The 57,671-nt window shown below is 73.6% G+C and carries 41 protein-coding genes and 1 tRNA gene (2 of these 42 running past the window's edge); 18 read left to right on the top strand and 24 right to left on the bottom strand.

Annotated elements, in window-relative coordinates; all coding sequences use genetic code 11:
• From NQZ70_RS45820 to grxC, 5 genes are all read right to left on the bottom strand, one after another.
• A protein-coding gene (locus NQZ70_RS45820; RefSeq protein ID WP_129579861.1) for a serine/threonine-protein kinase crosses the window boundary here: on the bottom strand, positions 1 to 914 show its 5' portion. Its footprint begins 628 nt before the window's first position; only the first 914 of its 1,542 coding nucleotides appear in the window; the start codon lies at positions 912 to 914; its stop codon lies off the left edge, out of view.
• A gap of 265 nt (positions 915 to 1,179) precedes the next feature.
• The gene (gene acs / locus NQZ70_RS45815; protein ID WP_129579860.1) at positions 1,180 to 3,147 is read right to left on the bottom strand and encodes an acetate--CoA ligase; all 1,968 of its coding nucleotides are present in this window, start codon (positions 3,145 to 3,147) and stop codon (positions 1,180 to 1,182) included.
• Between the two features lie 165 nt (positions 3,148 to 3,312).
• Positions 3,313 to 4,548, bottom strand: coding sequence for a tol-pal system YbgF family protein (locus NQZ70_RS45810; RefSeq protein ID WP_129579859.1), 1,236 nt, complete (start codon positions 4,546 to 4,548; stop codon positions 3,313 to 3,315).
• Between the two features lie 7 nt (positions 4,549 to 4,555).
• Positions 4,556 to 6,247 carry a serine/threonine-protein kinase gene (locus tag NQZ70_RS45805; protein WP_129579858.1) on the bottom strand — a complete coding sequence of 564 codons (1,692 nt, stop codon included), beginning with the start codon at positions 6,245 to 6,247 and terminating at the stop codon, positions 4,556 to 4,558.
• A 194-nt stretch (positions 6,248 to 6,441) separates the two neighbouring features.
• Positions 6,442 to 6,741, bottom strand: coding sequence for a glutaredoxin 3 (gene grxC / locus NQZ70_RS45800; RefSeq protein WP_129579857.1), 300 nt, complete (start codon positions 6,739 to 6,741; stop codon positions 6,442 to 6,444).
• 74 nt (positions 6,742 to 6,815) lie between these two features.
• On the opposite strand from grxC, the gene NQZ70_RS45795 reads away from it, so the two are divergent.
• The 4 genes from NQZ70_RS45795 to NQZ70_RS45780 all read left to right on the top strand — a co-directional run bounded on the left by NQZ70_RS45795 (position 6,816) and on the right by NQZ70_RS45780 (position 11,272).
• Complete coding sequence (locus NQZ70_RS45795; protein WP_129579856.1) at positions 6,816 to 9,428, top strand: ATP-dependent Clp protease ATP-binding subunit; 2,613 nt, start codon at positions 6,816 to 6,818, stop codon at positions 9,426 to 9,428.
• A 336-nt stretch (positions 9,429 to 9,764) separates the two neighbouring features.
• Positions 9,765 to 10,073, top strand: a complete 309-nt coding sequence (gene rplU / locus NQZ70_RS45790) for a 50S ribosomal protein L21 (protein ID WP_020740951.1) — start codon at positions 9,765 to 9,767, stop codon at positions 10,071 to 10,073.
• Positions 10,074 to 10,087: 14 nt separating this feature from the next.
• Positions 10,088 to 10,345 carry a 50S ribosomal protein L27 gene (gene rpmA / locus NQZ70_RS45785; RefSeq protein WP_129579855.1) on the top strand — a complete coding sequence of 86 codons (258 nt, stop codon included), beginning with the start codon at positions 10,088 to 10,090 and terminating at the stop codon, positions 10,343 to 10,345.
• Positions 10,346 to 10,429: 84 nt separating this feature from the next.
• Positions 10,430 to 11,272, top strand: a complete 843-nt coding sequence (locus NQZ70_RS45780) for an HAD family hydrolase (protein WP_129579854.1) — start codon at positions 10,430 to 10,432, stop codon at positions 11,270 to 11,272.
• A 72-nt stretch (positions 11,273 to 11,344) separates the two neighbouring features.
• Here NQZ70_RS45780 and NQZ70_RS45775 read toward each other — a convergent pair whose 3' ends face one another.
• Both NQZ70_RS45775 and NQZ70_RS45770 read right to left on the bottom strand, forming a co-directional pair.
• A complete protein-coding gene (locus NQZ70_RS45775; RefSeq protein ID WP_129579853.1) occupies positions 11,345 to 12,478 on the bottom strand; it encodes a lipopolysaccharide assembly protein LapB in 1,134 nt (377 codons plus the stop codon).
• A 456-nt stretch (positions 12,479 to 12,934) separates the two neighbouring features.
• A complete protein-coding gene (locus NQZ70_RS45770) occupies positions 12,935 to 15,358 on the bottom strand; it encodes an ATP-dependent RecD-like DNA helicase (protein WP_237244660.1) in 2,424 nt (807 codons plus the stop codon).
• A 73-nt stretch (positions 15,359 to 15,431) separates the two neighbouring features.
• On the opposite strand from NQZ70_RS45770, the gene mutM reads away from it, so the two are divergent.
• On the top strand, positions 15,432 to 16,298 hold the full coding sequence (gene mutM, locus NQZ70_RS45765) for a bifunctional DNA-formamidopyrimidine glycosylase/DNA-(apurinic or apyrimidinic site) lyase (RefSeq protein ID WP_129579851.1): 867 nt from the start codon (positions 15,432 to 15,434) through the stop codon (positions 16,296 to 16,298).
• A 78-nt stretch (positions 16,299 to 16,376) separates the two neighbouring features.
• Complete coding sequence (locus tag NQZ70_RS45760; protein WP_129579850.1) at positions 16,377 to 17,618, top strand: penicillin-insensitive murein endopeptidase; 1,242 nt, start codon at positions 16,377 to 16,379, stop codon at positions 17,616 to 17,618.
• A gap of 69 nt (positions 17,619 to 17,687) precedes the next feature.
• On the opposite strand, the gene NQZ70_RS45755 is transcribed toward NQZ70_RS45760, so the two are convergent.
• The 3 genes from NQZ70_RS45755 to NQZ70_RS45745 form a co-directional block, all read right to left on the bottom strand.
• The gene (locus NQZ70_RS45755) at positions 17,688 to 18,320 is read right to left on the bottom strand and encodes a hypothetical protein (protein ID WP_129579849.1); all 633 of its coding nucleotides are present in this window, start codon (positions 18,318 to 18,320) and stop codon (positions 17,688 to 17,690) included.
• Between the two features lie 107 nt (positions 18,321 to 18,427).
• Positions 18,428 to 18,958 carry a thioredoxin family protein gene (locus NQZ70_RS45750; RefSeq protein ID WP_237244659.1) on the bottom strand — a complete coding sequence of 177 codons (531 nt, stop codon included), beginning with the start codon at positions 18,956 to 18,958 and terminating at the stop codon, positions 18,428 to 18,430.
• A gap of 57 nt (positions 18,959 to 19,015) precedes the next feature.
• Positions 19,016 to 21,073, bottom strand: a complete 2,058-nt coding sequence (locus NQZ70_RS45745; protein WP_237244658.1) for a TonB family protein — start codon at positions 21,071 to 21,073, stop codon at positions 19,016 to 19,018.
• Positions 21,074 to 21,803: 730 nt separating this feature from the next.
• On the opposite strand from NQZ70_RS45745, the gene NQZ70_RS45740 reads away from it, so the two are divergent.
• The gene (locus NQZ70_RS45740) at positions 21,804 to 23,393 is read left to right on the top strand and encodes an AgmX/PglI C-terminal domain-containing protein (protein WP_129579847.1); all 1,590 of its coding nucleotides are present in this window, start codon (positions 21,804 to 21,806) and stop codon (positions 23,391 to 23,393) included.
• A 66-nt stretch (positions 23,394 to 23,459) separates the two neighbouring features.
• Positions 23,460 to 25,013: a carotenoid oxygenase family protein gene (locus NQZ70_RS45735; RefSeq protein WP_165374497.1), complete on the top strand. Its 1,554-nt coding sequence runs from the start codon at positions 23,460 to 23,462 to the stop codon at positions 25,011 to 25,013.
• Between the two features lie 33 nt (positions 25,014 to 25,046).
• Here NQZ70_RS45735 and NQZ70_RS45730 read toward each other — a convergent pair whose 3' ends face one another.
• Complete coding sequence (locus tag NQZ70_RS45730; protein WP_165374701.1) at positions 25,047 to 26,549, bottom strand: amino acid permease; 1,503 nt, start codon at positions 26,547 to 26,549, stop codon at positions 25,047 to 25,049.
• A gap of 558 nt (positions 26,550 to 27,107) precedes the next feature.
• On the opposite strand from NQZ70_RS45730, the gene NQZ70_RS45725 reads away from it, so the two are divergent.
• The 5 genes from NQZ70_RS45725 (at position 27,108) to NQZ70_RS45705 (ending at position 33,669) form a co-directional block, all read left to right on the top strand.
• The gene (locus NQZ70_RS45725) at positions 27,108 to 28,043 is read left to right on the top strand and encodes an esterase family protein (RefSeq protein WP_129579844.1); all 936 of its coding nucleotides are present in this window, start codon (positions 27,108 to 27,110) and stop codon (positions 28,041 to 28,043) included.
• Positions 28,040 to 31,075: a PEP/pyruvate-binding domain-containing protein gene (locus tag NQZ70_RS45720; protein ID WP_129579843.1), complete on the top strand. Its 3,036-nt coding sequence runs from the start codon at positions 28,040 to 28,042 to the stop codon at positions 31,073 to 31,075. Before NQZ70_RS45725 ends, NQZ70_RS45720 begins: the two co-directional genes overlap by 4 nt.
• Positions 31,072 to 32,049, top strand: a complete 978-nt coding sequence (locus NQZ70_RS45715; RefSeq protein ID WP_129579842.1) for an RluA family pseudouridine synthase — start codon at positions 31,072 to 31,074, stop codon at positions 32,047 to 32,049. The genes NQZ70_RS45720 and NQZ70_RS45715 overlap by 4 nt, the downstream gene beginning before the upstream one ends.
• Before the next feature lie 131 nt (positions 32,050 to 32,180).
• Positions 32,181 to 32,864, top strand: coding sequence for a hypothetical protein (locus NQZ70_RS45710; RefSeq protein WP_207217649.1), 684 nt, complete (start codon positions 32,181 to 32,183; stop codon positions 32,862 to 32,864).
• Between the two features lie 154 nt (positions 32,865 to 33,018).
• Positions 33,019 to 33,669, top strand: a complete 651-nt coding sequence (locus NQZ70_RS45705; RefSeq protein ID WP_165374495.1) for a tetratricopeptide repeat protein — start codon at positions 33,019 to 33,021, stop codon at positions 33,667 to 33,669.
• 429 nt (positions 33,670 to 34,098) lie between these two features.
• On the opposite strand, the gene NQZ70_RS45700 is transcribed toward NQZ70_RS45705, so the two are convergent.
• A complete protein-coding gene (locus NQZ70_RS45700; RefSeq protein ID WP_129579840.1) occupies positions 34,099 to 34,854 on the bottom strand; it encodes a hypothetical protein in 756 nt (251 codons plus the stop codon).
• A gap of 445 nt (positions 34,855 to 35,299) precedes the next feature.
• Between NQZ70_RS45700 and NQZ70_RS45695 the strand changes: the two genes are divergently transcribed.
• From NQZ70_RS45695 to NQZ70_RS45685, 3 genes are read left to right on the top strand one after another with little or no spacing between them, the layout of a single operon-like run.
• Entirely contained in the window at positions 35,300 to 36,721 is a 1,422-nt protein-coding gene (locus NQZ70_RS45695) for a hypothetical protein (RefSeq protein ID WP_237244657.1), read from the top strand.
• On the top strand, positions 36,718 to 38,925 hold the full coding sequence (locus NQZ70_RS45690; protein ID WP_129579839.1) for a hypothetical protein: 2,208 nt from the start codon (positions 36,718 to 36,720) through the stop codon (positions 38,923 to 38,925). Before NQZ70_RS45695 ends, NQZ70_RS45690 begins: the two co-directional genes overlap by 4 nt.
• A complete protein-coding gene (locus NQZ70_RS45685; protein ID WP_165374494.1) occupies positions 38,922 to 39,980 on the top strand; it encodes a hypothetical protein in 1,059 nt (352 codons plus the stop codon). The genes NQZ70_RS45690 and NQZ70_RS45685 overlap by 4 nt, the downstream gene beginning before the upstream one ends.
• A gap of 239 nt (positions 39,981 to 40,219) precedes the next feature.
• Here the strand turns inward: NQZ70_RS45685 and NQZ70_RS45680 are convergent, their stop codons facing one another.
• The 5 genes from NQZ70_RS45680 to NQZ70_RS45660 all read right to left on the bottom strand — a co-directional run bounded on the left by NQZ70_RS45680 (position 40,220) and on the right by NQZ70_RS45660 (position 49,676).
• Entirely contained in the window at positions 40,220 to 41,110 is an 891-nt protein-coding gene (locus NQZ70_RS45680; RefSeq protein ID WP_129581979.1) for a 3-hydroxyacyl-CoA dehydrogenase family protein, read from the bottom strand.
• A 32-nt stretch (positions 41,111 to 41,142) separates the two neighbouring features.
• Positions 41,143 to 41,658 carry a hypothetical protein gene (locus tag NQZ70_RS45675; RefSeq protein ID WP_129579838.1) on the bottom strand — a complete coding sequence of 172 codons (516 nt, stop codon included), beginning with the start codon at positions 41,656 to 41,658 and terminating at the stop codon, positions 41,143 to 41,145.
• A 76-nt stretch (positions 41,659 to 41,734) separates the two neighbouring features.
• Positions 41,735 to 44,212: an AAA family ATPase gene (locus tag NQZ70_RS45670; protein ID WP_129579837.1), complete on the bottom strand. Its 2,478-nt coding sequence runs from the start codon at positions 44,210 to 44,212 to the stop codon at positions 41,735 to 41,737.
• Between the two features lie 156 nt (positions 44,213 to 44,368).
• Positions 44,369 to 49,093 carry a VIT domain-containing protein gene (locus NQZ70_RS45665; RefSeq protein WP_129579836.1) on the bottom strand — a complete coding sequence of 1,575 codons (4,725 nt, stop codon included), beginning with the start codon at positions 49,091 to 49,093 and terminating at the stop codon, positions 44,369 to 44,371.
• Between the two features lie 4 nt (positions 49,094 to 49,097).
• Positions 49,098 to 49,676, bottom strand: a complete 579-nt coding sequence (locus NQZ70_RS45660) for an RNA polymerase sigma factor (RefSeq protein ID WP_044989539.1) — start codon at positions 49,674 to 49,676, stop codon at positions 49,098 to 49,100.
• A 261-nt stretch (positions 49,677 to 49,937) separates the two neighbouring features.
• On the opposite strand from NQZ70_RS45660, the gene NQZ70_RS45655 reads away from it, so the two are divergent.
• Together NQZ70_RS45655 and NQZ70_RS45650 are read left to right on the top strand one after the other, a co-directional pair.
• Positions 49,938 to 51,167 carry a S1C family serine protease gene (locus NQZ70_RS45655; RefSeq protein WP_129579835.1) on the top strand — a complete coding sequence of 410 codons (1,230 nt, stop codon included), beginning with the start codon at positions 49,938 to 49,940 and terminating at the stop codon, positions 51,165 to 51,167.
• Positions 51,168 to 51,339: 172 nt separating this feature from the next.
• Positions 51,340 to 52,113, top strand: coding sequence for a Stp1/IreP family PP2C-type Ser/Thr phosphatase (locus NQZ70_RS45650; RefSeq protein WP_020740919.1), 774 nt, complete (start codon positions 51,340 to 51,342; stop codon positions 52,111 to 52,113).
• A gap of 23 nt (positions 52,114 to 52,136) precedes the next feature.
• Here NQZ70_RS45650 and NQZ70_RS45645 read toward each other — a convergent pair whose 3' ends face one another.
• The 7 genes from NQZ70_RS45645 to NQZ70_RS45615 all read right to left on the bottom strand — a co-directional run.
• The gene (locus tag NQZ70_RS45645; RefSeq protein ID WP_129579834.1) at positions 52,137 to 52,598 is read right to left on the bottom strand and encodes a hypothetical protein; all 462 of its coding nucleotides are present in this window, start codon (positions 52,596 to 52,598) and stop codon (positions 52,137 to 52,139) included.
• Positions 52,595 to 53,218, bottom strand: a complete 624-nt coding sequence (locus tag NQZ70_RS45640) for a sigma-70 family RNA polymerase sigma factor (RefSeq protein WP_237244655.1) — start codon at positions 53,216 to 53,218, stop codon at positions 52,595 to 52,597. The genes NQZ70_RS45645 and NQZ70_RS45640 overlap by 4 nt, the downstream gene beginning before the upstream one ends.
• 421 nt (positions 53,219 to 53,639) lie before the next feature.
• Positions 53,640 to 53,713: transfer RNA gene (locus tag NQZ70_RS45635), tRNA-Gln, on the bottom strand.
• 40 nt (positions 53,714 to 53,753) lie between these two features.
• Positions 53,754 to 55,067: a DUF4339 domain-containing protein gene (locus NQZ70_RS45630; protein ID WP_129579833.1), complete on the bottom strand. Its 1,314-nt coding sequence runs from the start codon at positions 55,065 to 55,067 to the stop codon at positions 53,754 to 53,756.
• A gap of 203 nt (positions 55,068 to 55,270) precedes the next feature.
• Positions 55,271 to 56,545, bottom strand: coding sequence for a hypothetical protein (locus NQZ70_RS45625; RefSeq protein ID WP_165374493.1), 1,275 nt, complete (start codon positions 56,543 to 56,545; stop codon positions 55,271 to 55,273).
• Positions 56,542 to 56,847 carry a hypothetical protein gene (locus NQZ70_RS45620; RefSeq protein ID WP_129579831.1) on the bottom strand — a complete coding sequence of 102 codons (306 nt, stop codon included), beginning with the start codon at positions 56,845 to 56,847 and terminating at the stop codon, positions 56,542 to 56,544. Before NQZ70_RS45620 ends, NQZ70_RS45625 begins: the two co-directional genes overlap by 4 nt.
• Positions 56,848 to 57,483: 636 nt before the next feature.
• Positions 57,484 to 57,671 carry the 3' end of an RsmB/NOP family class I SAM-dependent RNA methyltransferase gene (locus NQZ70_RS45615; RefSeq protein WP_129579830.1) on the bottom strand. 1,312 nt of this gene lie beyond the right edge of the window, so the window shows 188 of its 1,500 coding nt (coding positions 1,313-1,500); its start codon lies beyond the right edge, outside the window; it ends in the stop codon at positions 57,484 to 57,486.

The raw sequence follows: 57,671 nt of genomic DNA, 5'->3' as shown, positions 1-57,671 counted from the left end.
GCGCCGCTGCCGGGCACCCTGGAGCTGCGCGGGCTGAGCGCCGGCTGGCTCGAGCTCTTCGCGGGCCGCAGCTCGCGCCACGCGGTGAGCCCCTCGAGCGCGCTCTGGAAGCGGTCTGCAGGCTCCCGCGCCAGCCCCTTCGCGAGGAACGCCTCGAGCCGCGGGTCGATCGGCCCGTCCATCGCGTCCGCGAGCTTCCGCGCGTCGGTCTTCTGCTTCATCTCGACCATGATGAGCAGGTTGCGCGCCTGGTAAGGCAGCTGACCGCTCATCGACTGGTAGATCATCGTGGCGCAGGCGTAGATGTCCGCGCGGTGGTCGACCGTCTTCGCCTTGCCGATCTGCTCGGGCGGCATGAACGAGAACGTGCCGAGGCTCTGCCCCATCTCGGTGAGGGTCTCTCCGCCCATCTCCTTCGGCAGCTTGGAGATGCCGAAGTCGAGGATCTTGACCCGCGTGGACCCGTCGGGGCGCGCCTCGAGGTACACGTTCGACGGCTTGAGATCGCGGTGGATGATCCCGGCGCGGTGCGCGTCGGCGAGGCCCATCCAGACCTGCTCGATGATCGGGTGCAGCTCGTCGAACGCGATCGGCCCCGTCCGCTTCAGCCGATCGATCAGCGACTCGCCTTCGAGCAGCTCGAAGACGAGCACGATGCCGAGCTCGGGGTCCTCCTCGACGTCGAGGATCTCGGTGACGTGATCGCTGTTGATGGAGCCCGCGGCGCGCGCCTCGCGCCGGAACCGCTCGACGGCGGACGACTTCGCCTTCGAGTCGGCGCGAAGGAGCTTGATCGCCACCTGGCGGCCGGTGCGGATGTTCTCCGCGGCGAACACCTCACCCATCCCGCCGCGGCCGAGCTGGCGGATGATGCGGTACCGGTTCGCAACGACGGTTCCAGGTTCGAGCTCCAAAAGCGCCTCGCCACAGATTATCCCCCGCGCCGATGCGGGCGATCAAATTCTCCGGCGCGAACGGGGTAAGTCGACCATGGGCGATGGGCCGCCGGCCGAGGGCCGTCGTCGCCTCGCCCCGGCCGAGGACGGCGAAAGAGCCGCAGAATCGAGCTCTTCCGTGGGGCCTCCGCCCCTCGGGTGATGCGCCGGCGCTTCCCCCCTCACGCGCGGCATCTCGCGCCGGTCGCGGGGGCACGGTCGCGCCCCCGCGCCGCCGCGGCGCTCACTCGTCTTCCTGCTTCCGGAGCTTCGCCACGACGCTCAGGTCCTCGAGCGTCGACGTGTCGCCGGTCATCTCGCGGCCGGCGGCGACGTCCTTCAGCAGCCGGCGCATGATCTTGCCGCTGCGGGTCTTCGGCAGCGCGTCCGCGAAGCGGATGGCGTCGGGGCGCGCGAACTTGCCGATCTCCTTGGCGACGTGCTCGGCGAGCTTCGCCTGGAGCTCCGGCCCGGCCGCGAACCCCGGCCGGAGCGAGACGAACACAACGAGCGCCTGCCCCTTGAGCTCGTCCGGTCGACCGACCGCGGCCGCCTCGGCGACGGCGGGGTGAGAGACGAGCGCGCTCTCGATCTCGGCCGTCCCGATGCGGTGGCCGGCCACGTTCAGCACGTCGTCGATGCGGCCGACCACCCAGTAATAGCCGTCCTCGTCGCGGCGAGCGCCGTCGCCGGTGAAGTAGCAGCCCTCGACGTCGCTGAAGTACTGCTTGCGGAAGCGCTCGTCGTCGCCCCACACGGTGCGCAGCATCGACGGCCACGGCTTCTTCAGGACGAGCAGCCCGCCCTCGCCCGCGGCGACCGGCTTGCCGTCCTTCGTGACGACCTCGGGCACGACGCCGAACATCGGCAGCCCGGTCGACCCCGGCTTCGAGGGCGACGCGCCGGGCAGCGTGGTCATCATGATCGCCCCCGTCTCGGTCTGCCACCAGGTGTCCACGATGGGGCAGCGGCCGCCGCCGATGGTCCGGTGGTACCAGATCCACGCCTCGGGGTTGATCGGCTCGCCGACCGAGCCGAGGAGCCGGAGGCTCGACAGGTCGCTCTTCGCGGGCCACTCGTCGCCCTGCCGCATGAAGGCGCGGATGGCCGTGGGGGCGGTGTAGAGGATGGTGACGCCGTGCTTCTCGATGAGCCGCCAGAAGCGGCCCCAGTCGGGGAAGTTCGGCGCGCCCTCGTACATGAGACACGTCGCGCCGTTCGAGAGCGGGCCGTACACGATGTAGCTGTGGCCCGTCACCCAGCCGACGTCGGCGGTGCACCAGTAGACGTCGTCGTCGCGCAGATCGAAGACGTACTTCGTCGTGACGTGCACGCCCACCAAGTACCCGGCGGTCGTGTGGAGCACCCCCTTGGGCTTGCCGGTCGAGCCGCTCGTGTAGAGGATGAACAGCGGGTGCTCGGCGTCGACGATGGTGGGCTCGCAGGAGGGCGCGGCCTGGGCGAGCAGGTCGTGCCAGAAGACGTCGCGGCCCTCGGTCATCTGCACCTCACAGCGCTCGCTGCCGAGGTGCTGGTACACGATGACGCGCGTCGCGCTCTTCGCCTCCGGCTGCGCGAGCGCCTTGTCGACGGTCGCCTTCAGCGGCACGACCTGCCCGCGCCGGTACGCGCCGTCCTGCGTGATGACGAGCTTGGCCTGGCTGTCATGGATGCGGTCGCGGAGCGCGTCCGCGGCGAAGCCGCCGAAGACCACCGTGTGCACCGCGCCGAGGCGCGCGCAGGCGAGCATCGCGACGGCGACCTCGGGGACCATGCCCATGTAGATCGCGACCCGATCCCCCTTCTCGATGCCCAGCTTCTTGAGCGCGTTCGCGAGCAGCAGCGTCTCGCGGTGGAGCTGGGCGTAGGTCAGCGTGCGCGTGGCGCCGTGCTCGCCCTCCCAGATGATCGCGGCCTTGTTCTTTGTGGCGGTCGTGAGGTGCCGGTCGAGGCAGCTCTCGGTCACGTTGAGGGTCGCGCCGACGAACCACTTGGCGTGCGGCAGGGACCAGTCGCTGGTCGTGGTCCACGGCGTGCGGAACACGAGATCGCCCGTCTCCCGGCGCCAGAACGCGTCCGGCTGCTCGATGCTCTCGCGGTAGAGCGCCTCGTAGGCCTCCTGCGCGCCGACGCGCGCACGACGCGAGAACTCGGCCGGCGGCTCGAACCGGCGCGTCTCCTTCAGCAACGACGTGATGGCATCCTGCGACATGGTCACCCCTGCGTTGGAGGGGACGGCGGGGGCCGGTCCCCGATCGCTGTTCCCCCGCTGGAGAGGACGGCGAACCATCTCCGACTCACCGCGAGGGCGTGCGAGGATACATCCGCCGAGCAGCAGAACAAGGACGGAACGGGCGGGCGCCCTGGCCCAGCCCGCTCACCAGAACGCGTAGCCGGCGTGCAGGCTGCCTCCCAGCTGCAGCAGCACGGATGAGTAGAGGGGAATGTCGTCGTCGCCGTCCTTGTAGCTGATGCCGCGCGACGACTGGAAATAGCTGTCCAGCGAGAACCCGAGGAGCACGCCGCTGAGGTCCAGCTCGACGCCGACCTCGGAGAACACGAACGCGTTCACCCCCCAGGCGTGCTTGCACCGGCCGTCGCACAGGTCCCCGCCGGGCGTCTTGATGCTGTCGAAGCTCACGTCGTCGTAGGTGAGGCCGCCGCCGATCGAGCCCACGAACCGCCAGGTCTGCCCTGGGGTCATCAGGCGGACGTTGAGCCCGACGCGCGTCGACCCGAGCGTGTAGCTGGCGTTCGGGTAACTGGGGTGGTCCGATCCGGTGGCGATGTTCGCGTACTGGAACATCACGTCGAACGCCGCGGGGGTGTTCACGCGATAACCCACCCGGATCGAGCCGGCGCCGCCGCTGTTCGCCTCCGGCTGCTGGAACGCGCGCGGGTGGCCGAGCGGCCAGAGCAGCGACGCCGCGCCGATGACGTAGTATCCCTGCGGCGCGAGCGAGAGGGGCACCGGCCGCGGGGGCGGCGGCGGCGGCGGGGGCGGCGTGTACGGCTGCGGCGCCGCGGCCACGGGGGGCTTCTCCGGGGCCAGCGTCAACTTCACCTTCTTGTCGCGCTCCCCGCTCACCACGGTGACGCTCTGCTCCGCGCTCACGTGGCCATCGGCCCGCGCACCGATGCGGTGCACCCCCGGCCCGAGCTCCATGACCCGCGCCCCCGACGACGCGGGCGGCTGCTCCTCCCCGTCGATGAGCAGCGTGGCGTCCGGCGGGCTGAGCTCGATCGTGAGGCGGGCGAGCAGCGCGCGCATCTCCTCGATGGCGCTGCGCGCCGTCCGCTCGTCGCCCTCATCCATCGTGTCGCGGTGCTGCGCGAGCGCGCGCTCGAGCGCCGCGATGGCCCGCGGGTAGTTGAAGAGGGCCTTCTCGGCGAGCGCGATGTTGAAGAGCGGGCTGGCCTTCGGCTTCTCCTTGTAGGCCGCCTCGAACTCGACGATCGCCGCCGGGTAGTTCCGGTCCTGGAACAGCTTGATGCCGTTCTCCATGTGCTGCCGGTACGGCTCGACCTGCGCGAGCGCCGGCGAGAGCTGCGCGGCCAGGCCGAGGAGCGCCGCGCAGAGCGCGACCTGGAGTCGTCCGTGCGATCTGCCCAAGCCCGCCTCAGTCGACCTTGAGCTGCAGGCCAGCCGCGACCCCCGCCGGCTTCGACGGCGCGACGTCCGGCGCCACCGGACCCGGCGCGGCGGCCTTTGCGCCGGCGCCCGTCGCCCTGGGGCGCGCCGCGAAGGGGAGCGTCGCCGCCTTCTTCCCGCTCGGCGCGGCCTTGGGCGCCGGGGGCAGCGCGGCCTTGGGCGCCGGGGGCGGCGCGGCGGGCGCCGGCTCCGCGGCGGGCGCCGGCTCCGCGGTCGCGGCGGGCGCCGGCTCGAATGCCGCCGGCAGCGGGTGGAGCAGGACCTCGATGGGGGCCCTGCCAGCCTGGAGCGTCACTTCCTTGTCCACGGTCGTGTATCCGGAGGCCTCGATCCGCACCCGCTTCGTCTCGCCCGTGCGGCCGCGCAACGTGCGGTCGGCCAGCGCCACGCCGTCGACCGTGAACCGCGCGCCTTCGGCGTTCGTCCGGAGCTCGACGGAGACCTGGACGGGCGGCGCAGGCGCGGCGGCCTCGGTGCTCTCCGCCGGCGAGCGGCGCGCGTGGAAGGCCGCGCCGGCGAGCCCGCCGGCCAGCGCGACGAGCGCCGCCCCGGCCAGCGCGAGCCGCCGCGGCCCGCGCGCGCCCGCGCGCCCGTTGCTCGACCAGCCCACCTTCGAGCCGGTGCCGGGCACCTCGAGCGTCGGATCCATCGCGATGTTCGGGTCGCCCGGCGTGTGCTTCACCGGCGTCTGCCCCGGCACCCCAGGCGCGCTCGTCGTGTGCGCCCCGAGCTCGTCGCTCGAGCTGCGCCGCGCGCCGAGGAGCCCGCCGGCCCCGGCGATCAGCGCGTCCAGGAAATCCCGCGCGGACGAGAACCTCGCGTCCCTGTCCCGCGTGAGCGCCTTGGCGATGACGCGCGCGATCGGCTCGGGGACGGCCGGGTTGCTCATCCGCACGTCCTGGGCGTCCTTCATGCAGATGTTGACGATCACCTGCTCGTACGAGCTGCCGCTGTGCGGCGGCTGCCCGGCGAGGCACTCGTAGAGGATGGCGCCGACCGCCCAGAGATCGGTCCTGCCGTCCACGTCGGGCATCGCCTGCGCCTGCTCGGGCGACATGTAGAACGGCGTGCCGAGCACCGTGCCCTGCCGGGTCAGCGTGTGCGCCGGGGCGCCGTCGGTGCGGCGCACCTTCGAGATGCCGAAGTCGAGGATCTTCGCGAAGTTCGGGTCGTCGTCGCGGTCGACCAGGAAGATGTTGTCCGGCTTTAGATCGCGGTGGACGATGCCCGCCTCGTGCGCGCGGTGGAGGCCGCGGAGGATCTGCGCGGTGACGTGGAGCGCCTCGCCGAGCTCCAGCCTGCCGCAGCGCCGGATGCGGTGGCCCAGGTCCTCGCCGCGGAGCAGCTCCATCACCAGGAACGGGACGTCGTCGGCGAAGCCGGCGTCGAAGATCTCGACGATGTGCGCGCTCTCGACGGCGCTCGCCGCCTGCGCCTCGCGGTGGAACCGGGCGACGGCGTCCTTGTTCCGCGCGAGCTCGGCGTCGACGAACTTCATCGCGACGCGCTTGCCGATGGCGGTGTTGACCGCCTCATAGACCACGCCCATCCCGCCACGCCCGATCGTCCGTACGATTTCGTACTTCTGGACCCGCTTTCCGACGAGCGCGCCCTCGACCGGCTGAGTCGCTGCGGCAGTTGTGTCGGTGCTGCTAGGCATGGCGGTTGCGACTCGGGAGGGGCGGAGCGGGCGAAGCGCTAGGAGGCCCGATGGACGAACCGTATCAAAGAAAGCTGCGCCCCTTCCCTGCGCGGCAGCTTATCACCTACCCCCGCCAGGGTGCACCTTCGCCGGCGGGGGCGGCCAGGGGTGCGCCGGGCGAGGGGCTCCGTCGCACATCGGCCGCCCCTCTCTCAGCGCGGCAGGGCGGCGGCGTCCGGGCTCGACGCCTCGGCGAGGCGCGGATCGAGCTGGCCCTGCTTCTCCAGGGCGGACAGCTCGCTGAACCCGCCGACGCTGACGCCATTGATGAAGATCTGGGGGACCGTGCGCTGCCCGGAGGCCTTGACCAGCCAGGCGCGGAGGTCGTCCCGGCCCTCCACGTTGATCTGTGTGAACTGCACCTGCTTCTGGCTCAGCAGGCGCTTCGCCATGGCGCAGTATCCGCAGTACTCGGTGACGTAGATGGTGACGTCGGCTGCTTGCATGGGCATCTCGTCCTCTTTCCTTTCCCGGGACGGCCAAAGATGCAAGCGCACAGGGCTCCACCTTGCGGTAGGCTGCGCGCATGGCCGAGAAAGAGGGGACGATTCACCTCGATCGCTACACCAGCGACGCGAAGCAGGTCGTCGCCGGCGCTCAGCAGATCGCGGACGAGCGCCAGCACGCCGAGGTCACACCGCTGCACCTGCTGATGAGGCTGCTGGAGCGTGACCGGGGGGTATCCGAGGTGTTTCGGCGGGCCGGGGCCGATCCGAACGAGGTGCTCCAGCTCGCCGAGAACGCGCTGAAGAAGCTGTCCAAGGCGGGCAGCGGGGTCGCGTACGTGAGCCCGCGCCTGCTCGACCTCCTCGGGCGCGCCGAGCGGGAGGCGACGCGGGACAAATCGGCGAGCGTGGGCATCGAGCACCTGCTCCACGCGCTCGCGCAGGAGATCCGCGGGCCTGCGGGGGAGATCCTGTCCTCGTTCGGCATCGGCCCCGGCGCGTTCCGGCCCCACCTCGGCGCGCTCGAGGCGGCCTCGCGCGAGCCCTCGCCCGCGGCGTCCAGCGCGTCGGAGCCCGGGCAGCCCGCGCCCTACACCCGGGACCTCGTCGCCGACGCCCGCGAAGGGCGGTTCGATCCGGTCATCGGGCGCGACGTCGAGGCGCGCCGCCTGCTGCAGATCCTCGAGCGGCGGTTCAAGAACCACCCGCTCATCGTCGGCGAGCCCGGCGTGGGCAAGACCGCGCTCATCCGGGGTCTGGCCGACCGGATCGCCCACGGCGACGTACCCACCAACCTCGCGGGCGCCCACCTCTACGAGCTCGACACCGGCGCGCTCGTCGCCGGGGCGAAGCTCCGCGGCGAGATCGAGCAGCGCCTCAAGGTCCTGGTCGACCGCCTGCGCGGCGCGCAGGACGCCGAGAGCATCCTCGTCGTCGAGGACCTCGACGCGCTCTTCGGGCAGGGGGTGCAGGGCGCCGGCGTCGGCGAGCTCCTGAAGCCGCTCCTGTCGCGCGGGGAGATCCGGATCATCGCCACCACGACGCCGGAGGGCGTGCGCAAGATCAACGAGCGCGACCCCGGGATCATCCGCCGGTTCTCGACGATCACGCTGGAGGCGCCGAGCATCGATCAGGCGACGGAGATCCTGCGCGGGATCGCGACGAAGTACGAGGCCCACCACCGCGTCCGCGTGGGGGAGAGCGCCATCGCCTCGGCGGTCGCGCTGGCCAAGCGGTACATCTCGGACCGCGCGCTCCCCGACACGGCCGTGGACCTGCTCGACGAGACGTCGGCCCGCAAGCGGGTGGAGGTCGACGGCGTGCCGGCCGAGCTCGACGCCTTGAGCCGGCGCGTCGACGCGCTCCGCGCCCAGATCGCCGCGCTCGCCGACGACGACGACAAGCTCAGCGTCCAGACCCGCGCGCGCCTGGAGGCGGAGCTCGCGGAGATCGAGCCGAAGGCGTCGGCGATGCGCAGCCGCAACGAGTCGCGCCGCGGCGTCATCGCCGCGTGCCAGGCCATCCGCCGGGAGCTCGTCGCCGCGACCGACGCGCTGAAGGTGGCCCAGCGCGACAAGGCGTTCGCCAAGATCGGCGAGCTCGAGCACGTGACCATCCCGGAGATCAAGCGGCGGCTCCAGGCCGCCGAGGAGGCCGCGCAGCGCGAGGGGGTCGCGCCGACCTCGAACGTCGTCAGCGAGTCGGACGTGGCGGCGACGCTCAACGACTGGACCGGCATCCCGGTGGCCAAGATGCTCGAGGGCGAGGCCGAGAAGCTCCTCAAGATGGAGGAGCGGCTCGCGCAGCGGGTGGTGGGCCAGGACGAGGCGGTGCGCGCGATCGCGAAGGCGGTGCGCCGCGGGCGCGTGGGCCTGCGCGATCCGGGCAAGCCGATCGGCTCGTTCCTGTTCCTCGGGCCGAGCGGCGTCGGCAAGACGGAGCTCGCGAAGGCGCTCGCCGAGTTCCTGTTCGACGACGAGCAGGCGCTGACGCGCATGGACATGAGCGAGTTCATGGAGCGCCACATGGCCCAGCGCCTGATCGGGGCGCCCCCGGGCTACGCGGACAGCGAGCAGGGCGGCTTCCTCACCGAGGCGGCCCGGCGCCGGCCGTACAGCGTGCTCCTGTTCGACGAGGTCGAGAAGGCGCACGCGGACGTGTTCAACCTGCTGCTCCAGATCCTCGACGACGGCCGGCTCACGGACGGCCGCGGGCGGCTCGCCGACTTCTCGAACACGGTCGTCATCATGACCTCGAACATCGGGTCGAAGCGCGTGCTCGAGACCGACGCCAAGCTGTGGACCACGGAGGACGGCCGCGAGGCGATCCGCGACGTCCTGCTCGAGGAGCTGCGCGGGTTCTTCCGCCCGGAGTTCCTGAACCGGATCGACGACATCGTCGTGTTCAAGGCGCTCAGCAAGGACGACCTCCGGGGCATCGTGGACATCCAGCTCCGCCGCCTCGAGCAGCTGCTCACCGACAAGGACATCCGCCTCTCGCTCACGGACGCCGCGAAGGCGCGGCTCGTCGAGCTCGGCTACGAGCCCAGCCTCGGCGCGCGCCCGCTGAAGCGGGCGATCCTGCGCGAGCTCCAGAACCCGCTCGCCGAGACCATCCTGGCCGGCGGATACCAGCCCGGCCAGACGATGCGGGTCGACGTGAGCGACGAGAAGTTCGTCTTCACCAAGGCGTGAGGGGAGCGCGCCAGGCCCGAGCGGGCCGCGCGACGAACGCGACCGCGGCCGGCGCCGCAGGGGCGGGGAGCTGCGCGCTCGCGGCCGGACGCGCGGCACGATCGCGGCCGGCGCTCGGGCTGAGCCGCGGAGGCGGGCGATTTTCCGGCTCTACAGCGCCGGTGCGCGCGGCCGGCTCTCCGGGCGAAGAACCTGGGCGGACGGCGCTGCGAACCTCTTGCCAAGCGAAGCAAGGTCCGTATACTGCCGCTCCCTCGCTCACCGGGCCCTCGGCTCGAGGGCCAATGCGTGGCGTAAGGTGAGGGATCGCGGTCCCAAGGTTGAGGAAGACGCACCATGTACGCGGTCATCAAGACGGGCGGCAAGCAGTATCGGGTCGCCGAAGGTCAGAAGCTCCGGGTCGAGAAGCTTGCCGGCAATGCCGGTGACAAGGTCACCTTCAGCGAGGTGCTCCTCGTCGGCGGCGACTCCCCCAAGATTGGCAAGCCCCTCGTGAGCGGCGCCTCCGTCGCGGCCGAGATCACCGGGCAGGACCGCGGCAAGAAGATCGTGGTCTTCAAGTTCAAGCGCCGGAAGAACTACCGCCGCAAGAACGGCCACCGTCAGCCGTACACCGAGCTCAAGATCACCGGCATCACCGCCTAGCAGGAGAAGTAGACATGGCTCACAAAAAAGGCGGCGGCTCCTCCAGGAACGGCCGCGACTCGAACGCGCAGCGCCGTGGGGTGAAGGTGTATGCCGGCTCGCCCGTGCGCGCTGGCAACATCCTGGTCCGGCAGGTCGGCTCCTCGATCCACGCCGGCCACAACGTCGGCACCGGCCGCGACTTCACGCTCTTCGCCCTCGTCGATGGCGTCGTGACGTACGAGTGGAAGTCCAACACCAAGAAGCAGGTGTCGGTCTACCCGGCGTCCTGAGCTCCCGGCTCCGGGCGGCCTCATGAGTCGCCCTCTCGCGTCCCGCCTGTTGCGCTCCGCGCGCTCACGCTTCACCCAAACGCGGTGACGACCTACAAGCTCCTCGCCCTCGACGTCGACGGGACCCTCGTCCGGCGCGATGGCTCCATCCACGACGAAGATCTCCTCGCCATCCAGCGGCTGCAGAGCGCCGGCATCCCGGTCTCGATCGCGACCGGGCGCCTGTACTCCGGGACGCGCGAGGTCGCGCGGCGGATCGGCGTGCTCGGTCCCATCGCGTGCGTCGACGGCAGCCACATCGTGCACACCGAAGGCGACGCGCACCTGTACTCGCGAACGATCTCCGGCGCCCACGCGGCCCTGCTGCGCTCGATCACCGAGCGGCACGCGACGGCGTCGTTCCTCTTCGCGCAGGACAGCATCGTCCACGACGCGACCGGCGCGCCGCACGTCCACTACGTCCGCGGCTGGTCGCACGCGATCGCCGAGGTCGAGCGCGTCTCGTCGCACCCGTACTGGGAGCACGAGCACGGGCTGCTCGCGCTGGTGGCGATCGGGACCGAGCTCCAGGTCACGGCCGCCGTCGAGGAGGTCCGGTCCGAGCTGGGTGAGTCGGCCTTCGTCGTCTCGTTCCCGTTCCTGCGCGACGGTCACACGAGCATCTGGGCCATGATGGTCCGCGCGTCCGGGTCGACGAAGGGGACGGCGATCGCGTGGCTCGCGGAGCACTACGGCTGCGCGACGTCGGACGTGGTCGTCGTCGGCGACTGGCTCAACGATCTGCCGATGTTCGAGGTCGCGGGGCGATCGTTCGCGATGGCGCAGGCGCCCGAGGACGTGAAGCAGGCGGCGACCGACCGCCTGGAGGCCGACGGCCTGCGCGGCGGCGGCATCGCCGAGGCGATCCGCCGCGCCTTCGGTCGCTGAGCCGAGGGCGGCGGCGAGCGCCGGCGGGCGGCGGGGGAGCGCTGCTCGGCGCTCCCCCCGCGCGGCTCTGTGTCAGGCCTTGCGCTGCGCCGGCTGGGCCGCGGCGGCGAGCTGCTGCTGCTGCTGCTGCAGGTACTGCGCGACGGCGCGCGAGCGCTCGATGGCGAACTGCTTGACCTCCTTGTTCGGAGAGCCCGCGAGCGCGTTCAGCAGCTTGGTCACCTTCTCGAGCTGGCGCGACTGGAACAGCGCCTCGAAGTAGTTGTTGGCCAGGCGCACGTCGCGGCTCATCTTCGCCTCGTGCGGCTGGAGCAGGCGGACCACCGCCTCGAGGTCGTTCTTCTGCCCGTACAGCGCCGAGAGACAGAGCAGCGCCAGCGGGTTGTCCGGGTTCAGCGCGACCGCCTTCTTGGCGTACTCGACCGCCTTGTCCCGCGTCTCCTCGTTGGCCGCGTAGAAGCCCTGGATCGCGATGTACGGCGCCGGCGTCTTCTTGTCGGCCGAGAACTTCTCGATCTCGGCGACCGCGCTCGCCTCGTCGCCGCGCTGCTTCAGGTACTGGAAGAGGTAGGCCCACGCGTCGATGCACTCCACGTCGATCGCGATCGCCTTCTCGATGAACTCGCGCTCCTTCTCGTCTTCCTTGCGCGCCTGGTAGAGCTTCGCGAGGTGCAGCGAGGGGTAGGGGTTGTCCTTGAGCAGGTTCTGCGCGCCCTTCAGCGTCCCCTCGGCCTTGTCGTGCTTGTCCTGCGAGAGCTGCGCGATGCCGAGCGCGAGCCAGTCGTCGCCCGTGCCGCCCTTCGCGACCACCTTCGAGAGCACCTGCTCGGCGCGCTGCAGCCGGTTGTGCTTGAGGAGCTCCTGCGCGTAGATGCGCCCGCGGTTCAGATCGTCGGGCTGCTCGGTCCAGTGCTTCTCGAGGCCGGCGAGCAGGTCCTCCAGGCCGATCGCGATCGGGCGCCCCTGATCGTCCTGCACCTGCACCGCCGGCCCGTTGAAGCCGAGGAGCTGCCACATCTGATCGAGGGTCACCGCCGCGGGGCCCTTCTCGATCAGACCCTTCAGCTCATCGGTCGGCTTGTTCACCGGGATGACGATGAGCGCGTTCCCCGGCACGCCGTTCGGGAATGCGCTCACGGGCGCGACGATCGCTGCCCCTCCCGCGATATTGAGCCCAGCCGCCTGCTGCTGTCCGTTCGTCGTCATCGTCGATGCTCCGAGATCTCTTCCCCACGCGCGCCGAGGCGCAGGCATCACCCAGCCTCGCCCCGGTACCCTGCGCGCCAAATTGATGGGGGCCGTAGTTCGTGTAGAAGGGGCGCGAACGCTAGCAGGGAGGGCCCACCCGGGCAACGGGGGAGCTCGGAGAGCACGACCCCGCGCCGCGCTCGGTCCGCTCGTGTTTCCACCCGAGATTCCACCCGAGATTCCACCCGAGATTCCACCCGTGATCCCGGCGTTAATTCCAGTGAATCTGGCCGCGCTCCCCGCGCCCGGGGCCAGCCGGGCTGCGGCTTGCGTCGCCGCTGCCGGCGTTGCGCCGCGCGGCTCGCCGGCGCCGCGCGGCTCGCCGTCGCTCGTGGGATCGCTGTCGTGCTCGCTGTCGCTCTCGCCGTCACGGACGCTCATGTCGCTCGCCCTCTCCCTGCTCCGCGCGCCGTCCTAGTCGAGTCCCGGGTCCGCGGCGAGGGCCGGCTTGAGCTCGCGCGCCGGCCCGGAGCGCGCCGGCGCCGCGCTGCGCAACCGCTCCGCCAGGTGGGTGCGGCGCTCCTCCTTCCGGGTCTCCGCCAGCGCCAGCGACACGGCCCGCGGATCCGCGACGAGCACCACCAGCCGCTTGCCGCGCGTCACCGCCGTGTAGATGAGGTTCCGCGAGAGCATCACGAAATGCTGGGTGAGGATCGGCACGATCACCGCCGGATACTCGCTCCCCTGGCTCTTGTGGATGCTCGTCGCGTAGGCGAGCGTCAGCTCGTCGAGCTCCGCTTCCTCGTAGCTGACCTCGCGATCGTCGAAGCGCACCTGGAGCTTCCGCTCCTCGGCGTTCACCTCCGTGATGAACCCCACGTCGCCGTTGTAGACCTCGCGGTCGTAGTCGTTGCGGAGCTGCATCACCTTGTCGCCGAGCCGCAGCGTCCGCGCGCCGCGCGTGACGGTCGGGCCCTCGGGGTTCAGCGCCGCCTGCAGCCGCGCGTTCAGGGCGATCGCGCCGGCCTCGCCCTTGTGCATCGGCGTCAGCACCTGCACGTCCCGCCGCGGGTCCAGCCCGAACCCCTTGCCGATGCGCTCGGTCACGAGGTGGAGGATCAGCTCCGCCGCCGCCTCGGCCTCGGTCCGCTCGATGACGTAGAACTCGCCGCCGGGCCCGCGCGCGCCCTCCGGCGGCTCGCCGTCGTGGATCCGGTGCGCGTTCCGGACGATGAGGCTGCCCTCGGCCTGCCGGAAGATCTGCGTGAGCCGCACCGTGGGCACCTCGCCGGAGGCGATCACGTCCCGCAGCACCGCGCCCGGCCCGACCGACGGCAGCTGGTCGACGTCGCCCACCAGCACGAGCCGCGCCGCGTCGGACGTGGCCTGGAGGAGCGCGTCGGCGAGCGCCAGATCGAGCATCGACGCCTCGTCGACCACGATCGCCGCCGCCTCGATCGGGCGGCCCCGCTGGCGCCCGAACTTGCGCTGCTTCGGATCGAACTCCAGGAGGCGGTGGAGCGTGACCGCCTCGCGCCCGGTCGCCTCGCTCATCCGCTTGGCGGCGCGGCCCGTGGGCGCGGCGAGCCGCACCGGCAGCCGGGCGCGGTCGAAGAGCGCCAGGACGGCCCGGACGATGGTCGTCTTGCCGACGCCGGGGCCGCCCGTGATGACCAGCACCTTGTTCCGCGCCGCCTGCTCCACGGCGCTGCGCTGCGCGGGCGCCAGCGAGACCTTCGTCTTCGCCTCGAACGCGGCGATCGCCGCGTCGACGCCCTCCGCGAGGCGCGCGTCGCCGCCCGCGCCGTCCTCGTCGCCCCCGAGCAGCGAGCGCATCCGGCGCGCGAGCCGCACCTCGGCCTCGTAGAGGTCCTTCGGGTAGACGGCCACCTCGCCGGTCGACAGCGCCTCGACGCGCACGTGGCCGCTCGCCGCGAGCGCGTCGATCGCGCCGTCGACCTCGGCGGCGTCGCGCTCGAGCATCGCCGCGGCGAGCTCCGCGAGCTCCGGCCGCTCCGCCAGCGTGTGCCCGCGGGTCGACAGGTCGACCAGCGTCTGCAGCACGCCCGCCTGCGCCCGCTCGGGCGAGTCGGCCCGGACGCCGATCGAGCGCGCGATCCGGTCGGCGGTCTTGAAGCCGATGCCCCACACGTCGAGCGCGAGCCGGTACGGGGAGCGGGAGACGATGTCGATCGCGTGGGGGCCGAACCGCTTGTAGATGCGGCTCGCCAGCGCCGGGGAGGCGCCGTGCGCCTGGAGGAAGATCATGATGGCCCCGATCGCCCGCTGCGCCGCCCACGCCTTCGCGACGGCCTGCGCCCGGCGCTGGCCGAGCCCGGGGACCTCGGCGAGCCGCTCCGGCGACCGGTCGAGGATCTCCAGCGTCTCGGCGCCGAACGCCTCCACGATCCGCTTCGCGTACGCCGGCCCGATGCCCTGCACCATGCCCGACCCGAGGTAGCGCTCGAGCCCATCGAGCGTGGCGGGGGCGATCGGCAGCAGGGTCTCGACCTTGAGCTGCTCGCCGTGCTTCGGATCGCGCTCGTAGCGCCCCGTCGCGCGCACGCGCGTGCCGGGGACGACCTGCGGGAACACCCCGACCCAGACCTCCGGGGCGGCGCCGGGGGCGACCTCCACCCGCAGCACCCGGAAGCCGCTCGACTCGTTCTCGTAGGTGACGCGGGCGACCTCGCCCTCGACCGTCGCGGGCCCGTTGCCCGCCGCCTCCCTGGCCGAGAAGAGCCGCTGCTGGCCCCCGCCGCCCGCCGGGCGCTCGCCGGCCCCGCCGGGGCGCTCGCCGCGCTCGTGCGGGCGCGGCGCGCCGTCCGCCGGCGGCGCCGGCGCGGCTGCCCCCCGGGCTGCCCGATCGGGGCGGCCGCTCCGCTGGGACCCTTGCACGAGGGCAGCATGTAGCCGCCGGCCCGCCCGCGGCAACGCCCTCGTGCGCCGCGGCGCGTGATACGCCTCGCGGGTGCCGGAGCTCCCCGAGGTCGAGCACGCCGCCGCCTCGCTGCGCCGCTTCCTGGCGGGCGACCGGATCGCGTCCGCCGAGGGCGACCGCACCCGCGTGTTCCGCGGTTCGAGCCGCGACGCTTTCGAGCGCGATCTCCCGGGCCGCGCGCTCGAGCGCCTCACGCGCTTCGGCAAGTACCTCGCGCTGGAGCTCGACGCCGGCGTGGTGCTGCTCAGCCACCTCGGGATGACCGGCAAGTGGGTGCGCCGCTCGCCGGGCGAGCCCGCGCCGGCGCACAGCCGCGCCCGGCTGCTGCTCGCCTCGGGGAGCGTGCTCCACTACAGCGATCCGCGGCTCCTCGGCCGCCTCGCGGTCCTGCGCGGCGTCTCGCCGGGGGAGATCCCCGAGATCGCCGCGCTCGGCCCGGATCCGCTGCGCGACGGGATCGACGTGGACGACCTGGCGCGGCGCGCGCGGGCGAGCGCGCGCGCCGTGAAGGTGATCCTCATGGACCAGGCGGTGATCGCCGGCCTCGGCAACATCCAGGCGACCGAGGCGCTCTTCCGGGCCGGCGTGCACCCGGCGCGGCCGGGCCGATCCCTCGCGCGCGAGGAGGTGGCCGCGATCGCCGCGGGCGCCCTGGACTCGATCGCGCACACGCTCGGGGCGATCGGCGCGGGGGAGATCGCTTACCTGTCCGAGTCCGGCGCGACGCCGAACCCGTTCCTTGTCTACGCGCGCGCCGGCGAGCCGTGCCCACGCTGCGGCGCGGCGTTGGAGACGCGCGCCATCGGCGGCCGCTCCAGCGCCTTCTGCCCGCGTTGCCAGCCGGAGCGCGGCCGCGCGCGGGCGCGGGCAGGGCCGCGCAGGGCGCCTCGGCGCTGAACACCCGTCGCGCGAAGGGATTTGCGCCGCGGGGCCGCGGTTGGCGTGACATCTTCGTGCCGGTATAGTGGCCCCGCGATGGGCCGCAGCACCTTGCTTTCCGTCCTCTGCGCCCTCGTTCTCGCGGGCTGTGCCGGGAGCGCGCCGGAGGCGGCGCGGTCCAAGGACCGCCTGCTGCGCGCGACCGCCTCGGTCTCCGTGGAGCCGGGCGCCGGCGCGCCGGCGCCCGGGGCAGCGGCGGAGGAGGCCGCGCACGCGGACGCGCACGAGCACGAGCACGAAGACGAGGTGGACGAGGACGGCGCCGAGGTCGGCGACGGCCTGGATCCGACGGTGGATCCGGCCGCCGGCACGCGCGCTCACTCGCCGCTCGCGGCGATGACCGAGGCCCAGATCGAGGAGCTGCTCGCGAAGGACCCGGCGGCGCTGGGGCCGATGTCGGTGGGGGCCACCAACGCGGGCGCGCTGTTCAACGGCGTCCGGATGCCCGAGAGCGACCGGTGGGAGCTCGTCGATCCGGGCCACGCCTGGGGGACGCGCGAGACGGTCGACGCGCTCGACCGGGCGATCGCGGAGGTGCACCGGCAGTTCCCGGGGAGCCCGAAGCTCTACATCGGGCACATCAGCGCCCGGGACGGCGGCCGGCTCTCTCCGCACAAGAGCCACCAGGCCGGGCGCGACGTCGACATCAGCTACTTCCTCGACGCGCGGCACCGCTGGTACCAGCGGGCCACGGCGGCGAACCTCGATCGAGAGCGCACCTGGGCCTTCGTCCGGGCGCTCATCACCGAGACCGACGTGGAGCTCATCCTCATCGACAGCAGCGTGCAGCGGCTGCTCAAGGAGCACGCGCTGAAGATCGGCGAGGACAGGGACTGGCTCGACGAGGTCTTCCAGTACGGGTCGAGGAAGCCGCGCGCGCTCATCCGTCATGCCCGGGGGCACGCGAACCACATCCACATCCGGTTCTACAGCCCGGTCGCGCAGGAGTCGGCCGTGCGCGCGTACCCGCTGCTCGTGAAGCGCGGGGCGATCAAGCCGACCGCGCAGTACGTGCGGCACACCGCGAAGAAGGGGCAGACGCTGGGCTCGCTGGCCCGGCAGTACGGCACCACGGTGGAGGCGATCAAGCGGGCCAACGGCCTGCGCTCCACGGCGATCCAGGCGAAGCGCGTCTACAACATCCCGCGGCCGTCGAGCGGCCCCGCCGCCCCGCCGAAGCACGTCGTCGTGCCGCCGCGCCGGCTGCCCCCGCCGCGGGCCGCGGAGGCGTCTCGGCCGGTGCGCCACGAGGAAGCCGGGCCGTCGCTGGGCGGCTGAGCTGCGGGAGGGGCTCCGCTGCCGGCCCTCCGGGGCGCGGCCGGCCCGCGGGCGCGGCCTCCGCCCCGCTCAGTGCTTCACGTCGACGACGAGCCGCGCCGGCTTGGTGAGCTCGAGGACGCGGTACTTGTTCGGCGAGGAGACCCCGAGCACCCACGTCACCTCGGCCTCGAAGTCGCACGTCCGCTCGAGCTCCAGCGCCACGCCGAGCGCGAGCTTCCGCTCGCGGAACGGGATCGTGGCCTTCCCCTCGTCCGTGTGCGCGGCGGCGGGGGTCATGCGCACGGCGAGCCATCCGTCGCCGGCGATCTCGGTCGCCTCGCCCGAGCCGCACTGCCGCACCGGCTTATCGATGTAGTCGACGTGGTAGCCCGGCACCGCGTCCCCCTCGAACTCGAATACGACGCGGTCGTAGTGCTCGTGCCGGGCCGCGCGCACGTCGCGCAGGATCGCGACCTTCGCGCCGGCGCGCGGCTTGTCGGTGGCGCCCGCGGTGCCCTCGAACGTGTCGGTGCTCGTGGGATCCGCCTCCTTCGGAGGCCGCGGCGTGGGCGGCTCGTCGTCCACGGCCGGCCCTTCGGGGCGCGTGTCGATCGGCGTCACCTGCGGGATGGGCTGAGCAGGCTCGTTGCCGGTGCCGCCGCGGCAGCCCGCGGCGAGCGACACGGTTGCGGCGGCGAGCAGGAGGTCGGCGGTCCTCATGAGGGGCTTTCATGGCGCCGCGGCCGCCGAACGTCCACCGCGACGAGACGGCGCGCGGCGCCGCGGGTATCTCGAGCGACGGCGGGGCCGGCGCGCGCCGTCGAGGATCACCGCGAGGGCGCCTGCGCCCTGGCCAGGATCGCCGCGAGCCGGGGCGCGATCTCGTCCACCGCGCGCTCGCCCTTCACCGAGCCCTCGATGCGGAAGGGCGTCCCCCGGCCGTCCTCGCCGGGCACGACGAACAGCGGGATCATCTTCGACGCGTAACCGGCCTCGGCGAGCCGATCCCGGTCGCGGTCGAGGTCGAACTCGAGCAGGCGCAGCGCCGGGAACGCCGCGTCGAGCCGGCCCGCCTTCACGGCGTCGTGGAACCTCGTGCACGGCTCGCACCACGGCGCGCCCACGTAGACGACGAGCTCGCGCCCCTCCCGCCGGGCACGCTCCCGCGCCGCTTGCACCAGCGCCGGCACCTCGCCGCCTTCCGGCGCGAGCTCGACCTCGGCCCGCAGCGCCGCCGGCCGCGCGACGCCGCTCCCTGCGGCCGGCGAGGAGCTCTCCTCCCGCGAGCAGCCGAGGAGCGCCGCGAGACAGAGCACCAGCCCGGCGCCAGCCAACCCCTTCCGGCCATGACCGTTCACGTCGTCGCCTCCCTTTCGGCCACGGTCTTGCTCACGGCGGCCGCTTGCGCCAGCGCCTCAGGGGAGCACGAGCTTGAGCGAGAACACGTAGTCGACGTTGACCGGCCGGCCCTGGTAGGTGACCGGCTTGTAGCGGCTCGCCGCGAGCGCCTCGAGGACCGCCTCGTTCATGTGGGGCACGCCCTTGACGATCCGGCAGCCGGTGAGGCTGCCGGCCGTCGTCACCACGCACTTCGCGAGGACCGTCCCCTCGACCCGCGCCTGCCGCGCCTGCCGCGTGTAGACGACCGCGGGCGCGACGATCGGCACGGGGCGCGTCATCCCCTCCTGGAAAGGCAGGATCTCGGGCGCGGCTGGCCCCGGCGCAGCCGGCGCCGCGGCGGCCCCGGCCGCCGGAGGCTCCGGCGGGGCGACCGCGGCTGGCTGGGCGACGCTCGGCCCGGCAGCGACGGGCCCGGCGCTCGGCGACGGACCGTCGCTCGGCGGCCCGGCGCTCGGCGGCTCCGCCGGCGGTGCCGGGAGCGCGCTCGCCGCGGCCTGCGGGCTCGGCGCCGGTGCCGCCGCGGCGAGCGCCTCGAGCTCCGCCGCCGCGGTCTCGTCCTCGGGGCGGACGACCAGCACGGCCGACTTGTAGCCGGGCTTGGTCAAGGTGAGCCGGTACTCGGCCGTGGTCCCGGCGCCCTGCAGCACGAGCCGGCACGGCGTCGCCAGGCAGACCTCCGTCCCCCGGTCGGACACACGCGCCCCGGGCGGAGCGCTCTCGATCCTCACGATCCTGAACTCGGCCGCCGCGCTGGGCTCGTGGCCCGCCGAGGCGTCGGCCGGCATGGCGAGCGGCACCGGGGCGGGCTGGACGGCGGCCGGGGCGCTCGCGGCGTCCGGAGCGCGCCAGCGCACGTGCCCGGTGACCGCCAGCACGATGCCCCCGCCGACGAGCGCCGCGACGAGCGCCACGATGTAGACGGACACCGGCGCATGACGAGCAGGGCCGACGGAGCCGCTGACGGTCGGCGGCGCCTGGGCCGGAGAGAGCGAGTCGCCCTGCGGCTGGCGGATCGGCGCGGCGGGCTCGCTCGCCCCGGCGCGGGGCGGCGCGCCCGGCTCGTTCGGCGACGGCGAGAAGGCCGAGAGGCGCGGCCCCGAGCTCGACGGCGCGGAGGGCAGCGCGCCGCCGAGCTGCGCCACGGACAGGCGCTCGGGCGCCGAGGCCCGCGTGAGATCGATCGGCTCGCCGGCCGCGCTCTTCAGCGCGATGAGACACTCCTTCATCGACTGGAAGCGCCTGTCCGGGTCCTTCGCGAGACACCGCATCACGATGGCTTCCATCGCCGGCGACACGAGCGCGCCCTGAGCGCTCCCCGCGAGCGGCGGCGGCGGCTCGCTGACATGGGCCATGAGGGTCGCGGTGGGCACCTTCTTGTCGAACGGCACCTTGCCCGAGAGCATCTCGTAGAGCAGGACGCCGAGCGCGTAGATGTCCGCGCGCGGCGAGAGGTCGTGGCCCATCGCCTGCTCCGGCGCGGTGTACTTGGGAGAGCCGATGAACAGGCCCTTCTGGGTCAGATCGTCCAGGTCCTGCCCCGAGACGTCCTTGACCAGGCCGAAGTCGAGCACCTTGACGAAGTCCTTCTCGTCTCCCTGGTCGACGAGGAGCACATTGCTCGGCTTGAGATCCCGGTGCACGAGGCCGAGGCCGTGCGCCTCGATGAGCGCGCGGCAGATCTGCCGCGCGATCCGGCTCGCGCGCGCCTCGGGGAGCGCGCCCTCGTCGTGGAGCACCCGGTGCAGCGTACGGCCAGCGATGTATTCCATCGCGATGAAATAAATGCCGCGCGGATCGTCCCTGCCGTAATCGAAGACGGTGACGGAGTTCGGGTGGGTGAGCCGCGCCGCGGTCGCGGCCTCGCGTGAAAAGCGCCGAAAGAACTCCGGATCTTGCTCGCGGCGCTCGTCGGGCACGAGGAGCTTGAGGGCGCAGATCCGTCCCAGGGCGGATTGCTCTGCCCTGTACACCTTGCCCATACCCCCGCGTGCGATGAGCGATACGATCCGATATCGACCGGCGATCGTGGCGCCGATGAGCGGGTCTTGACCGCTGCTCCTGGCCGCACCCATGCCGTTCATCATACGCACGACGGCGGGGGCGCGGCTACCCCAACGCCCGTGTCTTGCGCGTCTCGTCGTCTCGTCGTCTCGTCGTCTCGTCGCCTCGTCGTCTCGTCGCTTCGTCAGATTGCGCACCTCGCGATCCCCGCGCGGCTCCGCTCGTTCGGCGGCGCGGAGCGGTTGTGTCTGCTGCGCTGTCGGCGGTGCGCTCGATCGCGTCTTCACGCTGCTCGGCGCCGGCGAGTGCGGCGCGGTTCATCGGAGAGCACCGGAAGTTTACGGCTGTGTTTCGTGACGACTCCATGTCTGTTGGCCAACCTCGCGCGAGCGCGCATCGCATCGAGGGTCGCCTTCGCACACACACCGGGGCTCGGGCGTCGGCGCCTGCCCCTCCGAGGTGGCGCGCTCCGCGAGGACAGGGGGCGCGCCGCCGCGCCGAGCGGCGCGGCGTCGGGCCGGCAATCTGGGATTCGTTCAACGCCCCGGGCGCGATCGCGCCGCTGAAATCGCGTCGCGGGTCCGGAACCTGGCGCTGGGTGCGCTGTCGATCCCGGGCGTGGACGCGGCGCTCCGCGGCGCACGCAGAGAGCGGTGAAGCTCGCCGCGCGTGCGCCGGGGAACGCCAGAGCGCGGGCCCTCGCGGGCTCGCTCCATTCAGACCGCTCGCAGCGCGATCCACGCCGCGCGCGCGCAGGGAAAGGCCTGGCTTCCGATGGATACGTTCAAGTTGGCTCCGAGCATGGCATCCCCGAATCCGTTTCTCGGCAACCTGCCCTTCAGCGCGTCTCCGGCCTGCGATCCCGAGGTGGCCGCGGACGCGCCGGAGGGCTCGTACACGTACGCGCTGGTCAAGAGCGCGCCCGAGGTGCCCGTCGCGGAGTGCGAGACCGAGGCGCTGTCCGTCGAGGTGCTGATCCGCTGGGGGAGCAACCTGATCCACGTGGCGCACCTGACCCCGCCGCGCTCCTTCCACGTGGGCGAGCGGGACGGCGCAGAGGGCGCGTGCGACTTCTTCCTCCCGGCGGAGCGGCTGGGCGCGGCGAGGGCGCCGCTCGTGCTCGTCGGCGACGACGGCGAGGTGAGCGCCGTGATCCCGCCGGGCGCGTCGGGGATGATCGAGATCGGGAGCTGCATGATGACGGTCGCGCAGGCGATCGCGACGGGCCGCGCCGCGCCGGACGCCGCGCTCGGCGGGGCGCGGCGGATCGCGCTGCCGCTCGGCGCGCGCGCGCGGCTCGACCTCGGCGACTTCGGCTTCGAGGTCGCCGTGGGCAACGCGGGCCGCCGCGTCGCGGGCAAGGTGAGCCTCGACCGCCGGAGCCTGCCGTTCACGGCGCTCTCGACGCTGGTCCACGTCGGCCTGCTCGGGGCCATGGCCGCGTTCATGCCCCCGCTGGCGATGGCCGACGACGGCGGCGTGAGCGCGGAGCAGGCGTACCTCATGGCGCAGGCGCTCGCGGCGACCGCGGAGCGGGAGCTGCCCGAGGCGAACGAGGGCGCGGAGGCGACCCGCCCGAACGACACGGAGGGCGGCTCGGGCGCGGCCGCGATCGGCGAGTCGGGCAAGGCCGGGAGCGCGACGAGCCGGAAGACGAACGGGCGCTTCGAGATCGCGGGGCCGAAGGACAACGCCGACGTGCGGATCTCGAGGGCGCAGGCGCTCGACGACGCGGCGCGCTTCGGCATGATCGACGTGCTCCAGGCCGGCCTCGGCGATCCGAACGCGCCCTCGGCCCCCTGGGGCGGCGTCGACACGCTCGGCAACGGGGCGAAGAGCGCGATCGGCAACCTGTGGGGCGAGACGATCGACGAGTCGGGCGGCGCCGGGGGCCTCGGGCTGACCGGCATCGGCGAGGCCGGCGGCGGGCGCTTCACGGGCATCGGGATGGGCCCCCTCGGCACCATCGGCCACGGCAACGGCCTCGGCGACGGACAGGGCTTCGGCCCGGGCGGCGGCGCGTCGCGCTTCATCCATGGCCCTGGCCACAAGGTGAGCGCGCCGCGGATGGGGGTCGGGTCGACCACGGTGTCGGGCCGGATCCCGCCCGAGGTCATCCAGCGCATCGTGCGGCAGAACTTCGGTCGATTCCGGCTCTGCTACGAGAACGGGCTGCGCAATAGCCCGAACCTCACCGGGCGCGTCGCGGTGGGCTTCACGATCGGCCGTGACGGCGCGGTCTCCAGCGTCCAGAACGGCGGCTCCGACCTGCCGGACGCCGGCGTGGTCGCCTGCGTGGTGCGCTCGTTTTACGGGCTGTCGTTCCCGCCGCCGGACGCGGGCATCGTGACCGTGACCTATCCTATCCTCTTCAGCCCCTCCGGCGGCTGACTCGCCGCCTTCCGGCGGCCGACCTTCGGTGTCGCCCCGGCGCGCGACATCCTCTATCGTCGGTGTGTGATCGCCCTGTCCCGAATCCTGAGCGCGCTCGGGCGCCCGCAGCGCGCGCCCGACAAGATCCTTCGCAACCCCTTCCTCGAAGGGAATTACGCCCCCTTCCGGAGCGAGACGGAGCACGCCTCGCTCGAGCTCGCGGCGGGAGAGGTGCCGGCGGCGCTCGCCGGCACGCTCTACCGGATCGGACCGGCGCCGCGGTTCGAGCCGATCGATCCGGTCCTCTATCACTGGTTCGAGGGCGACGGCATGGTGGACGCCTTCCGCTTCGACGGCGGGCGCGTGGCGCACCGCCGTCGCTGGGTTCGCACGGACAAGCTCGGCTGGGAGGAGCAGGCGGGCCGGGCGCTCTTCGGCGGCCTCCGCGGCTTCGGCCGGCGCACCTCGGTCGAGGGCTGGAAGGCGCTCGGCTTCACGCCCTCCGAGCTCATCGAGCTCCGCGTGCGCGGGCTGCTCGGGCTGCCGCCGCGCGAGGATCAGGTGCGGCGGATCATGCGGGCGCAAGACCGGAGCAACACGAACGTGCTCAGGCTCGCCGGCAGGCTGCTCACGCTCGTCGAGAGCTCGGCCGCGCACGAGATCGACCCCGAGACGCTCGCCACGCGCGGGCGCTTCACGTTCGGCGGCGTGCTGGAGGCGCGCCGCATGGTCGCGCACCCCAAGGTCGATCCGGAGACGGGCGACATCTACACCTTCGGCGCCTCGCCGCGGCCGCCGCACCTCACCTATTACGCCTTCTCCGCGGACGGCGCGCTCCGCTTCTCGCGCGACATCGACGTGCCGTTCCCGGCGATGATGCACGACTTCGGCGTCACGGCGACGCGGGCGATCTTCTATCACCTGCCCGCGACCATGCGGTACGAGAACTTCAAGTCCTCGAACCCCGTCCGGTGGGAGCCCTCGGAGGGCGCGCGCCTCATCGTGATCCCGCGGGACGAGCCGGGCGCGCCCGCGCGCACTGTCGATCTCCCCGCCTGCTTCGTCTTCCACACGATGAACGCCTTCGACGACGGCGGCTCCGTCGTGCTCGACGTGGTGCGGTACGGGCGCCTCCCGCTCTTCGATCTCGGCGGGGAGAACCCGAACCCGCCGCTCACGGAGAACCCGGAAGGGCGGCTCACCCGGCTCCGGATCGATCCCGACACGGGCGCCGTCAACGAGACCCTGCTGGACGAGGCGCCGGCGGAGTTTCCGATCGTCGATCCGCGGTTCACGGCGCGGCCGTACCGCTACGGCTGGATGGTGTGCAGGCGCGGGGACAGCGACGGACGGGGGCACCACAACGCCATCGCCCTGGTCGACCACCTCGAGCGGCGCGCGCGCTATCACGAGCTCGGTCGGTCGAGCTTCACGTCCGAGCCGGTGTTCGTGCCTCGCGGCGAGGGAGCGCCGGAGGGGGAGGGGTGGCTGCTCGCCGTGGTGTACCGCGCCGAGACGGACCAAAGCGACCTCCTCGTCCTCGACGCGCTCGACATCGAGCGCGAGCCGGTCGCGGTGCTGCGCTGCCCGCACCGGATCCCGTACGGCTTTCACGGCTCGTGGGTGGCGCGCGGCTGACCGCCGCGCCCCCGGCTGGGCGCCTCCGGGTCGCTACCGACCGCCGCCCGCGCCGGCCTGGCCGACGGCGCGCTCCGCCTCGGCGATCTCCTGCGCTCGCTGCTGGATCATCACCCCTTGCGGCGGGCCCCGGAAGCGGCGGCGCTCCAGCGCGAACCAGACGATCGCCGTCAGCGCGAACACGAGGAGCGTGATGACAAGGGCCTTGTCGTTCGGGGGCTGGACGCTCACCACGATCAGCATCAGGCACGCGAGGACGCTGATGATCGCGAGCGGCCGGTACAGCGGGCCGAGGTCCCACGGCCCCATCGTCACCCACGTGCGGCCGTAGGCGCGCACGCCCGCCATCGTGGGCATGACATAGGAGATGTAGAGGAAGATCACGCACACGGCCGTGATCGTCGAGTAGACCGGCGTGTACACGGTGAAGGCGATCGTCAGCGCGCTGACGACCCAGATCGCGGTCGCCGGGGTGCGGAACTTCGGGCTCACCTTGCGGAGCTGCTCCGAGAGCGGCAGCCCCCCGTCGCGGGCGAACGCGAAGGTCATGCGCGAGGCGGACGTCACCGTGGCCAGCCCGCAGAGGTACTGGGCGATGGAGATGCCGGCGTAGAGCGCGATCCGGAGCTTCTCCGGGATGACGCTCTCCATGATCCAGAAGAACACCCCGCCGCCCTTCGACGCGGCCTGGTCCATGTCGGGGATCGCGAGCACGATCGCGCTCAGCATGAGCCAGCCGAAGACGCCGGAGACGAGCACCGCCCGGACGATGCCCCGCGGGACGGTCTGCGCCGCGCCGATCGTCTCCTCCGAGGTGTGCGCCGACGCGTCGTATCCGGTGATCGTGTACGCGGGCAGGAGGAAGCTCAGGAGGAACAGCATCGTCATGCTGTTCGTCTCCGGCCACACGTCGCCCCCCTTCGCGCCGCTGTAGTTCGTGAACGTGACGAGCCGCCCGAGGTCGATGTGGGGCGCGTGGAGGAGCATCGCGAGCGTGAGGATCACCGAGACGACGAGGATGAGGTATCCGCTGAAGTCGGTGAGCAGGGTGGTGACGCGGATCCCCAGGTGGTTGAAGAGCGCCTGAGTCCCCGTGATGAGCGTGACCCCGACGATCTGCGTCAAGAGGGCCTGATCCGGGGTCATTTGCGCGATGTCGACGCCGAACAGCGGGCCGAGCGAGCTCATGATGAACAGGTAGGCGCCGACGTTGATCGCCGCGAGGACGGTGACGAGGCCGATCAGGTTGAACCACGCGGTGGCCCAGCCGAAGCCCCGGCCGCCGAGGATCGAGGCCCAGTGGTACAGCCCGCCCGCGGTCGGGAATGCGGACGCGACCTGTCCCATCGTGAGCGCTGTGCAGAGCGAGAGCGCGCTGCAGACCGGCCAGCCGATGCCGATGCCGGCCCCGCCGACGCTGCAAAGCCCCATCTGGAACGAGGTGATGCCGCCCGCGATGATACAGATGATCGAGAACGAGATCGCGAAGTTGGAGAAGCCCCCCATCCGGCGCAGGAGCTCCTGCGCATAGCCCATGCTGTGGAGCGTCTTTACGTCCTCGGCGATCACGCCCTCCACGCTGTGTGGTTTGTCGCCGGAGCGCGGCCCGACGTCCCCCTTCGTCTCACGGCTCATGAGCGGTCCCCCTTCCTCGACGGTCTTGCGCTCGTGACCGACGGAGTCCGTCGGGATCGGCGCGCCTCGCGGGTGAGCGCCCCTCTCGGGGAGCTCACCCGCGCAGACGAGCGTACATGGGGGCGCCGGCGAGTGCCTAGAACACCGATCACGTTAAAATTCAGAGAAAAATCAGCAGATTGGAAGAGGACCGCAACGGCGCAAGGGACGCAAGGGGAAGAGGGAACAATTTTATCTCTGCTCCCTTGCGTCCCTCGCGCCCTTGCGGTCTCTCTCCTTACCCGCACTCCGTGTCCTGCCCGCTTTCTCCGCGGCGTGTCCGGCGGGTGGCGCATCCTATCGAATTTAGGCGAGTTTTAACCTGTTCGGCACGCTAGCGCGTGAGCCGGAACCACGACAAGCACGGTGCGTGCGACCGCCGGAGGTGGCCGCCTGGCCCCGCTGCTACCCTCGCCGCGCATGGCCACCACGACGACTCCCCCGCTCTCGCGCCGGCGCGCGCTGCTCGGCCTCGCCGCGCTCGCCGCGTCCTCGTGCCGGCGCAAGAGCTCGCCGACCCCGCCGGGGCCCGCGGCGGCAGAGGCTACCCCCTCCCGCTGGAAGGAGCTCGCCTTCGAGCCGGCCGGAGAGGGCGAAGGCCCGCAGCGCGCGCTGCTGCTCGCGCCCGAGGCCGCGGCGCCGCTGCCGCTGCTCGTCGCGCTGCACGGGCGCGGGGAGGCGGTGCGCGGCCCCGAGGCCGGCGCGCGCGGGTGGCGCGACGACTACCACCTCGACGCGACCCTCCAGCGGATCCTCGCGCCGCCGCTCGCGCCGGACGACCTCGGGCAGATGGTCACGCGCGAGCGGCTCGCCCAGCTCAACGCCTCGCTCGGCGAGCACCCCTACCGCGGGCTGTGCATCGCCACGCCGTTCACGCCCGACCTCCGCGACCGCTCCGTCGAGGGGGCCGCGGCGTTCGGGCGGTTCGTCGTCGAGCGGCTCCTGCCGCGGGCGCGCGCCGAGAGCGGCTGCCTCACGGCGCCCGAGGCGACCGGGATCGACGGCGTGAGCCTCGGCGGCCGCCTCGCGCTGCTCGTCGGCCTGTCGCACCCCGAGGCCTTCGGCGCGGTCGGCGCCCTCCAGCCGGCGGTGCGGGCGAGCGAGGCGGAGATGTTCTCCGCCCTCGCGCGCCGGGCCATGGAGCGCCGCGCGCTCGCGCTGCGGCTCGTGTCGAGCGAGGCCGACCCCTTCCTGCCCGCCATCCAGGCGATCAGCGATCGGCTGCGGCAGGACGGCGTCGCCCACGATCTGCTCATTGTGCCCGGACCGCACGACTATGCCTGGAACCGCGGGCCCGGAGGCGTGGAAATGGTGCTCTGGCACGAGCGCGTCCAGCGCGGGTTGCGCGCGCCGTGATCGCGGCGGCCCGGGCGTCACAAGCCCCTGACCAGGCCGCCGAACCGTGTTACTTCCTCGGCAACGACGTGGCCGACCCGACACGCATCGCCCGCGCCGAGAGCGCGACCGACCCGCCCTCCGTGCGCGAGTGGCTGAAGCCGCTCGAGAGCGCCGGCCAGCGCCGCAGCACGAGCGCCAAGCGCGTCGGCGGCAAGGCGGCCTCGCTCGGCCGCCTGCTGCGCGACGGCTTCCCGGTGCCGCGCGGCTGGGTGCTCGACGCGCGGTGCTTCACGGAGCTCGTCGACCGGCAGCTGCCGCGGGGGCACGACCTCGCCACGCTGATCCGGCTCTCGGGCACGAAGGTCGGCGTCGACCGGGCGGCGCGGGCGCGCGACCGCATCCTGAGCGAGCCGCTGCCCGAGGCGCTCTCGGCCGCGCTGCAGGCGCTCTGGCAGGCCGTCGCGCCGGAGGCGCCGTGGGGGCTCGCGGTGCGGTCCAGCGCCACCTGCGAGGACAGCGACGAGACGTCGATGGCGGGGCTCGCGACGTCCGTGCTCGGCGTGCGCGGCGACGCCGAGCTCGACGCCGCGATCCGGCAGGTCTGGGCGAGCGCCTTCCTGCCGCGCGCGCTCGCGTACCTCGCGCACGCCGGCGTCCGCGACGTCGCGATGGGGGTCGTGCTGCAGGTGATGGTGCGCGCCGAGGCCGCGGGCGTGCTCTTCACCGCGCCCCCGGCCGGGCTCGAGGGCGAGCACTGGCGCGCCGGCGAGCGGCTCGTGAACGCCACGCTCGGGCTGGGCGCGCCGGTCGTCGACGGCGCCGTGGCGGCCGACACCCTCCGGATCGCGCGGGGCGGCGGCAAGGTCGTCGCGGCGGCGGTGGCGCAGAAGCGGCGCGCGCTCGTCGTGGGCGCGGCGGGGCTCGAGGAGGTCGCGGTGCCCGCGGCGCGCGCCGAGCAGCCGGCGCTCGGCGAGGCCGCGCTGCGGCAGCTCACCGAGCTCGCCGAGCGGCTCGAGCAGGGCGGCAAGGGCCCGTTCGACGTGGAGTTCGCGGTCGAGGGGGAGGAGCCCGGCCACGTCGCGGAGGACGGCGCAGCGGAGGGCGCGCCGGCGGAGGACGGCGCAGCGGAGGGCGCGCCGACGGAGGGCGCGCCGGCGGAGGGCGCGCCGCAGGCGCCGCGGGTGTGGCTGCTCCAGGTGCGTCCGGTGAGCGGCGGCGGCTTCCCCGAGGGGGGCGGCGCCGACACGATCTGGTCGCGCGCGAACGTGGGCGAGGCGCTGCCCGGCGCGGCGACGCCGCTCACCTGGTCGGTGGCGCGCGCGTTCTCCGACCGCGGCTTCCGCGAGGCGTTCGCCGCGCTCGGCTGCCGCGTGCCGCGCGGCGCGCGCCTCATCGCCAACGTGCACGGGCGCTTCTACCTCAACCTGACCGCCTTCATGCAGATCGCGGCGCAGGTCCCGGGGCTCTCGCCGCGGGCGCTGCTCGGCATGAGCGGCGGGGCGAGCGACCAGCTCATCGCGCGGCTCGCCGAGCAGAGCGCGGGCGTCTCGCGGCGCCGCTTCTACGCGCGGCTGCCGCTCACCGGGCCGCGGCTCCTCCTCCGGCAGGCGCGGCTCGAGCGCGAGGTCGCGGCCTACGAGGGCGAGGCGCTCTGGGCCCAGCGCGCGCTCTCCGAGCTCGACATGACGCTCCTGCCGGACGACGCCATCGGCACCACGCTGCGGAGCGTCTTCCTGCTGCTCGAGCGGACCGGCACGCTGATGCTGCACTGCGCGTCCGCCTCGCTCGCGAGCCACCTCGCGCTGTGCAAGGCGCTCGAGCGCGTCGCGGGCCGCCGCGCCTCGGCGCGCTCGGCCTCCGGCGAGGCGCCCCTCGACGGCCCGGCCGGGCGCGCGGAGACAAACGTCGAGCACCTCGCGCAGGTGCTCGCGGGCGGCGTGCGCGAGCTCGACAGCGCGGGGCCTGGCGTCGAGCTCGCCCGGGTGGCCGAGCTCGTCATGCTGGATCGCGCGTCGCGCGAGCGGCTGCTCGCCGGCGAGGTGAGGGGGCCGCGCGATCTGCCCGAGGGGCCGGCGCGCGACGCGCTCGCGCGGTTCCTCGAGGCGCACGGCGATCGCGCCGTGCGCGAGGCGGAGCTCGCGACCCCGCGCTGGCGGGAGGACCCGGCGCCGGTCATCGCGATGCTCACCGCGTCGCTGCGCGGCGCGCCCGGCGATCCGGAGCGCGCCCTGGCGCGCGCGCGGGCGCTCGCCGACCGGGAGATGGCGATGCTCGAGACCCGCGTCTCGCGTGTGGAGCTCGCGCTCCTCCGCGCGCTGGTCGGCCGCGCGCAGCGCTACGTGCGCCTGCGGGAGCGCATGCGCACCTGGGTGACCCGCGTGCTCGGCATGCTGCGGAAGGTCGCGCTCGACATCGACCGGCGCCTGCTCCGCATCGAGCCCTCGCTGCTCCCCGGGAGCGTGTTCTTCTGCACCTACGAGGAGCTCGTGACGGCGCTCTCCAGCGGCCGCGCCGACGTGGGCCACGTCGTGCGGCTGCGCCGCGCCGAGCACCTGCGCGACGCCGCCCGCCCCGATCCTCCGGCCACGTTCATCGGTCGGCCGCCGCCGGTCGTGCTGCCGCCCGCGTCGGGGGTCCGCCTGCTCGGGCTGCCGGCGAGCCCTGGCGTGGTCGAGGGTCGGGCGCGCGTGCTCGATCCGGGCGCGCCCTCGCTCGACGCGGTGGAGCCGGGCGAGGTGCTCGTCGCGCGCACGACCGACATCGGCCTCTCGCCGCTGTTCCTCGTGGCGGCCGCGGTCGTCACCGAGCTCGGCGGCCCCATGTCGCACGCCTCGATCGTCGCGCGCGAGTACGGCATCCCCGCGGTGGTGAATGTGCCCGGCGCGACGCTGGCGATCAAGACGGGCGACCGGCTGCGGGTCGACGGCGATCGCGGCGTGGTCGAGCGGCTGAACGAGCGCGACGAGCGCGCCGCGCCGCCGGCGCCGAACGGCGCTGCCGGCGGCGCGCAGGGCGACGGCGCTGCGCCGCTCGCTGCGCCGCCCGCATGACCGCCGCGCGCTTCCGGGTCGGCCCGTCCGACGGCCCCACGGTGGCGGACGTCCTCGAGCGCCTTGGCGGCGCGTCGCGGGGCTTCGCGGGCGCGGCGGCGGAGGGGCGCGCCTTCCTGAACGCGCGGCGGGCGCGGCCGGACGACGCCGTGGCCCCCGGCGACGAGCTCGCCGTGTGGCCGGCGCGGCGCGACGCGCCGGGGGCGCCGCCGGTGGAGGTGATCGCGCGCTGGGGGGAGATCCTCGTCGCGTCGAAGCCGGCGGCGTTGCCGACGGAGCCGGAGCGCCGGGGCACGCGATCGCTGATCACCGAGGTCGCGGAGCTGCTCGGCCTGCGCGCGCCGCCGCACGCGGCCTCGCGGCTCGACGTCGGCGTGAGCGGCGTGGTGCTGTGCGCGACGGGCCCGCGGGGCCAGCGGCACCTCGCGGCGATGCGCGAGGCGGGGCGCATCGCGCGGGTGTACGTCGGCATCGCCGGCGGTCGGATCGAGGGGGCGGGCACCTGGGACGCGCCCATCGGCGCGGCGCGGTCGCGCGGGCGCAGCCTGCCGGCGGTGGGCGGGGCCGGCGCGAAGGAGGCGGCGACGCGGTACCGCGCGGTCGCCTCGGCCGGCGGCGGCGCGGCGGCGGCCACGCTGCTCCGTCTCGATCCGGTGACGGGCCGCATGCACCAGCTCCGGGTGCACGCGGCGCATGCGGGGGCGCCGCTCCTCGGCGACCGCGATCATGGCGGTGCGCGGTCTTTGACCACGGCGAGGGGCCGTGTGCTCCCGCTGTCGCGCGTCGCGCTGCACGCCTTGCGCGTCGCGGTGCCGGACGAGGCCGGCGAGGAGCGCGCGGCGCTCGCGCCGGTCCCGGACGAGCTGCGGGATCTCTGGGGGGCGCTCGACGGCGACGGCTCCGCGTGGGAAGAGGTGCTGACTGGGACGCCCGAGGCGGCTCTGCCGCTGGGGGCTCCTTCCGGTGCCCGATGACCTCGCCTCGCCCTCTCGCCCGTGCCGCCCTGGCGACCCTTGCCGGCCTTGCGCTGGCTGCTGCCGGCGTGATCGCCCTGGCGGAGCCTCCGGCTCCGCCGCCCCGCGCCGGGTATGCGCCCGACCCAGCCGTGCGGCCCAGCGCGAAGCAGTGGGTCTTCGAGGTGCAGTACGCGAAGGGGAGGGGCTCGGTCGCGCGCGTCCGCTCGGTGACGCTCGCCCGGCCGGCGGCGACGGCGCGCGTGATGGGCCGGTTCGCGCTCGAGCTGTACGTCGGCCAGGAGCTGCTCGATCGGGTCCGGTTCGACGTGCCGCTCACGGGCGATGCGCCCGAGCGATCGACGAACGTCCTCTATCGCCGGCCGACGTTCGACGAGGGGGTGACGGCGCGGCTTCGCGTGCAGATGGCGGACAACCCGCGCGCGAGCTGGGCCAAGCTGGTCGACCGGAAGACGGGCGCGGAGGAGCGTTTCCTCTGGCCGCCGGAGCCGGACGGCCGGCTCGTGTCGCTGAGCGCGCAGAGCCCGGCGGCGGTCGACGGCGGCCTGCCGGCGGACGGGGGGAGGCTGCCGGCGGACGCGGGCCGACCGGATGGCGGGTGGCCGCCGGCGGATGCGGGGCCGCCGGATGGCGGGTGGCCGCCGACGGACGCGGGGCCGCCGGATGGCGGGTGGCCTCCGGTGGATGCGGGCCGACCGGATGGCGGGTGGCCGCCGACGGACGCGGGGTTGCCGGATGGGGGATGGCCGCCGGTGGACGCCGGGCGCCCGGATGCTGGGCAGCCGCCGGACCCGTTCAGGGCTCCGCGGAGGTAGCCTGCCGGGACATCGGGGCCGCGCCTGCCGGCTCGAGGTCCGCGGCGCGCCTGGTCGGGCGCCGTCGCGCGCCATCCTCCGGGCGGCGGGGACCGTCGCGCGTCGATGCAGCAAGGATTCCCCTTCGGGCCGCGGCTGCGGTACCTTGGCGGGCATGCAGGACCGCTCGCTTGCCGTCATCGCGTCGCTTGCTCTCGCTGCCCTCGTCCCTGCTTCGCTCGCGTCCGCCCAGCAGACGCCGCCCGCGGCGCCGGAGGCGGCGCCGGCCGCTGCCGCTTCGCCGCGCAAGGATCCCAACGGGCACACCGGCATCAGCCCCTACATGGAGCAGATCCTGAAGGGCCAGGCGTCGTTCGTGGCGCGCGACATCCCCGGCGCGATCTCGGCGTTCCAGGACGCGATCAAGCAGGATCCCTCGAAGATGCTCGGCTTCTACCGGCTCGGCGAGGCGATGCTCGAGTCGGGCAACGCGGCGGAGGCCGAGACGGCCTGGACGACGGCGCTCGGCAAGAAGGGCTCGGAGGAGCTTCAGGCCAAGGTGCTCTTCTGCCTCGCGGATCTTCGCGAGCGCCAGAAGAACTGGCAGGCGGCGCGGGAGGCGTGGGGCGCCTACGGCGCGTTCCTGACCAGCAATCCCAAGGCGGGCGGTTACCCGGCGACGGCGACCGAGCGGCAGAAGCAGATCGATCGGCGGGTGAAGGACGAGAAGGACTACGCCGCGGTCAAGGAGCGCATCGTCCAGCGCGAGGCCGAGCGCCAGAAAGAGGCCGAAGAGAACGCCAAGAAGGACAAGCTGAACCGGTAACCGGTCAGCGCCTCCGCCGCTGCGTGGAGGCGTCCGTGGGAGGCGCCTCCGCAGGGGTCGTGCGGCGCTTGGGGAACTGCCAAGGCGCCAGGGACGCCAAGAAATCTCAACAAATTGGCGTCCGTCGCGGGAACGAAGGCTTCCGTCGCGGGAACGAAGGCTTCCGTCGCGGGAACGAAGGCTTCCGACGCGGGAACGAAGGCTTCCCGCGCACGCCGGAGGTTTCCGCCGCGGGGCGGGACGCGAAATTCGCCGGAAATTCGGCATCCGGCGGACGCCGGACGGCGCCGGGAGCAGGACCGGCGCTCCTAAGTACGCGAAATGTCGTGCTCCGGAGCGCGCCGAAGGGCTTCATTTCGGCGACGGAAGCTTCCGGAGCGCGTCGGAAGGTCTCGGACGCGCGCCGGAAGCCCTTGTTGGTGTGCCGGATTACTCCAGATCGGTCGCGTCGGCGTCGTCGAGCGCGTCGACGGGCTCGGCGGGGGTCTTGCGCTGGGGCGCCTTGCGGTTCGCGAGGCCGAGCCGGATGAGGTAGCCCCGCTTCTTGACGACCGCGCGTGCCGTGGTGGACCACTCGTCGAACCAGCCGCGCAGTTTGACGAGCGCCTCGCGCCGGCGCGCGGTCTCCGGGAGCTCGGTCTGCTCGGGCAGAGGCGACGTCGGGCCGAGCGCGATGTCGACGAGTCCCTGGAGGCGCTTGCGTTCTGCCTTGTCGAGGCCGCGGAGGCCGAGGAAGGCGACTGCCCTCTTGTCGCTCTGCTTGGTCCCGGCGCGATCCGGGTCGGCGCCGCTCTCGAGGGCGTCGAGCCGCGCGAGGAAGGTGGCGACTCCCTGGACCGCGGTGGTGCCCGTGGAGGCCGAGAGGTCCTTGAAGACGTAGGCGTGCACGTCGGGGAATCGCCGGCGGAGCGCGGCGCCATAACGAGCGAAGTTGGGCTCATCCCACTGGTCGAGCTCCGTGGTCGCGGCGCGCTGCGCCCTGGCATCCGCGGTATCGGGCGCCGCGCCGCCCTTCCGGGGCGCGGCGAGGACGTCGAGGAGGAGCGTGCGGCCCTCCACGATGTCGTCATCGGTCATCCCCGCCTCGGCCATCAACGTGCGAATCGCGGCGACGGCGCCAATTCCCAACAGGAACTTGGTGACGCGCTCGGGCGTGGCCTCGAGGACCTCATTCGAATAGTCCATGTCGATTCCTCCCTGCCGGCCGGCAAAGCCAGACGGCGGCAATGAGCCGAGAAGATACAATGGGAGTCGGGGCAGTTGAAAATGGCTTTGTCGCTCGCGCTGCCGTCGGGTTCTTGCTGCGTCGACCTTGAGAGGCCCGTGTTCAGGGGCTGGCATCGGATCCGTCTCCCGTCTCCCGTCCCCCGTGCTCCTCTTCGTGCGCGTGCGCGTGCGCGTGCGCGTGCGCGTTCCCGTGCTCCCTCCGGGCAAGCCCACCGGTGCCTCTCTACCAAGGACGGAGCGAAGAGGTCCCGGAGCGTTCTTGCTGGGCTGAGCAACGTCCTACCGCCCTCGTATGGACGCTTGCATCCGGTGGGCCTGCGGATGAGCGTGCGCCATTGAGAAAAGTTGCAGGGTGGAGGGAATGAAAATGAGAAGGAACACGAGGCGACCGAAGGCAATCCTCGTGGCGGCCGTAGCCGCCCTGGTGGCGCTCGGCGCGGTGGGATCAGGGTGCTTGTGGGAGCGGGAGGATCACACGTTCGGGAGCTTTTGCGCGGCGGCGGAAGGCGGCGAGGAGCATTGCGTGGGCGAGAACCTCGGCCCGGGCGCCGCGTGGAGCCAGGCCGAGAAGGACGGCGCGCTGCCCATCGAGGTGTGGGCCACGTGGCCGAACAACAAGACGCTCGACGATATCGTCGCGAGCAGCTACTCGCTCGACGTCTGGTTCGGCCACATCGATGAGGCGATCGAGTACGTGCGGGACGACGCGAGGAACGCCGAGTCGCTGCGGGCGACGCTCGCGGGCAAGCTTGAGTCGCTGCTCGACGAGGCGACGCAGCGCCAGAGAGCGCTGCTCGCGCGGACGCCGGTCGACGCGGCCGGCAACTTCAAGGCGGCGATGATCGACAAGGCCAGCGCCGAGAGGGAGCCGCTCGTCGCCGCGCTCGCGGCCGACAGCCAGGCGATGGCGGCCGTGCAGGCGATCTTCGACCAGGCCCGGAGCGACGTCGCGCCGTTGCGATCCAGGTACGCGGGCGTCGCGGCGCGCTTCGCCGCGTACCGCGCGAGCGAGGCGGCGGAGACGGCGGTGTACGCGGCGCTCTCGGAGCAGGCATCGCGGTCGGACATCGACGGCCTCGACGGCGTGGAGCAGGCGGTGCTCGCGGCGGCGCGCGAGGCGAGCCGCGCGCCCGGCGAGCTCACCGCGGAGATCCTGAGGTCGTCGGCGGCGCTCCAGGTCTTCGCGGCCTCCTTCGACGAGGCGATGGCGCCGCACGGGGAGCTCCTCGCCACGCGTGGCGCGGTGCTGCCGGACATGACGTCGGGCGCGCTGCGCTCGCTGAACGCGATGCTGGGTTACGTGCAGGGGCGTGTCGCCCGGAGCGACGCGACCGCGGCGGCGCTGCTCGGCGGGATCGCGCTGCGCCGGCAGGCGCTCCGCGTGCTGCAGATGGACGAGGGGGCGCGCGAGGCCATCGCGCGGTCGCGGGCCCGCAAGGCGTCGGACGCCTTCGGGGCGCGTGCGCGCGCGCAGGTCGCGGCGCTGTCGGCGGCGCCGCCGGTGAGCGAGAAGCTCGGGCTGCCGCTGCTGGCCGAGCGGTGCGGGGAGCTCTCGGCGCTTGTGCAGATGCGGCCGCTCTGCGAGGCGGCGGCGTCGTCGTGGCGCGAGGCCGGGTGCGCGGAGCTTCGAGGGCGGTTCGACGCCGCGGAGGCCGAGCTCAGGACGGGGCTGCCGCGGAAGATCGCGGCCGGCCTCGCGGCGCTGCGGGAGACGGGGATGACCGCGGCGGCGCTCGACGCCGTCGAGGCGAGGCTCGATGCGGGCGACGTGAAGGGCGCCGCGATCGCGTATGACGCGGCGGTGCGCGGCGCGGAGGGGACATGAGAGGCTCCAAGGACGTCGCGCGGCCTGGCTGGAGTGCCGCGGCGCTGCAGAAGCTCGTCGCGCTGATCACCGCGGTGGTGTTGGTGGCGCCCTCGTTCGCGTGGGCCGGCACGCCGTACACCCTCGACTGGGTCTCCACCCAGTTCAACCCGCGGTGCCTGACGCCCGAGCTCGCCGACCCTGGAGCGGCGTACTTCCGCGTGAACCAGACGCCGCTTCCCACCTACGAAGTCCCGGGCGAGTTCGCGTTCCATGACGACGGCTCGGAGAGCAATCGGATGGAGGCGGCGTTCGATTCGGTGCTGCTCGGGATGGGCATGAACGACTTCCACTTCCACGTCAGCAGGGAGGGGGGCGACAACACCTGCGTCGACGCGCGCGAGGTGGTGAACCTCGTGTCGGTGCCGCTCGGGTTGAACAAGCCGCTCTTCGACATCCGGCGCCGCGGGGTGGCGTTCTCCGGCGACACGACCCTCGACCTGAGCCTCGCGGAGATCAACCCGGCGCTGGCGCGCGACATCGAGATCCTGCTGGCCGAGATCGCCAAGGAGCGCAAGGCGCTCGTGGCGAACGCGCCGCGGGTGGAGCGCCTGGCGGAGACGATGGACCTGCTCCAGCAGCTCGACACCGAGCTGAAGGACCTGGTCAGCCGGCCGCTGGACGAGATCTCGCGGACCGACCTCGACGCGATCCTGGACCGGTACAAGGACGTGGTCGGCACGGAGACGCGGGCGGCGATGGAGCAGCTCGTCGACGATCTGAAGAAGAGCGTCAGCGATCTCGAGGCGGAGCTCGCGCGGCTGATCGACGAGTTCGGCGCGCAGGCGGACCAGGTGGCGGATCTGGCGACGCAGGACGCGCGCGCCGAGGGGTGGGATCCGGACGATACTGGGGCGTACGCGCTCGGGGAGAGCGAGGTGCCGTGGGTCGAGGTGCCGGACATCGCGGAGGTGGAGGGAGCGTTCGAGGAGGGGAGGGATCCCTATGCGGCGTACGCGGACGCGGTGCTCGCGGCGCTGGAAGCGGACGTGAGCGGCCGGGTGGTGGTGCTTCGAGCGGACTTCGTGGCGAACGTGCGGGCGTGGCGGGACAACAGCGCGGCGCTGGAGATCGCGCTGCGCGACCGGATGGGGGTGTCGCTGGCGGAGACGAACGCGTTCCTGAACGCGCAGAACCGGATCACCGGGTTCGTGCGGCAGTTCATGGATGCGTCGGACTGGTTCGAGGACTCGCCAGTGCCGGCGGACTTGCGCGTGGTGGTGGACACGGTCCTGAAGCCGCGGTTCGATGCGCTCGCGGACCAGATGAAGGACAGCCTGAACCTGTGGAGGGGGGACGGGCTCGACCTGGAAAAGACGCAGCTCTACCAGACGATCAGCGCGTTCGCGGGGGCGATGTCGACGGTCGGCGAGGGCGTCGAGGCGTACGCGGGGGTGATGCAGACGCTGGTGCACGCGACGACGCGGCTCGGGGTGGGGTTCGTGCCGGTGATGGGGCCGGCGCTCGACCTCTGCGAGGCGGTGACGGGCAAGGCGTTCTGCCTGCCGTCGGGGCAGGAGCTGAGCGACGAGGAGCGGATCTTCTCGGGGCTGGGGTTCGGGGTCGCGGCGATCGGGCCGATGTGGCGGGTCGTCAAGACCAGCGGGGGGCTCAGGCCGTCGGCGATCCGGGTGGCCGGGGAGATCGCGGAGATCGAGGAGGCGTTCGCGCAGATCGTGAAGACGAACCGCGTCAGGGGGTACAAGGGGCTCCCCGGGGCGATCACGACGAAACCGGTGGACATCTTCGAGAAGAAGGCGGCGAAGTTCCTGGTGGACGATGGCCGGTCACTCGTCGGGGTCGGCGACGACGGCGTGCGCAGGGTGCTCGGCATTCTGAAGGAGTCACGCCCTGGTACCATCGAGGGGATGGCGCCCGATTTCGTGTCGGTATCAAGCGGGCACAAGCTCATCCTGAGCGAGGCCAAGGGCGGCGGGACAATTCCGGTTAGCGACGTGCGCAATCAGCTCACGAACGCCATGGAGGCGGTGACCAAAAAGGGTCTAGCCGGTGACGTGGAACGGGTCGAGCTCATCATGGAGCAGGGGGCCAAATTCAATCCGGAGAAGTTTACTGTCAAGGACGGATACCTGTTCGATGCTGAGACAGGGAAAACCGTGACCCTGAAAGGCTTCAATAAGTTCATCATGGTGATCCGACTATGAGCGAATCAAGACCTCACTTCTTCGCCTGGTGTAACGAGCCAGAACGGGTGGACGCGTTGGCGTCGGCGCTGTCCGCGCTGGTTATCCCAGGGGATCTTATCTCGGTGGACATGGCCACCGACATCTGGTGCAAGACCTCCTCCATGGACGATGCGCTCGCGATGATCCGCGCCCACTTCGGAGGACGGAACAGCGCTCACGTACTGTCCGGCGTGATGCTGAACGATTCCGAACGCATCATGGTTTTCAGCGCCGCGTGCTACCCTGAAGAAAGCGAACGTCGCCATCCTTTCGGCCCCCTCAGACTAGAAGCGGGCGAACGCAAGTGGGACTTCTACCCCTATGAGATCCCCGTGGGTGGTGGTCCGCGCTCAATCGAGGCCGAGGCCGCGGTCGCTTGCCACTTGATCCAGGGCGACATCGAGGATCTCCTGCTGCGCTTCTGCGCGCCGGACACGAGCGGGCGCGTGCCGACCGGCGCCTGCACGGACAAGGAGGACTGGCTCGCCCCGGTCGTGATGTGCGCGACCTACAACGCGAACGCGGCGGAGCTCGCGCGTGACCTCGCCCTCTCGTGGGTCAGCCTTCATGACAAGGAGAGCGTCTCGCGCGTCGCGGGCACGTCGCTGGAAGCGCTCTGCGCGCGGGTGGAAGCCGCGCCGCGCGGCGCGCGCGTGCCCATGAAAGGCGGCAGCGAGCTCACGCGTTCCCTCTCGCGCGAAACGGTGCTGAAGGCGCTCGCGACGCCGCCGGCCACGCTGCTCGAAGCGCTCGAGGCCGCGGCGGTGCCCGACGACGCGTGGCGTGCCGCCGAGCCTCAGGCGCACGAGATCATGGAGCTGCTCCGTCGGCTCGGGGAGGCAGCCGAGGGCGAGGGTCCGCCCGCATTCAGGGCAAAGATCACGTCGCCCGGGCATGTCCGCTTCCTCGAAGAGCACGCCCCGTTCCACGTGCGCCGCCTCCCGAGCGGCGGCGTAGTGCTGGCGACCCACCCGTACCGGACGCTGTGGCCGCTCTGGTCCGACGCCCTCTTCGTGCTCGGCCTGATGTCCTGACGCACGTCGTGCACCTCCTCGCTTCTCCGGACTTCACACCCGGGCCGCAGGTACCAGACGGCGCACCCCTCCCTGAGCGCGCGGAGCGCGCGATTTGGGAGGGGCGGACCGCGCGCAGGCGCGAAGCGCCGAGCACGGGCCGGGGGTGGGCATCCTGTCCTGACAGCGCTCGCGCGCTCCGCACCGCGGGCGCGTCCTCGTTCGACTCTATCCGCCCCCGAGCACACCCGCTGCGCTCTCTACCCCCGCCGCCAGCCGCCGCCCTCGATGGGCTGGGCCCCCGCCTCCGTCCACCGATAGAACCCTTCCCCCGTCTTCTTCCCAAGCTTCCCCGCCCGCACCATCTGCCGCAGGATCACCGGCGGCCGGAACTGCTCCCCCACCTCGCGGTGGAGGTGCTCCAGGATCGCGAGCCGCACGTCCAGCCCCACGAGGTCCGTCAGCTTCAGCGGCCCCATCGGGTGCCGGTACCCGAGCTCCATCGCCCGATCGATGTCCACCGCCGACGCCACCCCGGACTCCAGCATCCGCATCGCCTCGGCGCCGAGCGCCACCCCCAGCCGGCTCGTCGCGAAGCCGGGCGTGTCGTTCACCACGATCGGCGCCTTGCCCAGGCGCCTCGCCACCGAGAGCGCCGCCGTCACCGTCGACTCCTCGGTCTCGAGCCCCCGCACCACCTCGAGCAGCTCCATCACCGGCGGCGGGTTGAAGAAGTGAAGGCCGATCGTGCGCGCCCCCGCCCCGAGACGGCGGCCGAGCTCCGTGATGCTCAGGCTCGACGTGTTCGACGCGAGCAGCGCCCCCGCCGGCGCCGCCGCCTTCGCCCGGCCGAGCACCTCCACCTTGAGGTCCATCTGCTCGGGCACCGCCTCGATCACGAGATCGGCGTCCGCCGCCGCGCGCGCGAGATCCGGCGACGCGACGAGCATCCCGATCATCTCGCTGCGCGCCTCGTTGAGCATCTTGCCCTTCTGCACGAGGCGATCGGTCGAGCGCTTGATGTCCTCGATCGCCGCGCCGACGCGCGCGGCGTCGACGTCGTGGAGGCGCGTCACGTAGCCGGCGACCGCCGTGACCTGCGCGATCCCCTGGCCCATCGTGCCCGCGCCGAGCACGAGCACCGTGCGCATCCGCGCGGCGGCGTTGTCCACCACCGTCGCGCTCACTTCGGCGGCGCTGGCGGCGGCGCGTTCGAGGCGCCCTTCTGCCGCCCCTCGATGCGCTTGCGCACCGCCTCCACCTCCTGGGGCGTCAGCTTGCGCAGGTTCGCCGGGCCCGGCGCGGCAGCGCCGTCCGCGCGGCCTTGCCCCGCGCGCTCAGCGGCCGGGCGCACGGCCGCCGCCGCCGGCCCCGACCCGGGCCCGGTCGGCGCGACCGGGCGCGCTCCCGCCGGGCGCGCGTCGGCCCCGGGCGCGGGTCTCGCCGCCGCCGGTCGAGCGTCGGCCGGGACCGGGCGCGCGCCGGCCGGCGCGGCCTGAGCCGCGGCGTCGCCGTCGCTGCTCATCGCGAGGAACAGGACGCCCGCCACCGCGAAGACCGCGAGCCCCAGCGCAGGGACCCAGTTCGGGGTGGGCGGCTCGTCGGCCGGCAGCGCGCGGGCGGGCTCCCCGTCGAAGCCGTGGTGGTCGCTCACGTCGTGCGCCGCGGCCGCGTGAGCCTCTTGATGGGCCGTGCTCATGCGCGGACAGTTGCCGCACTTCGCAAGCGGCGTCGAGGGGGTTCCACGATCCGACCGAAAGGACGGCCGGCCGCGCTCAGCCCGCGAGCCTCCGGTGGCTGTCGAGCGCCGCGCGCTGATCCTCGAGATCGTCGCCGTACACCGCCTCGATCGCCTCGGCCGCGAGCCGGTGCTGCCGCTCCGCCGCCGCCTTCGGCTGCATCCCGTACGCCGCGTCGCGGATCAGCACCGTGCAGAACTCGAAGCGGTGCTCCCCCATCCGCGACCAGATCCGCTGCGCCTCGCCGAAGCGCAGGTGATCCACGAGGACCGACGCGTCCGGGATCATCCGGGCGAGCACGCGCGTGTCGAACTCGCGCCCGAGCACCGCCGCGGAGATCACCGTCTGCCGCGTCCGCGGCTCCAGCCGCTCGAGCCGCGCGACGAGCAGGCTGTTCACGGTCCGCGGCGGCATGAACCGGCTCGAGGGCGCGGCCTCGTGGGTCGACCCGTACCGGCCGTCCTCCAGCCAGTACGCGAGGATCTCCTGCGCGAAGAACGGGTTGCCGCCCGCGGTCTGGCCGAGCAGCGACTCGAGCATCGTCGGGATCGGGCCGCCGAAGAACGGCTCCGCCAGCGCGAGCAGCCGCTCCTGGGGCAGCGGCGCGAGCTCGATGACCTGCGACGGGATGCCGGCCTCGAGCGGGATGCGCGCGTCCGCCCCCTCGCCCGCGGCCGCGGGCCGCGCCGAGCAGATCACCGCGAGCGGCAGATCCCGGCAGGCGGCCGTGATCGCGCGCACCGCCTCGAGCGAGGTCGGGTCGGCCCACTGCGCGTCGTCGAGGTGCACCACCACCGGCTGCAGCGAGCTCTCGGCGACGAGCAGCGCGGAGAGCGCCGCGAGCGCCTCCTCGCGCCGCCCCGCCTCGGCCTCCGGCGTCGCCGGCTCGTCGCCCCGCAGCCGGAGCAGCCGCGCGAGCGCCTCGCGCGAGGCGTCGATCCCCCGCCGCACCTCGGTCCAGCTCTCGGGCAGCCGCTCCAGGAGGAGCTGGAGCGCGAGATCGAGCCCCGCCTGCTTGGCGTGCTGGCCGATCTCCGACGAGATCCCGAGGTACTCCTTGAGCGCGAACTCGAAGGCGTAGAGCGGGGTCTTCAGCGTCTGGTCGCAGCGGGCCTCGATCCACAGGAGCGGGCGCATGTCCATGAGCTGCGCGCGCTGGTGGCGGTAGCTGTGCACGAGGTAGCTCTTGCCGATGCCCGCCTCGCCGAGGATGTACACGACCCCGGCGGAGCGCCCGGCGAAGAGGGGCTCGAGCGCGCGCGTGAGCCCCTCGAGCTCGGCCTCGCGGCCGATCGGGCCGAGGTCGTAGAACTCCTCCTGCACGGCGATGCGGCGTCGCTCGAGCGAGTAGACGAGGATCGGCAGGTCGAACCCGTCGAACCGGAAGATGTTCTCGGTCGACCACTGGTGGCTCGCCTCGCCCGCGAGGAACGCGCGCTCGTCCGCCCAGATCGACGACGGCGCCGCCTTGCGCGCGATCTGCGCGGCGAGGTGGACGGCGCGGCCGAGGCAGGTGAACTCGCGGCGGCCCCCGGCGCCGAAGAAGCCGGCCAGGCAGCGCGCGCGGGTGATGCCCACCGCGAGCCGGGGCACGCCGAGGCCGTTGCTCTTCAGCTCGAGCGCGAAGTCGAGGGCGCGATCGTGGTCGCTCTCGTGCGCGATCGGCACGCCGAAGTAGAACAGCGCGCCGAAGCCGCGCTCGGTCACGTTCATGCCGGCGAACGTGGCGCCGAACATCGCCGCGATCTCGTGCAGCTGCTGGATGAGCTCCGTCGGGCTCGCCACCCGATCGAGCGAGAGCGCGACCGTCGTCACCTCGCGGATCTCGCCCTCCGGCGCGAGGTCGCCCGCGCCCGGCGGCAGGAACGCCTCGGCGTCCGCGTCCGTCGGGGCCGCCGTGACCGTCAGCGAGGGCGGACCGGTCAGGAGATCCGCCTCGTCGAGCTCCGCCACGCTCTCCCGGGCGCTGGCCGCGGGCAGCCGCTCGCGGAAGCTGCGATCGAGGTGCAGCTCGCTGTCGTCCGCCCCGCGATCGGTCGCCTGGCAGGCCTCGATCGCGGGGCCGTAGAGCAGGGAGTAGGCGCGATCCTGGGCGATCCGCACGATCGTCCAGTGGACCGAGCCCCACGCGAGCCCGATCCTGAACGGCATCGGCGCGCCGCCGGCGCCGAGCGCGCGCCGCGCGGCGAGCTCGAGGAGGCTGCGCCGCATCGCCAGGGCCGCGCTGCGCGCGAGCCGGGTGACGTTCCGCCCCGGCCGATCGGGGAAGAGCGCGGTGAACCCGCCGCCGGGCGAGAACGCCGCGACGAACCCGCCCGACTGGTGCACGGCCTCGAAGAGCGGCTCGAAGAGCGACCGCAGCGCGTCCGGATCGAGCGCCTGACGAGCGATCATCTGCTCGGCGAGCTCCACGACGGCCGGGAGCGAGACATGCAGGACGGCCGCGTCGACCGCCCCCGCGTATTGCCCTTCGGCGTCCTGTTCGAGGATGAAGTCCGGGACGAGCGGATTCATGTCGAAACTGTATCGGGGATCTCCTCCCGACACGAGCGCGGCGCGGGGCCTCCTCGAACCCCGGGCGAGCGCGCTCGTGGGTGCGCGGAAAAGGCCGCTCCGGCGGTGCGCCGGGCGGGCTGCTCAGGGCGAGGGGGGCAGCGCGTAGGTGGGGGGTCAGTCCCGGATGAACGGCGGGGGTGACGGGACGTCGTCGACCGGCACCAGGCGGGAGGTGAAGAAGACGCGCACCGTGCCGAGCTCGAGGCGCGCGCCCTCGAGCGTGAATGGCACCTTGCGGGTCTCCCCCGCGAGGCGCAGGGTCAGCTCGCCGCGCACGGGGCCCGGCGCGCCGGAAAGCGCGGGCGGCGAGGCGCCGTCCCCGGCCGACGCGCGCGCGATCTCGACGACATAGCTCCCCTTGGGGAGGTTCCGCAGCGCGAGCGACTCGGCGCGCGCGCTCGTCGCGTCGCGCGAGCGGACGCCCACCGGCCCGAGGGTCGCGCCCATCCAGGAGAGGCGCCGCCCCCGCGCGTCGATGAGGGCGAGGTCGAGGTCGGCGCCGCCGGTCCACTCGGCGCTGAGCCGCACGTCGCCCGGCAGATCCGCGGAGGGCGGCGCGTCGGGCTGCGCGAGCAGCCGGTCGACCGTCGCCCGCACGGCGGACGTCAGATCGAGGCGGAGCTGGCCCGCGAGCTCGCTCATGCCGCCGTCGCCGGCGCACCGGATCGCGGCGGCGGCGAGCTTCGCGTCGGCGGGCGCGAGCTCGGCGAGCGTCACCCGGTGCTGGCACGCGTACGCGGGCCGGCCCGCGGCGTCCCAGAGCTCGGCGAGGCGCGACTGGACGGCCCGGTCGCCGGGGCGCACGTCGGCGAGGCCGCCGAGGATGCGCACCGCGCGGTCGCGATCGCCCTGCCGGGCCGCGAGGTCGGCGCGGGCGATGAGCGCGTCGGGGTCGAGCGCGTCGCGGCCGCTCCAGCGCGCGGTCAGCTCCTGGGCCTCGCCGAGGCGGCCGGTCGTGGCGTAGAGCGCGTAGAGGCCCACGGTCCTGTCGCGGCTGTCCGGGGCCGCGGCGAGCGCCGCCTCGGCCTCCGCGGTCCTCGCCGCGCTCTCGGGCGCGAGCGTGTTCGTCGCGTCGAAGCTCACCTTGCGGTCGAACACCCGGCGCATCGGGATCATCCGCCGCGGCCGGGGGCGGGGCCACGGCTCGTCGACGGCGCCATCGGGCCAGGGCCGCTGGGCGCGGTCGTCGCTCTTGGGCTCCGGCCGCGGCGCCGCGGGCGCGGCGGTCGTCGGCGCCGGCGCCGGCCTGTCGGCGTCGACCAGGTTGGCGGGCATCTCGGGAACGGGCCTGGCCGCCGGCGCCGGCGGGGGGAGGGGAGCCGACGCCGATTTGCGACGCGGCGCCGCCTCCGCGGATGCCCACCCGCGGCCGCCGCCGCCCAAGCCGCTGCCCGACACGCCGAGGCCCTCCGCGGGCCCCATCCCCTTCGCTTCCTCCTTCGCCGCGCCCTCGTCCGCCGCGTCGTCGGGCGGCTCCCCCTCGGCGCTCGCGCTCACGCCTTGCGCCTGCTCCTCGCCCGTGAAGGCGGACGCGATGCCGTCCCGCTCGAGGCCGAACGCCTTGAACATCGCCTCGCTCTCCAGCACGAGCAGCGACGTGAACCGGCTCGCCACGGAGAAGCGCCGCGACAGCTCGATGATCGCGGGCTTCTGCGCCTCGCCGCCGGTCTCCTCGAGCTCGGCGATCTTCGCCGCGGCGTAGAGGCGCGGGACGAAGGCGTTGCCCGCGCCCGAGCCGGCGACGATGCTCACGGGGTAGGTCTGCTCGAAGCGCTCGCCCGAGACGCGGCCGCGGAGGCGGATCGCGCCGGTGACGTCGGCGCCGGAGCTCATCCGCGCCACGACGATCGCCTCGCCGCCGGCGCGGATCGGGTCGAGCCGCGCCGGCGTGACCTGGGTGAGGCCGGGCGGCAGCTCGAGCTCGGGATCGCGCAGCGCGAGGCCGTAGGCGGCGCCGAGGACCGACTGCGCCGCGCTCGCGACCTTCTGGCCGGGCACGTAGGGGACCATCACCCCGCCGCCGCCCCGCGCGAGCGCGCGGAGCGACGTCGTGTCCGCGTCGCTCCCGAGCGCGACCGCGATCACGGCGGCGCCGTCCGCGGGGACGGCGCCGCGCACCGCGGCCTCGATGTGGGCGGGGCGGGTCGGGCCGACCGAGGGCGTGCCGTCGCCGAGGTAGAGGATCCGGAGCTCCTTGCCGTCGAGCGGGCCGGCGGCGGCGCGCGCCGCGATCATCGCCGCGGCGAGATCGCTGCCGCCGTCGGGCTCGATGCCGCCGAGGAAGCGCTCGACCTCGCCGGCCGACGCGGCGCCGGGCGCCATGGGCCGCGCGGCGCCGCCCTGGGCGCCCTCGCCGAGGGAGCGGCAGAGGGTGTCGCACGCGAGCACGACGACCTCGTCGCGGCGGTCCATCTCGCGGACGATCGACGAGGCGAGCCGCGTCGCGCGGGCGAAGCGCTCGCCGACCATGGACCGGCTCGCGTCGACGACGATCGCGTGGCGCCGCGAGGTCGACTCCTCCCAGCGGGGGAGCCGGGGCCTTATCGCGATCGCGACGTAGGGCGACGCGTCGCTCGCGATGGCCCGCGCCGCGGCGAGCGACGCCTCGTGCTCCGCGCCGTCGCGCTTCGACGCGCCCGCGCCGCCGCTCGTCGGCGCGCTCGCGGCGCGGGGCCCGGCCGGCCCCGCGGGCGGCTGCGGCGATGCGGCGGGGGGCGTCCGGTAGGCCCACGCGGTGACCGGCCGATCGCGATCGGGGAGCGCGTACTCGACCGTGAGGTCGCCGGCCGGCGTGAACCCCTGGGCGTGCAGCGTGCGCCGATCGGCCGCGCCCTCGGCGGGCGCGGCGGCGAGCTCGTAGCCGCGCGTCTCGACGCCGAACGCCCGGTCGTGGCCGAGCACCTGGAGGTCGAGCGAGAAGTCGCCGATGCTCGTCGTGCCGCTCTGGTCGTGCGCGAGCGGGTAGGTGAAGCGACGGACGCCGCCCGACTGCTCGACGAGCTGCGTGTAGGTGAGCACGACGCGGCGCGAGCCGCGCTTCGGGATGGGGAAGATGCGGAGCTCGAACCGGCCGCCGCGCTGCCACTCGAGCAGCGCGGGGTCGCGCCACGGGCCGGGGACCCAGATGATCTCCTCGCGCGACTTGGGCGCCTTGGGGGCGGCGTTCTGGAGGACGCCGCGCCAGATCGCGGCCCCGCGGTCGCGGTCGACGAACGCGCCCTCGATCAGCTTGCCGTCCACCTCGAGCGCGAGCCGCTCGATCTGGGCGCCCGGCGGGAGCGGGAAGCGGAAGATGCCCTCGAGCTCCTCGTCGGTGTCGTTGGCGAACGTCTCGTCGATCTCCGTCCGGGCGACGACGTCGACGATCCGCACCTTGACGGCGTGCTTCGCGAGCCGCACGGCCCGCTCTTTCTCCTGGGTCGCGCCCGGCTTGCGCGCCCTGAGCTCGCCGAGGCCGCGGAGCGCCGGGGCGTCGGCCTCCTCGGCGGAGCGGTCGCTCCACGAGAGCGCGTCGGCGAGCGAGGTCGCGCTCGCGACGTTCGGCGCGGCGCCCTGCGCGAGCGTCGCCTCCTCGCCGGCGCGCACCTCGACGGGCTCGCCCCGCTCGCCTTTGACGCGCACGGCGCCGCGCGCGACCTCGACCGAGGCGCGCCCCGGGCTCGCGGTGACGGCGAGCTTCGTGCCGAGCACCTCGATCTCGCCGTGCGGCACCTCGATGCGCGCGGGCGGCGCGCCGGGGGCCGGGGCGACGTCGAGGACGACGGCGCCCGCCTCGACGCGCGCCGCGCGGGCGTCGCCGGCGATCCACACGCGCGAGCCGCGGTCGATCGCGAGGGCGGAGCCGTCCGCGAGCGCGAGGTGCGCGCGCGTCCGCGTGTCGGTGCGCAGGGTCGCGCCCTCGGGGAGCGCCGCGCCCGCGGCGAGCGGCGCGCAGGCGCCCGAGGTGTCGCACGCCTCGAGGCCCCCCGACCGGTCGGCCGAGGCGCGCGAGACCGAGGCGACCTTGCCGGACCAGGGCGCGCCGGCCGTCGCGGAGGCGGCCGGCTGCTCCGTGTCGCCGCGCCGCAGGGCGATCCCGGCCGTCACCGCCGCCGCGGCGGCCAGGGCGGCGGCGGCCATGACCGAGCGGCGCCCGTAGGCCGCGCCTCGCGCGCGGCGCGGCGCCGGCGCGGCCCGCTCCGGGCTGGAGGAGCGCGCCTCGCCGGCGTGCGCGCCGGCGGCCGCGCTGCCGGTGCGCGCGTCGGCCGCGGCGCCGCCGGTCATGTCGCCGGTGCGCGCGTCGGTGGTGTTGCCGCCGATCACGTCGCCGGTGCGCGCGTCGGTCGCGGCGCCGCCGGTCATGTTGCCGGTGCGCGCGTCGGTGGTGTCGCCGGTGCGCGCGTCGGTGGTGTCGCCGGCGCGCGCGCCTGCCACCGCCTCGCCCGCGCGCTCTTCGCTCGCGCGCTCTTCGCCCGCGCGCTCTTCGCCCGCGCGCTCTTCGCCCGCGCGCTCTTCGCCCGCGCGCTCGTCGCTCACGCGCTCTTCGCCCGCGCGCTCTTCGCTCGCGCGCGCCTCGGGCACCGCCTTGAGCACCGCGCCGCTCGTCGCGCCCTCCGAGGGGCGGGCCGCCTCGAGCCGCCGGAGCAGCGCCTCGGCGAAGTCGCCCGCCGGCCGGAAGTCCGCGCCCGCGGCCGCCGCGACCTCCGCGGCCCGCGCCGCGTCGTGGCGGAGGTCGCGGCACGCGTCGCAGCCGGCGATGTGCTCGTACAGCGCCGGCCGCGCCGTCCCGTCGAGCACCTCCGCGAGCTGCTCCTCGACCTCGCCGCACAGCCCCGCCGAACCCGTTTCCGTCGCGCTCATCGCCCTACTCCTCGCCCAGATCGGCCCTGAGCCGCGCCAGCGCGCGGCTGACGCGCTTGCGCGCCGCCGCCTCGTCGATCCCGCACGCGATGGCCACCTCCTTGAAGGAGAGCCCCGCCTCGAAGCGCAGCACCACCGCCTCGCGCTCGCTCGGCTTGAGCCGCGCGAGCGCGGCGCGGGCGCGCTCGGCCCGCTCGCGCTCCAGCGCGAGCTCGCTCGCGTCCGGCCGCGGCCGGGTGTCGTGCACGAGCCGCAGCCGCGCCTCCCGCCGCGCCCGGAGCTCCGTGTGCCGCCCGCAGATGCGCCGCGCGATCCCGAAGAGCCAGGCCCGCACGCTCCCCTCGGCGCGGTACTGTGGGAAGGCGTCGAACGCCGCGAGCAGCGTCTCCTGCACCAGCTCCTCGCTCTCGGCCTGCGATCCGGTGAACGCCATGCACAGCCGCCCGAGCGGCATGGCGTACGCCCTCGCACACCGCGACAGCGCTTCCCGGAAGTCGCCTGCCCCGATCAGCCCCTCGATCGCCCGAGCTTCGTCCGCCCGCGCGTCGCCCTCCGAGCCCACGAGCGCTAACCCAGCTGCCATCGCTGCCTCATCGCCGGCCATGTGCCCCCGTCCCCCGCGTTCGTGACCGGTTTTTTTTGCCCCCCGCCCCGGCGGGCTCCGGTGCCCGATCCCACCGTACAGGGCGGTCCGGCCTTTGCCTTTTGCAATACGATCCCAGCCGCAGCAGAATCGGCAGTCGCCTCAGGAGCCGCGCTTATGAATGAGACAAGCCCGTCTGTTTCCGCGAAGGCCGCGTCGCCCGGGGGGGCCGGGCCGAGCGCTCCCGTTGACACCTCGCCTGTGAAGCGATGGCGACGGTCGCTGGCCATCGCCCTCGCCGCGTCGCTCGCCGGCGCCCTCGCCGCGCCCGCGGCGCTCGCGCAGGGCGCGCCGGACGAGGAGCAAGCTCAGGAGGACGTCGAGGGAGAGGCCCCGCCGCCGGCCCAGAAGGCGCGCAAGCGGGGGGTGCTCCCGGCCCGGGCCGACGTCGGCGTGAAGGAGAGGAAGGCGGCCCCCGCCGACCCGAAGCGGGGCCCGGCCGAGAAGGACAAGGACCGGGACAAGGCGGAGCCCCCGGTCGAGGAGCGCGCCGCGCGCGGCGTGGCGATCGTCGAGCGGGGCGGGCAGGTCCTCGGCCTCGGCGCGGTGCTCGCCGGCGACGGGCGCATCCTGACGGCGCTCTCGCCGCTCGGCGCGGGCAACGACCTCACGGCCCGCCTCGCCGACGGGACCACCGTGCGGGTGAAGCTCGGCCACCACGACCGCGTGTGGGACCTCGCGCTGCTCGTGCCGCAGACCGGCAGGTGGACCGAGGGGCTCACGGCCTCGTCGCGCGATCCGGTCCGGCAGGACGCGCAGATCCGCTCGTTCTCGGCGGCGCGCGGCAAGGTCGCCGCCGTCCCGATCGTGCTGCGATCGCACCGGGCGCTGCTCGGCGGCGACGACCGGCAGCTCGACGACGCGATCGAGCTCGGGTCGCGCGTCTCGCCGCTCGACCTGGGCGCGCCCCTCATCGACGAGGACGGCCGCGTCGTCGCGATCCTCGGCCGCGGCTGCGCCCCGAACGAGGGCAAGCCGTGCACGCCGGTCGCGTTCGGCGCGCCGATCAGCGCGATCCGGGGGTTCCTCCGCGCCGTGCCGCCGACGGCGGTCCAGCCGGCGGGGTGGCTCGGGATCCAGGGGGTCGGCGAGGCCGCGCCGGTCGCCAAGGGGGTCCGGGTCACGGAGGTCCACCCCGGGAGCCCCGCCGACGAGGCCCGCCTGAAGGGCGGCGATCGCGCGACGAGCGACATGATCCTCGCCGTGGACGGCGTGCCCGTCACGAGCCCCGAGGCGCTCGCCGACGCGATCCGCATGCACGCCGTCGGCGAGAAGGTCCCCCTGACCTTGCTGAGCGGCGGGAAGTACCGGCAGGTCACGGTCGTGCTCCGCGCCGCCCCGGATCCGAAGGCGGCCGCGGCGAAGCGGCCCGAGGCCGAGCTCCCGCCGCCGAGCTCGAGCGGCAAAGCCACCGAAGAGTACCGCAAGTAAGCGAAAAATGATGGGGGTCCGCGCCGGGATTCTATAAGCTCGGCGCTCGGGCGCGATCCGGTTGACACTGCGTCAACCGAACCTCCAGGATCGGGCCTGAGCGGCTCGATCGGGGCGCTCGCGGTTCTCATTCGGCCCCGCGCCTGGCGCGGGGCCTTCGATCGGGTGATCCGTGTCCCAAACGTTTCGAATCGAAGTGGCCGGCGAGACGAACGTCGGGCGCAAGCGCAACCACAACGAGGACAACTTCGGCATCATGGTGGAGTACGGCCTCTTCATGGTCGCCGATGGGATGGGGGGGCATGCGTCGGGCGAGGTCGCGTCGAAGATGGCTGTCGACGCGATGCAGGATTTCTTCGCCCAGACGCAGGACGATCCGGAGCGGACCTGGCCCTACAAGATGGACCGGTCCAAGGGGTATGAAGAGAACCGCCTGATCACGGGCATCAAGCTCGCCAACCTGCGTATCTACGAGACGGCGCAGCGCGAGGCGAAGAAGCGGGGAATGGGGACGACGTTCGTCGGCATCTTCACGGCGAACGACGGCGTCTACGTCGCCCACGTCGGCGACAGCCGGGTCTACCGCTTCCGCGAGGGCAGGCTCGAGATGCTCACCGAGGACCACTCGCTCCTCAACGACTACATCAAGATGAAGCGCCTCACGCCGGAGGAGATCGCGAACTTCCCGCACAAGAACGTGATCGTGCGCGCGCTCGGGATGAAGGACACGGTCAAGGTCGACACCCGGTTCGAGGTGCCGCAGCTGAACGACCTGTACGTCCTCTGCTCCGACGGCCTCTCCGGCCCGGTGAGCGACTCCGAGATGGCGCAGATCCTGACGGACCACCAGGACATCCAGGTCGCGACCTCGAAGCTGATCGAGCGCGCGAACGAGAACGGCGGCCCGGACAACGTGACCTGCGTCCTCGTCCGCTGGACCCAGTGAGCGGCGCTCCGGGGGAGCGCGGCTCAGGGAAGGACGCCGCCGCTCCAGGGGACCAGGATTAGGAAGACGAAGGCGATGAGGGCGAGCATGAACAGGCTCGTCATCAGGTAGGTCGAGCGCGGGGAGCGCGCGGTGCTCCAGCCGTCCCCGTAGAACTTGCCGCGGGAGCGCACGCGGATCCGACGCTGCACGCCGCTGAGCAGGCTGGGCGGCGCCGCCGGCGGCGCACGCATGGCGCCGCGGACCAGCTCGCGCAGATCGACCTCGTCGACGAGCGGCAGATCGCCGTCGTCGGGCAGATCGCCGTCGTCGGGCAGATCGCCGTCGTCGGGTAGATCGCGCGGCGGGGCCGCGTCGCGCGGCGGTGCCGCGTCGCCGCGCGATCGCTCCGCGGGGGGCGTCGTGGGACGGCTGCCGCTCTCCACGCCCGAAGCGGCCGGCTCCTCGGGCTGCCCCGCGCGCCTGGGGTCGTCCGCTCCGCTCATTTCCCGCCTCTCACCTTCTCGCCCATCACCTTCTCGACCAGCGCGCGGAGCTGCCCGCGCGCGCGATGGATCCGGCTCTTCACGGTCCCGTCCGGTAAACCCGTCACCGAGGCGATCTCTTCGTAGGACATGTCCTCGACGTCGCGAAGGATGAGCGCCTCCCGGAACTCGGGATCGAGCTGGCCGATGGCGTGCTTCACCACCGCCTCGAGCTGCATGCCCTCGACGAGCTCGTCGGGGCGGCTCACGTCGCCGACGCTCACGCCCTTGGCAGCGGACAGCGGCACCCGCTCGACCATGGCGTCGACGTCGTCCTGGGCGCCGGCGTGCCGCCGCGAGAGGTACTTCGTCCGGTTCTTACAGAGATTCACGGCGATGCGGTAGATCCAGGTCGAGAGCTTCGATTCGCCGCGGAACTGATCGATCGCCTTGAAGACCTGCACGAAGACTTCCTGCGACAGATCCTCGGCCTCGTCGCGCCGGCCGAGCATGCGGTAGACCAGCGCGAACACGCGGCGCTCGTACATGATCACGAGCTCGTTGAACGCGCTCTCGTCGCGCGCGACGAGCCGCGCGATGAACTGGGCCTCGCTCACCTCGAGCTGCGCCGCGGGCTCCACGCCCGCATGGATCGTGGCGCCGCGCGTGCGATCCGCATCTGCGCGGATCGTGGCGCCGCGCGTGCGAGCCGCATCTGCGTGGGTCGGGGATCCGCGCCCGCGGTCCGCATCTGCGCGGCTCGCAGCGCCGCGCCCGCGGTCCGCATCTGCATGGGTCGGGGATCCGCCTACGCGGTCCCCTTCATCGCTCGCCACGCCGTCCGGTCCTCCAGGATCCAGGATCTCGCCCCCGCCCCGCGGCAGGCGCAGAGCCTTCGGTGAGACCACGGTAAACAACCCCGGCTCGACCGCGCCAGACAATAGCGAGCAGGCAGCGGCCCCGGACGCGCCCGCGACGCCGTGCGACCGCGCCCGCGGCGCTCCCGTCAGCCCGATGGAGATCGCCCGCCACGATCCCCCTCAGAGGGCGCGGGCGCTCGATTGGTTCCGGCGCGTGGATTCGAACCACGATTAGGGGATTCAAAGTCCCCCGTCCTGCCCTTGAACGACGCCGGAGTGCAGCGGGGCCGGAGCCGGCCGCCGCGCGGCGCGCACCTTAGCGCGAGTCGCGCAAGATGGCACCCGTCCCGACCGACGGGCCGGCTCCGCGGCCCGGATGGGCGATGCCGCGCGCGCCGTCCGGCTCGTACCGCCCTCGCCGCAGGCGGACCTGCCCGCGCTCACGCCGACCCAGGGGCGCCGGCTTCGCGCCCGCCGCCGGAGCCTTCCCCGCCTGCTGCGGCCGCAGCTCGGGCGCGCCGGCGCCCTCGGCCGGGTCCGCGCCGGCGCCCTCGGCCGGGTCCGCGCCGGCGCCCTCGGCCAGCGCCGCGCCGGCGCCCTTGGCGAGCGCCGGGGTCGGCGCGAGCGCCGGGGCCGGCCTGGGGGCCGCGGCGGGAAGGGCCGCGGCGCCGGCCGCCCCGGCGAGCGCCGGGGCGGGCGCGACGACCTGGGCGCCGGCCGCTGCGACGCCCTGGGCGACCCCGAGGCGCGCCGCCGGCGCCACCGCGGCCGCCGAGGGCGCTCCCGCAGGGGCGAGCGCGCTCAGCACCGACAGGCCGAGCGCCAGCACGATCGCCGCGCTGCCCGCCGCGAGCGAGACCGCGCTGCGCGAGGCGCGGGCGCGCCGCGCGAGCCGCCCGAGCCGCGACCAGGTGCCCGACGCGCGCCCGCGCGGCGCCTGGTCCGCGTCGCGCGCGCCGCGCGCCGGCTCGGATCCCGGCTTCGCGGCGCCGGCCCTCGCGGTCCCGGCGCTCGGCAGCGTGTCGGGCGGCGACGAGGGGACCGCCGGGAAACACGACGGGATCTCGAGGGAGATCGGCGGCGAGGGCGTCTCGCGCCGCGCCGCCGCCTCGGCCGGCGGGAACGGGGCGAGGAGGAACGAGCCCGCGCGCTCGTCGCGGGCCCCCGCGCGGCCGCCCTGGTGCGGGCGCGGCGCGACGGACCGGAGGTGGTCGGGGGTCAGCGCGAAGCTGAGCGGGCCGGTGGACTCGGGCCCCTCGTCCGCGGCGGAGAGGGCGGGCGCCTCGTCGGGCGGGGGCGGCTGGGAGATGGTCCAGCCGAGCGCCTTCACCTCGCCGGCGGCCGTCCAGCACTCGAGGCCCTCGCGCCACACGCGCGTGCTGTGCGGAAGCTCCCCCAGCTCCAGCGCGCGCCACAGCTCTACCGTGCTCATCGCCTCGAGCCAGTCGCCGTGGTCGACGCACCAGGGCTTCGATTCCGTCGGTTCCTCGGCGCCGCTCGCGTGCGAGCTGAACGGCATCGTGGGGGCGCTGCAGAGGCTCAGCTGCCCCTGCCTGCGCCCCTCCACGCCGCTCGGCGCCGGCACCCCGTCGCAAAGCCCCTCCACCTTGTACGCCGCGCTCGGGCCCATCGCTGTCTCCCTAGCGAGCTGCGGCGATCCACCCGATGCTTCCGGGTCCATCTCCGCTGCTCTCGTGCGTCGGTAGCGGATGCTGGCGCGGTGGGCCAAGAAAGTGCCGGGTCGGCCCGGGCGCCCGGGACCGCCGCGCCGTGCGGGAGCGAGCTGCGCGGGAGGGCGCGCGCGCGGGGCACGCGCTGCGCGGGAGGGCGCCGTCAGAGATCCGTGTAGTTGTCGGAGAACATCGCGCGCTGGCCGAGGAAGCTGATCTCGAGCATGCCGCCGACGTCCGTCTCGCCGGTCGAGCGCCGGTCGATGCTGAGCGCCGGCATCAGCCGGATGAGCCCGCGGTACTTCGTCCCTTCCGGCGCGCGCGCCAGCGTCACGTAGACCGGGGCGCGCAGGCTGATGCGGACGTCGTCCGGCGCGTCGTCGTTGAGCGCGACCGCGACGCGCGCGCCGAACGCCGCGCGGAACGTGGCGCTCGCGACCTTGTCGACGATGCCGGCGTGCGCCGTGATGGTGAGCTCCTGGCTCTGCCTCGGCGCGCCGAGCACCTCGCGCTTGCAGCGCGAGGCCGAGGCGAAGGTGGTCGACTGGGTGACCGGATCGACGCCGGCGACGACGTCGCCCGCGGGCTCGCACCACTCGAGCGTGTCGGTCGATGCGGTCCAGCGCGAGTCGAACGCGATCTGCCCTTCGATGGTCGGCGCGAGCTTCTTCCCGCCTTCGCCGACGTAGACGGCCGCGGCGCCGGCGCTCCAGGGCACGGCGATGAGCTCGCGCGGCGCGTAGGTCGGCGGCAGGCTCGTGTCGCGCCGCCCGGGGCCGGGGCCGAGATAGTTGAACCGGGTGCGCCCGACCGCGCCGCCGACGTAGAGGATCAGCGGCGGATACGCCGAGCTGCCCGCGCCCTCGAAGTCGAGGCGCGCGAACGAGGCCGACAGGCGCAGGCTCCCGATGGGCGCCTGGGCCGCCTCGTCGGCGCTCGAGAGGCCGATCAGCGTGGCCAGGCCGTTCTTGGTCGCCACCTCGGCCTCGAGCACGGTGCTCACGTCCCAGGCCGTCGGATCGGTCACCTCGCCGAAACCGGCCAGCACCCCGAAGCCGACGCGCGCGAGCGCCGCGCCCCCCGAGGTGCCCGTGACCTCGGCCGGCACCAGGTAGACGAGCTCGCGGCCCGTGCCGGCCGGCGCGATGGCGGCGCCGTCCGCGGGCGAGGCGGGGGCGATCGGCGCGATGGCGGCGCCGTCCGCGGGCGAGGCGGGCGCGACCGGCGCGATGGGAGCGCCGCCCGGCTGCGCGGGCGCTGCGGCTGCGCCGGCGTCCGGCGGCGGGGCGGCGGGCGGGACGGGCGCCGGGGGTGCGGGCGCGGCGGGCGGCGCGGGCTCCGACGGCGGCGCCGCGCCCTGCGCGCGCGCGGGCGCCGCCAGCGAGAGCGAGAGCGATAGCAGCGCAGCGGTGTGCAGGAGCAGCAGGGATGTCCTCATTGCGCCACCGTGAACTTGAAGGTGAGGTTCTCCGCGCCGTTCGACGTGTCGTAATCGGCGCGGGTGCTCTGGTTCGTCTTGGGGTCGAAGGCGAAGATCTGGAACTTGCCGCTGCCGTTCCGGACCCTGAAGCGGAATACGTAGCTGCCGGGCTCCAGGTCGAACTCGGGGAAGACCGTGTTGCGGATCGAGAACGGCTTCACCCCGGCCGGATCCCCGGCGGGGGCGGGGTCCTCGAACAGGTAGCCGACGGCGCTGAGGTGGTACTCGTCGCTGTGGAGCTTGAGCTTGATCCTCTTCATGGGGAGAGCGATCCTCTCACACGGCCGCGGCACGGTACAGCGGCTGGCGGCCGCGCGACGCCTCGCGAAGATCACGGGATCGCGGGGTACTCCTGCGGGCGCCTGCCGGTCTGGCGGGTAGCGCTCGCGTCACCGCCGCGCGGCGTCGCCAGCGATGTCAGCCTGCGGGCGTCTCCCGAGGGCGGGCACATGCTCGGCCGGCCCCGACGAGCGGACAAGGCGAGGACCGGCCGCGAGGCGGCGCGGCAGTCCGGCCTGGACGCTGGTGCCGCTGGCTCCGAGATCGTCGCTGGTTCCGTGATGGGAAGGATTTGAACCACAGAGGGCACAGAGGGCACAGAGGGAGAGAAAAGAGATGAATCATCTCTCTCTCCTTCTCCCTCTGTGCCCTCTGTGCCTCTGTGGTTCATCATCTCATCATTCAGGGATGAGTCCTGACGACGCGGTATCAGCAGCGGCCGCAGGTGTCGTTGCTGAACCCTTGCATCCAGGGTTCGCTACACTTGCCCCGACCTGCCTGTTGAGCACAGGTGTACTGCTGCTGGGCAGGATAGCGGTGCACGTGCCGCCGCCGGTGCCGCGATGGACGCGGTGGGGAGCGCGCCGCCGCCGCGGCACGGGCTCACCGCGGCGCCGTCACCGCCGCCGCACGACGAACATCGCCGCGAAGTACCCGTCCGTGCCGTGCACGTGCGGCAGCAGCCGGAACGCGTCCCCGCCCCCCGCGAGCTCCCGCGCGAGCTCCGCGTCGAACGGCGCCGGCTCGAGCCGGACGCCGAGGTCGTCGTCCGCCGGGGCCGCGAGCCGCGCCGCCACGGCCTCGC

Origin of the sequence: Sorangium sp. So ce836 (genome assembly GCF_028553905.1) — a bacterium.
GTDB lineage: Bacteria > Myxococcota_A > Polyangia > Polyangiales > Polyangiaceae > Sorangium > Sorangium cellulosum_D.
The sequence above is the reverse complement of the archived record's forward strand: the minus strand, read 5'-3'. Positions and strand labels throughout refer to the sequence as shown.

Excerpts from the sequence above, each read along its gene's own strand:
- acs (WP_129579860.1), bottom strand. The coding sequence starts at position 3,147 with ATGTCGCAGGATGCCATCACGTCGTTGCTGAAGGAGACGCGCCGGTTC.
- NQZ70_RS45805 (WP_129579858.1), bottom strand. The coding sequence starts at position 6,247 with ATGCCTAGCAGCACCGACACAACTGCCGCAGCGACTCAGCCGGTCGAG.
- grxC (WP_129579857.1), bottom strand. The coding sequence starts at position 6,741 with ATGCCCATGCAAGCAGCCGACGTCACCATCTACGTCACCGAGTACTGC.
- NQZ70_RS45795 (WP_129579856.1), top strand. The coding sequence starts at position 6,816 with ATGGCCGAGAAAGAGGGGACGATTCACCTCGATCGCTACACCAGCGAC.
- rplU (WP_020740951.1), top strand. The coding sequence starts at position 9,765 with ATGTACGCGGTCATCAAGACGGGCGGCAAGCAGTATCGGGTCGCCGAA.
- rpmA (WP_129579855.1), top strand. The coding sequence starts at position 10,088 with ATGGCTCACAAAAAAGGCGGCGGCTCCTCCAGGAACGGCCGCGACTCG.
- NQZ70_RS45775 (WP_129579853.1), bottom strand. The coding sequence starts at position 12,478 with ATGACGACGAACGGACAGCAGCAGGCGGCTGGGCTCAATATCGCGGGA.
- NQZ70_RS45760 (WP_129579850.1), top strand. The coding sequence starts at position 16,377 with ATGGGCCGCAGCACCTTGCTTTCCGTCCTCTGCGCCCTCGTTCTCGCG.
- NQZ70_RS45755 (WP_129579849.1), bottom strand. The coding sequence starts at position 18,320 with ATGAGGACCGCCGACCTCCTGCTCGCCGCCGCAACCGTGTCGCTCGCC.
- NQZ70_RS45745 (WP_237244658.1), bottom strand. The coding sequence starts at position 21,073 with ATGGGTGCGGCCAGGAGCAGCGGTCAAGACCCGCTCATCGGCGCCACG.
- NQZ70_RS45740 (WP_129579847.1), top strand. The coding sequence starts at position 21,804 with ATGGCATCCCCGAATCCGTTTCTCGGCAACCTGCCCTTCAGCGCGTCT.
- NQZ70_RS45730 (WP_165374701.1), bottom strand. The coding sequence starts at position 26,549 with ATGGGCTATGCGCAGGAGCTCCTGCGCCGGATGGGGGGCTTCTCCAAC.
- NQZ70_RS45725 (WP_129579844.1), top strand. The coding sequence starts at position 27,108 with ATGGCCACCACGACGACTCCCCCGCTCTCGCGCCGGCGCGCGCTGCTC.
- NQZ70_RS45715 (WP_129579842.1), top strand. The coding sequence starts at position 31,072 with ATGACCGCCGCGCGCTTCCGGGTCGGCCCGTCCGACGGCCCCACGGTG.
- NQZ70_RS45705 (WP_165374495.1), top strand. The coding sequence starts at position 33,019 with ATGCAGGACCGCTCGCTTGCCGTCATCGCGTCGCTTGCTCTCGCTGCC.
- NQZ70_RS45700 (WP_129579840.1), bottom strand. The coding sequence starts at position 34,854 with ATGGACTATTCGAATGAGGTCCTCGAGGCCACGCCCGAGCGCGTCACC.
- NQZ70_RS45690 (WP_129579839.1), top strand. The coding sequence starts at position 36,718 with ATGAGAGGCTCCAAGGACGTCGCGCGGCCTGGCTGGAGTGCCGCGGCG.
- NQZ70_RS45685 (WP_165374494.1), top strand. The coding sequence starts at position 38,922 with ATGAGCGAATCAAGACCTCACTTCTTCGCCTGGTGTAACGAGCCAGAA.
- NQZ70_RS45680 (WP_129581979.1), bottom strand. The coding sequence starts at position 41,110 with ATGCGCACGGTGCTCGTGCTCGGCGCGGGCACGATGGGCCAGGGGATC.
- NQZ70_RS45675 (WP_129579838.1), bottom strand. The coding sequence starts at position 41,658 with ATGAGCACGGCCCATCAAGAGGCTCACGCGGCCGCGGCGCACGACGTG.
- NQZ70_RS45670 (WP_129579837.1), bottom strand. The coding sequence starts at position 44,212 with ATGAATCCGCTCGTCCCGGACTTCATCCTCGAACAGGACGCCGAAGGG.
- NQZ70_RS45665 (WP_129579836.1), bottom strand. The coding sequence starts at position 49,093 with ATGAGCGCGACGGAAACGGGTTCGGCGGGGCTGTGCGGCGAGGTCGAG.
- NQZ70_RS45660 (WP_044989539.1), bottom strand. The coding sequence starts at position 49,676 with ATGGCAGCTGGGTTAGCGCTCGTGGGCTCGGAGGGCGACGCGCGGGCG.
- NQZ70_RS45645 (WP_129579834.1), bottom strand. The coding sequence starts at position 52,598 with ATGAGCGGAGCGGACGACCCCAGGCGCGCGGGGCAGCCCGAGGAGCCG.
- NQZ70_RS45630 (WP_129579833.1), bottom strand. The coding sequence starts at position 55,067 with ATGGGCCCGAGCGCGGCGTACAAGGTGGAGGGGCTTTGCGACGGGGTG.
- NQZ70_RS45625 (WP_165374493.1), bottom strand. The coding sequence starts at position 56,545 with ATGAGGACATCCCTGCTGCTCCTGCACACCGCTGCGCTGCTATCGCTC.
- NQZ70_RS45620 (WP_129579831.1), bottom strand. The coding sequence starts at position 56,847 with ATGAAGAGGATCAAGCTCAAGCTCCACAGCGACGAGTACCACCTCAGC.